The organism is Pseudoalteromonas sp. S2893, assembly GCF_005887105.1.
GTDB lineage: Bacteria > Pseudomonadota > Gammaproteobacteria > Enterobacterales > Alteromonadaceae > Pseudoalteromonas > Pseudoalteromonas atlantica.
The window spans coordinates 57,672-115,342 of the sequence record NZ_PNCY01000029.1 but is presented as its reverse complement, the minus strand read 5'-3'; the positions used below and the strand labels follow the sequence as shown (position 1 = coordinate 115,342).

At 40.8% G+C, this 57,671-nt stretch carries 50 protein-coding genes and 1 pseudogene (1 of these 51 only partly in view); 22 read left to right on the top strand and 29 right to left on the bottom strand.

Annotated elements, in window-relative coordinates; translation table 11 throughout:
- Positions 1 to 256: 256 nt before the first annotated feature.
- Together CWC04_RS13745 and CWC04_RS13740 are read left to right on the top strand one after the other, a co-directional pair.
- A complete protein-coding gene (locus CWC04_RS13745; protein WP_138685692.1) occupies positions 257 to 1,171 on the top strand; it encodes a 2OG-Fe(II) oxygenase family protein in 915 nt (304 codons plus the stop codon).
- Between the two features lie 137 nt (positions 1,172 to 1,308).
- Positions 1,309 to 2,058, top strand: coding sequence for a substrate-binding periplasmic protein (locus CWC04_RS13740; RefSeq protein WP_249326153.1), 750 nt, complete (start codon positions 1,309 to 1,311; stop codon positions 2,056 to 2,058).
- A 53-nt stretch (positions 2,059 to 2,111) separates the two neighbouring features.
- On the opposite strand, the gene CWC04_RS13735 is transcribed toward CWC04_RS13740, so the two are convergent.
- From CWC04_RS13735 to CWC04_RS13720, 4 genes are all read right to left on the bottom strand, one after another.
- Positions 2,112 to 4,220 carry a TonB-dependent siderophore receptor gene (locus CWC04_RS13735; RefSeq protein WP_138685690.1) on the bottom strand — a complete coding sequence of 703 codons (2,109 nt, stop codon included), beginning with the start codon at positions 4,218 to 4,220 and terminating at the stop codon, positions 2,112 to 2,114.
- 90 nt (positions 4,221 to 4,310) lie between these two features.
- A complete protein-coding gene (locus CWC04_RS13730; protein ID WP_138685689.1) occupies positions 4,311 to 5,573 on the bottom strand; it encodes a DUF3526 domain-containing protein in 1,263 nt (420 codons plus the stop codon).
- Positions 5,570 to 7,018: an ABC transporter permease gene (locus CWC04_RS13725; protein ID WP_138685688.1), complete on the bottom strand. Its 1,449-nt coding sequence runs from the start codon at positions 7,016 to 7,018 to the stop codon at positions 5,570 to 5,572. Before CWC04_RS13725 ends, CWC04_RS13730 begins: the two co-directional genes overlap by 4 nt.
- Positions 7,018 to 7,833, bottom strand: a complete 816-nt coding sequence (locus CWC04_RS13720) for an ABC transporter ATP-binding protein (RefSeq protein ID WP_171038582.1) — start codon at positions 7,831 to 7,833, stop codon at positions 7,018 to 7,020. Before CWC04_RS13720 ends, CWC04_RS13725 begins: the two co-directional genes overlap by 1 nt.
- A 304-nt stretch (positions 7,834 to 8,137) precedes the next feature.
- Between CWC04_RS13720 and CWC04_RS13715 the strand changes: the two genes are divergently transcribed.
- Together CWC04_RS13715 and CWC04_RS13710 are read left to right on the top strand one after the other, a co-directional pair.
- The gene (locus CWC04_RS13715) at positions 8,138 to 8,839 is read left to right on the top strand and encodes a metal-dependent hydrolase (protein ID WP_138685687.1); all 702 of its coding nucleotides are present in this window, start codon (positions 8,138 to 8,140) and stop codon (positions 8,837 to 8,839) included.
- Between the two features lie 398 nt (positions 8,840 to 9,237).
- Positions 9,238 to 9,840, top strand: coding sequence for a thiamine biosynthesis protein ThiC (locus tag CWC04_RS13710; RefSeq protein WP_138685686.1), 603 nt, complete (start codon positions 9,238 to 9,240; stop codon positions 9,838 to 9,840).
- Between the two features lie 251 nt (positions 9,841 to 10,091).
- On the opposite strand, the pseudogene CWC04_RS13705 reads toward CWC04_RS13710, so the two are convergent.
- The 5 genes and pseudogenes from CWC04_RS13705 to CWC04_RS13685 all read right to left on the bottom strand — a co-directional run.
- Positions 10,092 to 10,196, bottom strand: a pseudogene (locus tag CWC04_RS13705) (transposase); the annotation flags it as partial.
- A 340-nt stretch (positions 10,197 to 10,536) separates the two neighbouring features.
- Positions 10,537 to 11,433, bottom strand: coding sequence for a hypothetical protein (locus CWC04_RS13700; RefSeq protein WP_024598368.1), 897 nt, complete (start codon positions 11,431 to 11,433; stop codon positions 10,537 to 10,539).
- The gene (locus CWC04_RS13695; protein ID WP_024598367.1) at positions 11,400 to 12,224 is read right to left on the bottom strand and encodes a HipA family kinase; all 825 of its coding nucleotides are present in this window, start codon (positions 12,222 to 12,224) and stop codon (positions 11,400 to 11,402) included. Before CWC04_RS13695 ends, CWC04_RS13700 begins: the two co-directional genes overlap by 34 nt.
- A gap of 115 nt (positions 12,225 to 12,339) precedes the next feature.
- On the bottom strand, positions 12,340 to 12,819 hold the full coding sequence (locus CWC04_RS13690; protein ID WP_138685685.1) for a hypothetical protein: 480 nt from the start codon (positions 12,817 to 12,819) through the stop codon (positions 12,340 to 12,342).
- A gap of 27 nt (positions 12,820 to 12,846) precedes the next feature.
- Positions 12,847 to 13,455 (bottom strand): cold shock domain-containing protein, encoded by a 609-nt coding sequence (locus CWC04_RS13685; RefSeq protein ID WP_138685684.1) that lies wholly within the window; start codon positions 13,453 to 13,455, stop codon positions 12,847 to 12,849.
- 416 nt (positions 13,456 to 13,871) lie between these two features.
- Here CWC04_RS13685 and CWC04_RS13680 point away from each other — a divergent pair, with 416 nt between their 5' ends.
- Positions 13,872 to 14,492 carry a trimeric intracellular cation channel family protein gene (locus CWC04_RS13680; protein WP_007586765.1) on the top strand — a complete coding sequence of 207 codons (621 nt, stop codon included), beginning with the start codon at positions 13,872 to 13,874 and terminating at the stop codon, positions 14,490 to 14,492.
- 88 nt (positions 14,493 to 14,580) lie between these two features.
- On the opposite strand, the gene CWC04_RS13675 is transcribed toward CWC04_RS13680, so the two are convergent.
- Positions 14,581 to 15,090, bottom strand: coding sequence for a DUF421 domain-containing protein (locus tag CWC04_RS13675; protein WP_096041721.1), 510 nt, complete (start codon positions 15,088 to 15,090; stop codon positions 14,581 to 14,583).
- A gap of 185 nt (positions 15,091 to 15,275) precedes the next feature.
- Here CWC04_RS13675 and gloA point away from each other — a divergent pair, with 185 nt between their 5' ends.
- Positions 15,276 to 15,803, top strand: a complete 528-nt coding sequence (gloA, locus tag CWC04_RS13670; RefSeq protein WP_024033580.1) for a lactoylglutathione lyase — start codon at positions 15,276 to 15,278, stop codon at positions 15,801 to 15,803.
- A gap of 82 nt (positions 15,804 to 15,885) precedes the next feature.
- Here gloA and htpX read toward each other — a convergent pair whose 3' ends face one another.
- The 6 genes from htpX to bioB form a co-directional block, all read right to left on the bottom strand.
- Positions 15,886 to 16,749, bottom strand: coding sequence for a protease HtpX (htpX, locus tag CWC04_RS13665; RefSeq protein ID WP_138685683.1), 864 nt, complete (start codon positions 16,747 to 16,749; stop codon positions 15,886 to 15,888).
- A 229-nt stretch (positions 16,750 to 16,978) separates the two neighbouring features.
- On the bottom strand, positions 16,979 to 18,550 hold the full coding sequence (locus CWC04_RS13660; protein ID WP_138685682.1) for an FAD-dependent oxidoreductase: 1,572 nt from the start codon (positions 18,548 to 18,550) through the stop codon (positions 16,979 to 16,981).
- 145 nt (positions 18,551 to 18,695) lie between these two features.
- Positions 18,696 to 19,379, bottom strand: coding sequence for a dethiobiotin synthase (bioD, locus tag CWC04_RS13655; protein WP_096739629.1), 684 nt, complete (start codon positions 19,377 to 19,379; stop codon positions 18,696 to 18,698).
- Between the two features lie 29 nt (positions 19,380 to 19,408).
- Complete coding sequence (locus CWC04_RS13650) at positions 19,409 to 20,305, bottom strand: methyltransferase domain-containing protein (protein ID WP_138685681.1); 897 nt, start codon at positions 20,303 to 20,305, stop codon at positions 19,409 to 19,411.
- Positions 20,302 to 21,459 (bottom strand): aminotransferase class I/II-fold pyridoxal phosphate-dependent enzyme, encoded by a 1,158-nt coding sequence (locus CWC04_RS13645; protein ID WP_138685680.1) that lies wholly within the window; start codon positions 21,457 to 21,459, stop codon positions 20,302 to 20,304. The genes CWC04_RS13650 and CWC04_RS13645 overlap by 4 nt, the downstream gene beginning before the upstream one ends.
- Before the next feature lie 11 nt (positions 21,460 to 21,470).
- Positions 21,471 to 22,511 (bottom strand): biotin synthase BioB, encoded by a 1,041-nt coding sequence (bioB, locus tag CWC04_RS13640; RefSeq protein WP_004586639.1) that lies wholly within the window; start codon positions 22,509 to 22,511, stop codon positions 21,471 to 21,473.
- 92 nt (positions 22,512 to 22,603) lie between these two features.
- On the opposite strand from bioB, the gene bioA reads away from it, so the two are divergent.
- From bioA to CWC04_RS13610, 6 genes are all read left to right on the top strand, one after another.
- Positions 22,604 to 23,905, top strand: a complete 1,302-nt coding sequence (bioA, locus tag CWC04_RS13635) for an adenosylmethionine--8-amino-7-oxononanoate transaminase (protein ID WP_138685679.1) — start codon at positions 22,604 to 22,606, stop codon at positions 23,903 to 23,905.
- 163 nt (positions 23,906 to 24,068) lie between these two features.
- Entirely contained in the window at positions 24,069 to 24,881 is an 813-nt protein-coding gene (locus CWC04_RS13630) for a hypothetical protein (protein ID WP_004586641.1), read from the top strand.
- A complete protein-coding gene (locus CWC04_RS13625) occupies positions 24,882 to 25,922 on the top strand; it encodes an extracellular solute-binding protein (RefSeq protein WP_138685678.1) in 1,041 nt (346 codons plus the stop codon). It abuts the gene before it with no gap.
- Positions 25,923 to 27,422: an ABC transporter permease gene (locus CWC04_RS13620; protein WP_138685677.1), complete on the top strand. Its 1,500-nt coding sequence runs from the start codon at positions 25,923 to 25,925 to the stop codon at positions 27,420 to 27,422.
- A 14-nt stretch (positions 27,423 to 27,436) separates the two neighbouring features.
- On the top strand, positions 27,437 to 28,450 hold the full coding sequence (locus tag CWC04_RS13615; protein ID WP_004586644.1) for an ABC transporter ATP-binding protein: 1,014 nt from the start codon (positions 27,437 to 27,439) through the stop codon (positions 28,448 to 28,450).
- An 18-nt stretch (positions 28,451 to 28,468) separates the two neighbouring features.
- On the top strand, positions 28,469 to 29,107 hold the full coding sequence (locus CWC04_RS13610; RefSeq protein WP_138685676.1) for a Vat family streptogramin A O-acetyltransferase: 639 nt from the start codon (positions 28,469 to 28,471) through the stop codon (positions 29,105 to 29,107).
- A gap of 18 nt (positions 29,108 to 29,125) precedes the next feature.
- On the opposite strand, the gene CWC04_RS13605 is transcribed toward CWC04_RS13610, so the two are convergent.
- Entirely contained in the window at positions 29,126 to 29,560 is a 435-nt protein-coding gene (locus tag CWC04_RS13605; RefSeq protein WP_004586647.1) for an ATP-binding protein, read from the bottom strand.
- 447 nt (positions 29,561 to 30,007) lie between these two features.
- Here CWC04_RS13605 and asnS point away from each other — a divergent pair, with 447 nt between their 5' ends.
- Together asnS and CWC04_RS13595 are read left to right on the top strand one after the other, a co-directional pair.
- On the top strand, positions 30,008 to 31,405 hold the full coding sequence (asnS, locus tag CWC04_RS13600) for an asparagine--tRNA ligase (protein WP_024033570.1): 1,398 nt from the start codon (positions 30,008 to 30,010) through the stop codon (positions 31,403 to 31,405).
- Between the two features lie 151 nt (positions 31,406 to 31,556).
- Complete coding sequence (locus tag CWC04_RS13595) at positions 31,557 to 32,489, top strand: PstS family phosphate ABC transporter substrate-binding protein (protein WP_138685675.1); 933 nt, start codon at positions 31,557 to 31,559, stop codon at positions 32,487 to 32,489.
- A gap of 50 nt (positions 32,490 to 32,539) precedes the next feature.
- Here CWC04_RS13595 and CWC04_RS13590 read toward each other — a convergent pair whose 3' ends face one another.
- Both CWC04_RS13590 and CWC04_RS13585 read right to left on the bottom strand, forming a co-directional pair.
- Positions 32,540 to 33,466, bottom strand: a complete 927-nt coding sequence (locus CWC04_RS13590) for an electron transfer flavoprotein subunit alpha/FixB family protein (RefSeq protein WP_138685674.1) — start codon at positions 33,464 to 33,466, stop codon at positions 32,540 to 32,542.
- Positions 33,467 to 34,216, bottom strand: a complete 750-nt coding sequence (locus CWC04_RS13585) for an electron transfer flavoprotein subunit beta/FixA family protein (RefSeq protein WP_138685673.1) — start codon at positions 34,214 to 34,216, stop codon at positions 33,467 to 33,469. It lies immediately after the preceding gene.
- Between the two features lie 206 nt (positions 34,217 to 34,422).
- On the opposite strand from CWC04_RS13585, the gene CWC04_RS13580 reads away from it, so the two are divergent.
- The 6 genes from CWC04_RS13580 to CWC04_RS13555 all read left to right on the top strand — a co-directional run bounded on the left by CWC04_RS13580 (position 34,423) and on the right by CWC04_RS13555 (position 41,356).
- The gene (locus CWC04_RS13580) at positions 34,423 to 36,069 is read left to right on the top strand and encodes an electron transfer flavoprotein-ubiquinone oxidoreductase (protein WP_138685672.1); all 1,647 of its coding nucleotides are present in this window, start codon (positions 34,423 to 34,425) and stop codon (positions 36,067 to 36,069) included.
- Between the two features lie 133 nt (positions 36,070 to 36,202).
- On the top strand, positions 36,203 to 36,667 hold the full coding sequence (locus tag CWC04_RS13575; RefSeq protein WP_004586653.1) for an acyl-CoA thioesterase: 465 nt from the start codon (positions 36,203 to 36,205) through the stop codon (positions 36,665 to 36,667).
- A gap of 240 nt (positions 36,668 to 36,907) precedes the next feature.
- Positions 36,908 to 37,477: an outer membrane beta-barrel protein gene (locus CWC04_RS13570; RefSeq protein WP_024033565.1), complete on the top strand. Its 570-nt coding sequence runs from the start codon at positions 36,908 to 36,910 to the stop codon at positions 37,475 to 37,477.
- A 290-nt stretch (positions 37,478 to 37,767) separates the two neighbouring features.
- Positions 37,768 to 38,472 carry a tRNA (N6-threonylcarbamoyladenosine(37)-N6)-methyltransferase TrmO gene (gene tsaA / locus CWC04_RS13565; RefSeq protein WP_138685671.1) on the top strand — a complete coding sequence of 235 codons (705 nt, stop codon included), beginning with the start codon at positions 37,768 to 37,770 and terminating at the stop codon, positions 38,470 to 38,472.
- Positions 38,473 to 38,562: 90 nt separating this feature from the next.
- Positions 38,563 to 40,287 (top strand): proline--tRNA ligase, encoded by a 1,725-nt coding sequence (locus CWC04_RS13560; RefSeq protein ID WP_138685670.1) that lies wholly within the window; start codon positions 38,563 to 38,565, stop codon positions 40,285 to 40,287.
- A 229-nt stretch (positions 40,288 to 40,516) separates the two neighbouring features.
- The gene (locus CWC04_RS13555) at positions 40,517 to 41,356 is read left to right on the top strand and encodes a UDP-2,3-diacylglucosamine diphosphatase (protein ID WP_138685669.1); all 840 of its coding nucleotides are present in this window, start codon (positions 40,517 to 40,519) and stop codon (positions 41,354 to 41,356) included.
- Positions 41,357 to 41,373: 17 nt separating this feature from the next.
- Here the strand turns inward: CWC04_RS13555 and CWC04_RS13550 are convergent, their stop codons facing one another.
- The 4 genes from CWC04_RS13550 to CWC04_RS13535 form a co-directional block, all read right to left on the bottom strand.
- Positions 41,374 to 44,430, bottom strand: a complete 3,057-nt coding sequence (locus tag CWC04_RS13550) for an ATP-binding protein (protein WP_138685668.1) — start codon at positions 44,428 to 44,430, stop codon at positions 41,374 to 41,376.
- Positions 44,431 to 44,722: 292 nt separating this feature from the next.
- Positions 44,723 to 45,931 carry an ABC transporter permease gene (locus tag CWC04_RS13545; protein WP_126007145.1) on the bottom strand — a complete coding sequence of 403 codons (1,209 nt, stop codon included), beginning with the start codon at positions 45,929 to 45,931 and terminating at the stop codon, positions 44,723 to 44,725.
- A complete protein-coding gene (locus CWC04_RS13540; protein ID WP_138685667.1) occupies positions 45,924 to 46,712 on the bottom strand; it encodes an ABC transporter ATP-binding protein in 789 nt (262 codons plus the stop codon). The genes CWC04_RS13545 and CWC04_RS13540 overlap by 8 nt, the downstream gene beginning before the upstream one ends.
- Positions 46,709 to 47,521, bottom strand: coding sequence for a DUF3025 domain-containing protein (locus CWC04_RS13535; protein ID WP_024033558.1), 813 nt, complete (start codon positions 47,519 to 47,521; stop codon positions 46,709 to 46,711). The genes CWC04_RS13540 and CWC04_RS13535 overlap by 4 nt, the downstream gene beginning before the upstream one ends.
- 113 nt (positions 47,522 to 47,634) lie before the next feature.
- Here CWC04_RS13535 and CWC04_RS13530 point away from each other — a divergent pair, with 113 nt between their 5' ends.
- Positions 47,635 to 49,260: a M28 family metallopeptidase gene (locus CWC04_RS13530; RefSeq protein ID WP_138685666.1), complete on the top strand. Its 1,626-nt coding sequence runs from the start codon at positions 47,635 to 47,637 to the stop codon at positions 49,258 to 49,260.
- A gap of 140 nt (positions 49,261 to 49,400) precedes the next feature.
- Positions 49,401 to 50,570 carry a putative manganese transporter gene (locus CWC04_RS13525; protein WP_138685665.1) on the top strand — a complete coding sequence of 390 codons (1,170 nt, stop codon included), beginning with the start codon at positions 49,401 to 49,403 and terminating at the stop codon, positions 50,568 to 50,570.
- Between the two features lie 68 nt (positions 50,571 to 50,638).
- Here the strand turns inward: CWC04_RS13525 and CWC04_RS13520 are convergent, their stop codons facing one another.
- The 6 genes from CWC04_RS13520 to pgm form a co-directional block, all read right to left on the bottom strand.
- The gene (locus CWC04_RS13520; protein ID WP_054982556.1) at positions 50,639 to 51,004 is read right to left on the bottom strand and encodes a DUF805 domain-containing protein; all 366 of its coding nucleotides are present in this window, start codon (positions 51,002 to 51,004) and stop codon (positions 50,639 to 50,641) included.
- 140 nt (positions 51,005 to 51,144) lie between these two features.
- Positions 51,145 to 52,743: a dihydrolipoyllysine-residue acetyltransferase gene (locus tag CWC04_RS13515; protein ID WP_138685664.1), complete on the bottom strand. Its 1,599-nt coding sequence runs from the start codon at positions 52,741 to 52,743 to the stop codon at positions 51,145 to 51,147.
- 8 nt (positions 52,744 to 52,751) lie between these two features.
- Positions 52,752 to 53,729: an alpha-ketoacid dehydrogenase subunit beta gene (locus CWC04_RS13510; protein ID WP_138685663.1), complete on the bottom strand. Its 978-nt coding sequence runs from the start codon at positions 53,727 to 53,729 to the stop codon at positions 52,752 to 52,754.
- On the bottom strand, positions 53,729 to 54,943 hold the full coding sequence (locus tag CWC04_RS13505; RefSeq protein WP_138685662.1) for a thiamine pyrophosphate-dependent dehydrogenase E1 component subunit alpha: 1,215 nt from the start codon (positions 54,941 to 54,943) through the stop codon (positions 53,729 to 53,731). Before CWC04_RS13505 ends, CWC04_RS13510 begins: the two co-directional genes overlap by 1 nt.
- Before the next feature lie 265 nt (positions 54,944 to 55,208).
- A complete protein-coding gene (gene astE, locus CWC04_RS13500) occupies positions 55,209 to 56,261 on the bottom strand; it encodes a succinylglutamate desuccinylase (RefSeq protein ID WP_138685661.1) in 1,053 nt (350 codons plus the stop codon).
- Between the two features lie 79 nt (positions 56,262 to 56,340).
- Positions 56,341 to 57,671, bottom strand: partial view of a phosphoglucomutase (alpha-D-glucose-1,6-bisphosphate-dependent) gene (gene pgm, locus CWC04_RS13495; protein WP_138685660.1) — the 3' portion only. It continues 307 nt past the right edge of the window; only the last 1,331 of its 1,638 coding nucleotides appear in the window; its start codon lies beyond the right edge, outside the window — the gene reads right to left on this strand; it ends in the stop codon at positions 56,341 to 56,343.

Here is a 57,671-nt window from a genome sequence, read left to right as displayed (position 1 = left end):
GCTCCTTATATGTCAAGCCTAGTATTTCTTTTTACTAAGTAAACTGACATTTTTGTCTAAAAAAGCTTAAGCGATAAGCAATTCACTAATTAAGCCAAATAAAATAATAAAACTTATAAAGTAGCCTTACCTTACTTAATTATAAACATTATTTTGATACTGTTTCCTAAAACAGCTTATTTATCTAACTTTATAAATATAATAAATTGCACTCCTAGATTGATAAAACCTAATTCAACAACTGGAGTTACACATTATGTCTGCCACCCAATTACAACTTGCTCGTGCTCTAGCGTTACCTTCAAGAGAGGCCATGTTAAATCGTGAGCACTCTGTACAGCATTTTTGGTACAACAACGACCAACTACTTACACAAGCTTGGAAAGAGTGGGAAGAAACCGAAGTAGATACAACCACCTTTACCCTTGACGATTCATTACTAGATAAAAACTTACGTGAAGCCGTTAATGCTGCATGGCAAGATCCATCAAAAGAGCATTTAGTAAAATCACTACTGGAAGAAGTAGCGACTGATGTGTATCAATTTCAGTTTTTTGATCCTGAACGCCTAGCAGTTTTACGTGGTTACCTAGAAAAAGTATGGAATGCTAACATTCCTATGCGTCCACCGTACGGTATTGTATTAAACCGCCGCGGCGCCATGCTCGACAAACGCTCAGAGGGCTATTTAGCTGCTCCTAGTTTTCAGGAATTTTACAACCAAGTATTAAATACATACATGCGCCCTATTTCACGTTTATTATTTCCTGAGATCATAGGTTACGATACGCAAACATTTGGGTTTTCTATTTATTACGACCCAAGTACAGATGCGTCTATTCGTCCGCATACCGATGCATCATCAGTAACATTAAATATTAATTTAAACTTACCTGGGGAAGAATTTAGCGGATCAGAACTTGATTTTTACGACCAAGTAAACGCAAAAGTTGTACAACTTAGCTTTAAACCAGGCACCGCCATGATCCACAAAGGCAATGTACCACACGCGGCAAAACCTATAACCAGTGGCGACAGAACAAACCTAGTGTTATGGCTTTTTGGCGATAATGGCCGTATACCAGCACCGGGTTCAAAACGTACAGATATTGATGCAAAAGAGCGTTGGACTACGCCAAAAACAACGCCAGACGGCTACGCACCTTTTTAAACGGTGCCAAGTTTAACCTTTTGTGCCTAATACTTGCCCATTAAAGGTATTTAATCATACTTTAATGGGCTATTTACTTGTTACATAACCACTTAGTTACTATCTTTTTAGTATGCCAAGTTAATTTAAACAGCCTAATGAAGTTAAACTTTTTTATAATAACTACACTGCTTGTATCCTCTTTTGCCTGTGCATCGCCTACTAAACAAAAATTAGTTGTAGGTTTAGGCGAAACCCTACCGCCATTTGTAATGTCACATACCAACAGCGGGCTAACCCTCGATATTATTAAAGCCGCATTAACGCCATTAGGTTATCAAATAGAGCCACGCTATTACCCCTATACGCGCCGCGCTAAAGGGTATGCAAAAGGCAGAATAGATATTTTAGCCGACATAAACTTAAACACCGCTAACGGAAACCAACTCAAAGGGTATATTTCTGATGCGGCCTATGTATACGAAAACGTAGCGATAACCCTAAAAAGCAAACAGTTTAACTTTACTAAAATTGCAGATTTAACACATTACAGCTTAATTTCGTGGCCCAGCGCCGCCATACACTTAGGCGAAGAATATGCAAAAATGGCAAAAGCCAATACGCAATATTACGAAGTGCACGACCAATCTCTTCAAGTTAAAATGCTTTTTTCAAACAAGGTAGATGTAATTCAAATGGATAAACAAAGTTTTGATTACTATCGCTCAACCCTTAAAGATATTGATACAACACAATCTGTAGATCGCTTTGCGCTGTTTGGCAAAAGCCCAAATGGCTATTTATTTAAATCAAAAAGACTACGTGATGACTTTAATATTCAGCTACAAAAACTTAAAAATTCAGGTCAGTACAACAAAATTTTTGAAAAATACAAACACGTCAAATAAAAAAGGTCGCTTTAACTAAGCGACCTTTTTACGTTTACAGCGCAAAATACCAATTAAAACTTATAAGAGGCAGAAAATTTGACGTTACGCGGTGTACCAGGTTGTACCCATGCATCGGCAAACGAGTTTGTGTAATACGTTTCATCAAACAGGTTATTTACCTCAGCCGTAACACCAATCGCGTCTGTTACATCGTAATTTACAAATACACGCGCGGTTGTATAACTGGGTAGTTTAAAGTCGGTACCAAAATAGCCATTGCGTTCGTCTACAAATAATAGCCCGCCACCAAATTTAATTGCATTGCCATATAACTCGCCCGATTTAACAAGCTGCAAGCTAAGTTGATGCTCTGGTACATTTAAAAGTGACTCGCCGGCCTCTACTGTGTAGCCAAAGTTAGCATCAAAAAATGAGTTTTCTATTTGGGCATCTACATACGCATACGACGCCCAAATTTCTAAACTATCGCTAAGCTCACCTGTTAGGTCTATTTCTATTCCCTTACTTTGCGCTTCACCAATGGCGGCATAAGTAAACGCTGTTGGGTCGTCTACTACTAGCATGTTGTCTTGATCTACTTTAAATACAGCAACGGTACCAAATAACGCGCCATCGTTAAGGGTAAATTTTACACCTAGCTCAGTAGAGGTAGATTGGTTTGGCTCAAAACCATCGCCATTGGTATCTGTGCCCGACAGCGGACGAAAGTTTTCACCATAGGCTGCATAAACAGATACATAATCACTGGCTTCATACACCACACCAAACTGCGGGCTCACGCGCGACTGCGTTTGTTTAGTATTAGTGCCTGCTAAACGGTTATTTAAGCGCTGCTCGTAATCATCAAAACGGGCACCAATACGAATATCTAACTTATCGGTTACGCTTATTTGGTCTTGAATAAATACCCCTAGTGACTCTTGAATCTCTACACGGTCGGTATTAGATGTAGGCGTTGGTAATTCATACGCGCCGTATACAGGGTTAAATACATTAATGTATTGATCGCCCCGTACACGTAAAATAAATTGATTGTTTTCAAATTTATCAGCGTCAACACCCATAATTAAACGGTGCTCAAAACCGCCAAGCTCAAGGCTGCCGCTTAGCTCTGCACGCAATACATGGTATTGAGCATCAAAATCGCGGTAGCGCCTAAAGCGGTTTACTTCGCCATCAACTACGCCGCCAAAACCGGTTTCGGTTGCAAAGCCTTCCATAGAGGTATCACGGTAGTTTGCACCAAATAAAATGCTCCAGTTATCATCAAAGTCATGAATGTACTCTAACTGATGCCCTAGTACATCGGCTTCAATTGGGCCATCGCCCGGCTCACCTAAAAAACGGCTTTGTGGAATAAGCCCAAGTTCGCCATCTATGGCTAATACGCCTCTATCAAACGGCACTTCTTGATCGCTGTATTCAAGCTCGTAAACAAGTTGGCTGCTGTCGTTAATATTCCACACTATTGACGGGCTAAAACCGTGTTTAGTGGTTTCTATGGTGTCTCTAAAGCTCTCGGCGTCTTCGTAAAAACCAACCAGTCTAATTGCAACGTCATCGTTAAGCGCCGTGGTGTAATCTACATCGGCGCGGTAAGTATCAAAACTCCCTACCGAGAGCTTAATTTCACCTTGCGTATCAAACGTTGGGCGTTTAGTAACTAGGTTGACTGTACCACCTGGCTCACCACGGCCAAATAAAGCCGCACGCGGGCCTTTTAAAACCTCAACCGACTCAATACCCGACAAATCACGCGAGCCACCAAAACCGCGCCCAGCATTAAAACCATTTACTAAGTAGTTACTCGGTAGATTTTCATCGCCTACAAAGCCACGTAACGAAAAACTATTCCAAAGCCCACCAAAGTTATTTTGCCGTGCAACAGAGGCCGATAAATCAAGCGCTTGGTCAAGGCTTACTGCACCTGCATTTTCAAGCGCTTCTAAATCAATTTTAAGCTCTGATTGTGGAGTTTCTAGTTGGCTAAAGTTACCTTGGTAAGCTTGGCGCGTAGCTACTACAGACAGCCTTTCAATATTTGTGTTAGCACTGTGTGTTTGCTGGTTTTGCTCAGCAGCCAAAGCCTGGCTGCTAAATAAGCTTACTAGGCACGCACTTAAATAGGTGAGCTTAAGCCCTGTTGTGTTGGTTTTCATTGTGAGCCTTGTTAGTAATATAAGTATTTTATAATTATGGTGTTGTTACTAGGTGCGCTAAACAACGGCGTTTAGCGCACCTAGTAAGGATTACTTTGCTATAGCCTCAAAGCGTGGCATGTTATTGAGAACTGATTTAGGCGGGTTACCCTTATAAAATAACCAAGGGTAATAAAACTCACGTAATTGTTGATGATAATCACGAATTTGCTGCTCGTATGCATACGCTGCGACTGAGTCGGTTTGGGCGGCTCGTGTTAAACTGCGCTGCAATAACAGCGGTGGCGAAAACCACGACACAACGCCTGCTAAGTCATATTTTTTAGCGGCTGCGTCTCGGTATGCTTTTGAAAGCGGCGCTGCTTTTAAATCGCCCATTTGCTGAAATGCGTAATACCATTTCCACTCAAACTCACTGCTCATAGCAATGTAGGGCGCAAGTGCTGGGTACTCTTTAATAAAAGGCTGCATAGTGGCAGATTTAGGTAAATCCCAGGCATCATTTACCGCCTCACGCTGAGTAAGCATAATGTCGCCACCCTTAGGCGAATGCACCGACTTGTTTATAGCAAGGTCGCCTAAAATAGGAATAATAAAAGCAAATAATACCCATAAGCCAATTAGGCCAGAGGCAACGCCCGGGGCACTAGTCGCGTTTTTTCCCCACCACACACTCAGCGCAGTCCAAAATGCAAGGTATGCAATACAAAGCAGTGATACATACGTAATTTCAAACGCGCTTGCCCCAGCTATAAATGCACCTATAAAAAATGGCAGCATTAAACACACTATTACTGCTAAAAACCTTACCGTTATACGTGCGCCCCACAAAGCAAAGTACGATTTAGCCGTAGTAACCAGTAAGTCGTGCCTGCCGCTAGTGCGCTCATTTGCAAATAAGTCATGAAACAGCAAAATAATAACCAGTGGTGCTAAGGCGCTAATTACAAATACAAAATCAATTTTACCGGCTTGTGCCAGCTCGGCATTTTGCGCATCGCTTTCGTAAATTTGCCCCTCTATGGCCAATAAATTAATACGGTGTTTCCACGGGAATATATCGCGCTCCCCTAATGCAGCAAATGCAAGGTTAGATGGCTGAGAATACGTTAAATGAAAACTGTAATAAGCCAACATGCCCGGATCGTCTTGCTTTTGCTGCACTTTAGCGCGATCGCTTTGATCTGCAGCTTTTAAACGCTCTATTGTTTGCTGCTGCGCGCTTACTTCGCTAAGCCCGCTATATATGGCAAAGCCCGATAAAACAAAGCTACATAACAGCAATACCACAAGGTACTTTTGACGCAGTAAAAAGCCCCATTCTCGTGTAAGTTGTGTAATTAAATAACTCATATCAAACGTTTTCCTACCAATTTAATACCGCCTACAAGTACTACAATCCACAGTATTAACTGTAAAAAAGCAGGTACACTTCTTTGCGCGCGAACATCAGCGCTATCCACATCAAAGGTAAAGTTTTGCAGTATTTGCCAGTTCTCTGATCCTACGCGCGCTTTTTTAGTAGCCTCGGTATTGGCGTTTCGGTTCATATCAACTTGGTAATCAAGCTTTTCAATGTGTACTTTGTTAAGCCCTTGCACAAAATCAAAGCGCAGCTGTTCGGTTTCGCGTAAAAAGCGATGATGGGTTTCTATGCTTGTGCCCACTACAATCATCGACAGCGAGCGAATAGCCACCATAGGCGATACCCAACCAAAGTAACGCGATACCTGCGTTTGTTTAAGCTCACTTTGCATGCGCTGCTCGGCAAACTGGTTTAATACCTTAGTTTGTTTGGCCTCTGATTCACTGGCCACTAACCCTCTAAAGTTTACTGGCAGCTCATCAATGCTGCTTACGTTGTATTTTTTAAGCAGAGATTGTTTAAATTGCTTAAAGGCGGGGTCGTTGGTGTTATGGCCATCACCTAGTTTTCTAAGCTCAGCTTTTACTGCAAAGTCGGTTTCTATTTTTCCGGCCGATGGCACAGCCGTAGAGGCACTGGTACTTGCTACGCGCGGCATAACAATGCACAGTAAAATCCACACAAACGCAAGCGCTGTAAAGCTGCCACTATTTTTACTAAACACGCTCGATGCTAATAAAACAACTAACACCCACACGCTTAAATACAATGCATAGCCCACAATAAAACTAACAACTGCCAAAAGGCTCTCACCCGCGCCCAGCGTAAATAACGCCGACACCGCTAATGGCGCAATAATAAACCCAACAACACACAAAAGGGCCAGCCCTTTACCCGCAATCAGCGTGCTGCCTTTGGTGCCTTGCGCCAATAAATACGACAACGTTTGCGATTCGCGCTCACGGCTAATAGAGCTGTAACCAATTAAAATAAGCAGTAACGGCGCTAATGTTTGCACTATAAAAGCAGGCGTTAAGCTGCCAAGTTTTGTTAAAGCTGTGGCTTGGCGCTGCTCGGCAAACATTGCGCTATTTTGCCTATGCCCTTCTAAAAATATTGAGTTACCTGTGTAAGCATCTATACCTGGGTCGAGTGTGCTAAGTGGGGTTGGTGTTCTAAAAGCGTAATGCCCGTAATGCACCATTCTGTGTGGGTGCCGATCGGGTTGCTCAGCAAAGCTTTGCTCGGCATTACTTTGTAATTCATTACGAGTGTGGCTAAGTTCGTGCATTGTAATGGCAGTAACCACCACCGATGAAAGCGTAAGTAATAAACCTATGGCTAAAACGGTCATCGCCAGTTTTGAGCGAAGCCAATAGCGCCACTCATCTTTGGCAACTATCACCATCTTTGAAAAATTATTTTTGTTCATTACGCGCCTCTTTGTGCAAACGCAGCATGAACTTGCTCGGTATCAATTCGGCCGTTTTCTGGCGCGTCAAATTCGCCCACCAGCTCGCCCGCTCTTAATAAACCAATTCGGTTTGCAACTTGGCATGCGCCGTATACATCGTGCGTTACCATTAAAATAGTAGCGCCGGTTAATGCAAGCTCACGCACTAACTGGTTAAACTCATCAATAGCAACAGGGTCAAGGCCCGATGTAGGCTCATCGAGTAAAAATATGGGGGCTTGGCGTAAAATAGCCAGTGCAATCGCGGTTTTTTGCCTCATGCCTTTAGAGTACGTTTGCATAGGACGCTCCCATGCAGCTTGTTGTAGCGCTACACGGTTAAACGCAGCATTGATTTGTTCATCGGTTTTTTTAATATCAGCAAGCGATAAAAAATACGCCACGTTTTCGCGGGCAGTTAAATGCGGATATAACGTTGCCGACTCTGGCAAATACGCCGTTTTACCGCGTACAAAATCAAGTGCGTGTGTTACCTCTTTGCCCGCTACTTTTACAGAGCCTTGAGTGGGTTTATTAAACCCGAGCAAGGTTTTTAACGTGGTTGATTTACCCGCGCCGTTACCGCCAAGTAACGCGTAAATTTCGCCCGAGCCTACGCTAAAATTTAAGTTTTTTAAAATGGCGTTGTTTTTAATGCTAAAACTTAACGAGTCCACTTCAATAATGGCTTCGCTTTTAACTGCTTGAGTTGTATTTAGGGCTTCATTACGTGTTTGTTCCACACGTGAAGATTCTTTCGGTGATGTTTGATTAACAGCTGTAGGTGTACTCACATTCAAACTCTATTAAGGGAAATTAGAATGCGTTGAATGTTATACTATATCAAATACATATTGCAACACTATAACATATTAATAATTAACAAATGATGCAAAGGTTTTAATAGTGTTACCCACGTTGATTTATTCATCGGGTTTTGCCTATTACAAAAATCCATAACCATTTAGGCTAAAATCATTCCTAAGGCAGCGTTTAAAATTAAGTACTTAAGTTATTTACGTTTTACCTTTAAAGTAAATTGAACAATGAACTTTTCAATTGCTAGAATGCCCACCTATTTTTTTATCAAGAGATACAATGGCAAATTTCAATACTCATCTTAATACTGCAGTCATCATCACAGGTTTAGGCTCGGCCACTTTATTAACTGCAGGCCATATTGATTTAAACGGCGCACTTTGGTTATGGTTTTTAGGCTCAATTGGCGGCTTATTACCCGACATAGACTCAGATAACTCAACCTCGCTCAATACTATTTTTAACTTATTTGCACTGAGCGCTGTATTACTGGTGCTGCATTACATAACCACCGAGCTAATAATCGAAATTAGTTTTATAGAGCTAATCGTAGTGCCGTTATTGGTGTACGGGTCTATGAAATATGTTATTAGGCCCATTTTTGAATGGATCACCGTGCACAGAGGCAGCTGCCACTCATTATTATTTTTAGTGCTATGCGCGCTGTTAACAACGCAAGTAACGTGGCAACTAAACGAGCAAACAACCACACAAGCAGCCACCTTTGCCTGGTTAACAGGAGGGTTTATTTTAATCGGCGGGTTAATTCATTTATTACTCGATGAAATTTACAGTGTAGATTTAAGCAATGTCACCATTAAACGCTCCTTTGGCACTGCGTTAAAAATAGCCGACTTCGACAATAAATTAATTACGTTGGCATCAATAATTGCCATTGCAGGTTTAATCTATGTAGCCCCGCCTACAAAACAAACTATTACCGCATTAAGTGATTGGTCTCATTTTAGGCTTTTATCTTAATAAATAATATTTAGCTTGGTCACACAAAATACCCATAAACATTGTTTATGGGTATAAATGCTTATTTAAGTGATTGTTTTAATTTCCTTTCGAACAAACAGCCAGCTTAGTTAGTCGAAATTACCCCAATATTTAATTTAAAGGTTAATTCACAAAAAGGATAAGAGGCGCCTCGCTTTTATAGGCTTAATAGCTTAACTCAATGCGGCTTTGCCAATTTAAGTTCATTAAAAGCGCAAGTTTTAGCCTATTTGATATTAATTATTATTTTTATTGGTTTTAGTGAAATAATTACTCCGCTTTACCTGTCTTATAGCAGCAATACTTTCATCTGTTTGATGTATGCAAAGCGACTGCAACTTTTAAAGCGTCAAATATAAAATTATAAGAGGACCATAATGGAATTTACACATAAGCGCACCACCCTAATTACAGCATCGTTATTGTTGGCGTTGGCGATAACCCAAGCTATTTTTACTGCCCTTTACAGTGCTGAAATTAGCTTTTCAAGGCAGTATGCATGGGGACTAGAAGCTGTGCTGTTTACTGTGCTTGTAGCCTTTGCAAGTACCACTATGGTGCAAGCTAAAAACGCTCAACTAGGTTGGTCGGCTATCACATTTAGCGCAATATTAAACATAGTACAGGTAAGCATTGGCCTAACGTTGTTTTCAACATTTGGCAAAGTGGCGGGCGCAGTAGAAGGCGCACAACCTTTAATTGGTGGCGTGGTGTCTTTATCATTCATGATTTACTACGCAGCTAAATTACTACTAGGCTTAGCAGCTGTTGTTTTTGGCCTGCCTTACTTAGCTAAAGGTGGCAAAGTCATTGGCGGCCTTACAGCCCTAGCAGGCGCGGTTGCAATGCTTGCAAATGCAGTATTAATTATTGCTGGGCGTGATGGATTCCTGCCATCAGGTGTTGCTGGTGCATCAGGTATGATTGCAACATTACTCTTAGCAATCTGCTTATTTAGCCTTAACCGTAAAGCAGACTAAGGCTTAATACCTTATAAGTAAGGTAGCTACTTAAATAAGTTATAAACATCGGCGTGTATTAGAGTGCTAATTCGCCGATGTTTTACGCATGAAGTATACGCCTTGCGCATTCCAATTTTCCTCCTTCTTAGTAATCTAAATACTAACTCACAAAGAGGTTATGAGGCGCTGCGCTTTTAGAGGGTAAAAATATCTTATATCAAAAGCTTTTAACCAATTTATGTTTTGATGTATGAAGTCAAGATTTAACCCCAATTACTTTCTCCACATAAAAATGCACGACGAACACAGCGTGAAATGCAGTGATAGTATTTTGTATCAACCAAACTTACTTGACGCTTTCTTGTAATTGCCATAAGACGCACTAACTAAAACGTAGTCCTAAATTTTGAAAAGAGCAAAATTTAGGATGGGTGTCACTGTTAATCCGATAAAGACACGAGATTCAATCTAGTTTGGGCGAATATTTTTTAGGTCCGTTACTACGAAGCTCATTAGGAGCATGGCGCATGATAACCATGACGCCATAGCTCGAATATATGTAAGTACCTTTGCTTTTAAGCAAGCTTGTGACGCATCATTACTCTGATATGAGATAAATTATAATAAAAGCATCAACTTTGATGTTTGTATGCCAACTCGTCTTGACTTCAAGGGAGCGCCCATATATGTCAGTGTAAATCGTTTTATAAAAATCTACTGTAAGCTGCTATCCGCTAGTATTTTCTCAGTGACTCTTTTATAGTCCTGACCCAAAGCAATACGAATATCTATATCATCACCTAGCTGCTCTAGCTCCTCAGATACGCAATAGAGCTTCGATTCAGACGACCGGCTTAGGTTAGCTTTTGCGGGAGTCCAAACATTAACTTCCAAGTAACTAAAATCAAACATACCTAATTTGTTCAGAGAGTTGAGTTCAGTTGCTTGCCGTATGATTCTATTCTGTTGCAAAGGAAATGAAGAGCTATCGGGATCTAACGCTCCAAAGTTAAAGGCTATATTGTTACCGACATATCCAATACTTGCCGCTTTCGCACCCTCTCGAAACTTGAATTCACGATTAAAGTTATTTGAAAGACTTGCTCTGAATTTCAATGTTTCCGTTCTAATTGTATTTGCCCAAACCTTAGCCTGAGATTCTGTTCTACTTCTAGTTATTCCATCCTCACCGCTTATAAAAAGAGCTGAAAATACAGAGTAATTTTTTCTAACTTGATAAATTATTGATTCAAGGTCTTTGTCAAAAGTCTCTACAGTATCGCCGATGAAAACCCCCTTAACATTAGGAATAAAAGTTTCGAACTTGTTCGTTGCACGAACATGAGTATCAAAGCTCATAAGCACAAGGTTAGCCAATGAGTGCAAATCATTTCCTTTGTTACCAAATACTTTATTCAGTGCATCAAAGGGCAAGGTGTTAACAACTTTTATCGTTCCATCAATAGCCCTGAAAACCAACCCAATAGTAATTCGTTCTCCAGAGAAAGTAATTGGCTCAAGATAGACAGGTACCCAAAGAGCTGAAAACGTATTTGAAAAATCTGGCAAACTAAACTTCAAACTAGCTGAGGAATTCCCAATTTTTGACATAATAACTCTACCGAATAATCTATTCTTTCTTGAAGGAACTTGGCGATGTCTTCCACGTTAACATTGCTGTCAATCATTTTATAGAAGCCGCTAGCATCCAAACTATCATAATCTACATTATGGGCTTTAGTCATTAATGTAGCCGCCTTTTTCTTCATTTCGTACTTTTCACTGAGTTCTTTTTGGTGGGCAATACTCTCATACAAAGCGTTATGCGTTTCCACCTTTGCATCATGCAACGCCCAACGAGGCATATAATCCCCTGTCAAGGCAGACCCGTGATCGATTAACCAAAAATCATTATCCGAGGGTGAAAATAGGTAGTTGCACATTGTTCTATCGGGATTTGCAATCCACTCATCGAAGGCAATAACTAAATCAAGATTTTCCCATGCATCAAATAGAGCATTTGCTTTATTATCATCTATTACAAGTAATCTCTCGAAGCTCATAACATCCGGATCAGGGCTACCGCTTGCAAAAGCTAACATTTCGCCGCGATTAGCAAACATCGATTCCTTTTTTACTTTTTCTGGTAAGTTGTCCGTATTGACATAAACTAGATAGCAATCAGGGATATTTAACCCAAGTGCTTTACCCACCTGCGCGCAAGCAAGCTCAGCTATTGTTTGGCGATAATTGTTTGTTAACTTGATATATGCATTAACAGAACGAGGTTCTGCTCTCAATGAAACTTTCCACGTTTCGGCTTGAGAACCAGAATGCTCTCGCCCAAAATACGTTGAAACAATCGTATATGGTACGCTTTTCAACTTAATTTTTTTTGTCATCTCGTGATGAATTCCTTATTTTTTATAGCGACTTGCTAAACAGTCTAAATAAGCTGGCTAAAATTTCAGCAAAATGTTGGACGTGATCTTCACCCGATTTAATGGCTTGTTAGCTTTACATACCACCAGAGCGAATAGTTCTTAAGGATGTAATCTTTTCTGCCATCAGGCAATCTTCAAAACAATAAAATTCACCAGTTTTATGAATAAAGCCTTTTTCCCACTCTAATAGTAAAGTTTCCAACCTTTCGCTATGGGAAGTTAATTGAATTAAAATAAATTTAACGTCCATTGGTATTTGTAACCAAGCATCATCACGGGTTGCGTACTCAGTTTCACTACTGTTGTGATAGTTAACATCATTACCCGCACCATCATCTTTGCACCAAACACTATAAATACATAATTTTTCAAGAGCTTTGCCTATTAACTCAATTTCTCTCTGATTTAATAAAGTGTTTCTTTGAAAGTCTTTGACTGTATTAGCAATATCATTTGCTTTAAATACAGCAAAAACTGAAGCAATAGCTGCAATTGCAGAAATTATTGGGGCTATTAATTTTAAAATTTCTATCACAATACAATTTTCGTTCATATAAATACCTAAAATCGATTTATAAAATTACCATTCATTTTTAAACCGTGAATCGTTCTCGCAAGGTTTTCCATCGCCATCCCCATCCATTTTTGTATTGGGGCAGTTATTTATAAAAAATACCGCCTCTGCACGTGAAGTCATTTGGCTACAGTGCTGCCTGCCATCGCAGGTAAAATTATGGGTGTTTTTTTGTATCACGACTTTTGGGTATTGCTCATCAAAGGTGGCTAAATCGGCGTTGGTAATAACAGGTGTGTTGTTATTAAATTGCTCACTACTTTGATAATGGTTGTATTTATTTACTGCAACAAAACCAAGTACGGCGATAATGCTAATTGAGGCGACTTTGCCTAAAAAACTATCGGTAAAATTAGATTTAGCAACACGATGATGGTTTGATTTTTTAGGCGTGACTTTAAGTGCAGCTACGCCTTCAATCCGGCAATTAACGGCTTTTGATTTACCATCGGGCTGTTTAGCCACTTCAAAATAGATGGTGTCGCCCACTTTTGGCTTGCGGCTCATATGTTTGAGCGCTGAAATGTGTATAAAGGTGTCGTGAGCTAGGATGTCTGATTTAATAAAACCAAAGCCCTTTTCGTCATTCCACGCTTTTAACAATCCTTTGTTCATGTATTTACCTGTGCTGATTAAGCTGCGATTACGCAAATTCCATTTAAGTTAAGAATTGTTAGTATACGTTCCTAAATTGCTACCACGCAACCAAATATTCATATTAGGTTAATTTAAACGCGCCAATTAGCTGGCAAAATACTTAACCGTATAGGGAAAATACCGAGCTTTGAGGTTTAAAATGCAACAATAAAATAGCCTGTTTTATTTTATAAATTACGGCCATTTGTCCTTTATTCTACTACTGCTAACTTTTGCGAAGCGATTAGCTTAACAGCTTGTTTACACTCGGTTTTGTTATTAGTTATTTCTATCTGAATTAAGCGTTTTTAGTGTGATTTTTCATTCGTTATTTACTTAATTTATCTATACAATCCACACCTTATTTTTACGCACAGATTTCAAGTGATTATCTCATGCTATTAACCGTTGTTTATATTATTGGTATTACCGCAGAAGCCATGACCGGCGCACTTAGCGCTGGGCGAATGAAAATGGATTGGTTTGGCGTTGTATTGGTTGCTAGTGCAACAGCAATTGGTGGTGGCAGCGTGCGAGATATTTTACTAGGCAATTACCCACTTACCTGGGTACAGCACCCTGAATATCTTTTAATTACTTGTATAGCGGGCATTGTTACTACGTGGCTTGCTAAGTGGGTGGTTAAATTTAAAGGCATTTTTATGCGCTTAGACGCGTTGGGGCTTGCAGCATTTAGCATTATTGGCTGCCAAGTGGGGCTAAATATGGGCCTGCACTATGGTATTTGCGTTGTGGCTGCGGTTGTAACGGGCGTTTTTGGTGGCTTACTGCGCGATTTAATATGTCGCCAAGCGCCGTTGGTATTACATAACGAGCTATACGCGAGTGTATCGTTACTTGTTGCTTGCTTATACTTAGCGCTGCACCATTACAATATTGATGACAACATCAGCATTATTGTAAGCCTTGTTGCAGGCTACTTAATACGTATGGCGTCAATTCGCTTTAAATGGCGATTACCTACCTTTAGTTTGTTAGAGCAGCACGCTAAATAAATTAGGCTTTAATAAAAGATAAGGCAGGTATTAAACCTGCCTTAATTAATATAAATATAAGTATAAGTATAAGTACTAGCGCCTTACTTTATTGCTCGCTAACATCACTTAACGCGGTTTTTAACCCGCTGTTATTTTGCTTTAGTACGCTAAAACTGCCATCGGTTTCTAGCACTACGGCGGCTACATCTTCTATGGCTAATATACCCGCACCACGAATGGCAGCGCGAATTTCTGATTTTGTTACCCGCTGCGATTTAAGCGCCGCCGTACAATATTCACCATTACTCAGCAATAGCGTAGGCTCTGCTTTTATAAGCGAAGCAAATTTAGATGAGCGCACACTTAGCCACGTAATAAAATATTGCAGCCCTATTAATACAACAAACGCGAGCATGCCCTCTAGCAACGCAACGCTTTTTGTAATAATCACCGAGGCTAAAATAGATCCCAGCGCAATAGTGACAATAAAATCAAACACGTTCCATTTAGAAAGCGTACGCTTACCCGATATACGCAGCCAAAACACCAGCGCTACATAACCCAGCACGCCAATGATAAGTACGCGTATTAAGCCCTGCATATCATCAAAAAACATCGTTACTCCCTGTAGTTAAAATTACGTATAGCCTTTAGTTAAACCGTACATGCTTATAAATTAAAACTGTATGAATAAGATAGGCAATAGTAATTTAAAGCAGTTTAAATTTAGACGATGGTTGATTATGATAACTTAAGCATTATATCTAAGTTTTCGCTTCTTAATTTATACAAAGGATTACCATGTCTAGCTATAACGAATCGCCAGAGCAAATTGAACAAGCCACTAAAGGCTATGTGATGCAACAAACTATGTTGCGTATTAAAGATCCCAAACCGTCGCTCGAATTTTATCAAAACGTATTAGGTATGAAGCTGTTAGGTAAGTATGACTTTCCTGAAATGAAGTTTACGCTGTACTTTTTAGGCTACGAGCCCGAGCAGCCGCAAGGTGATGATAAAACCAAAGCTAAATGGGTATTTGGTCGCCCTGCGCTAATTGAGCTAACCCATAACTGGGGCACAGAAGATGACGACAGCTTTGAGGGCTACCACAGCGGTAACCAAGAGCCTAAAGGCTTTGGCCATATTGGTATTAGCGTGCCAGATGTTTACGCAGCCAGTGAGCGCTTTGCAAAATACGATGTAGAATTTGTTAAAAAGCCAGATGATGGCTCAATGAAGGGCCTAGCATTTATAAAAGACCCTGACGGCTACTGGATAGAAATACTCTCACCAGAGGGAATTACCGATATTATTTTTGGTAAATAACCTTAACGCTTAATAAACCGGTTACCACATACTAAAAAGCCAGCTAATTAGCTGGCTTTTGTGTTTTTAAATAAGGGTGAGCTTATTTACGCAGAGCGTCTATTCGCGCATCTAGCGGTGGGTGAGATGAAAACAGTTCAGCCATCCCTTTACCACTTGCTATACCAAAGGCCATCATTGAGCCTTGTAATTGCGACGGATGGTTTTGCTTTAATCGCTCAAGAGCTGAGCGCATTTTGTCTGCACCTACCAATTTAGCTGCGCCGCTGTCGGCTGCAAATTCACGCTTACGGCTGTAACTTGCTACCACTATGCTTGCAAGCACACCAAATACAACTTGGAATAACATGTCGAATAAAAAGTAAGACCAGCTACTACCGCCCTCTTCTTCATCGCTATTTAAAAAGTTATCAACTATGCCTGCCAGTACTTTTGCGGCAAATATTACAAAGGTATTTACCACGCCTTGTATTAGCGTAAGTGTAACCATGTCGCCATTAGCAACGTGCGATACCTCGTGGGCAAGTACGGCTTCGGCTTGGTCTTGATTCATGTTATGTAATAAACCTGTGCTAACCGCCACCAGCGAGTTGTTTTTACTTGGGCCGGTTGCAAAGGCGTTCATTTCTGGGCTGTCGTAAATTGCTACTTCAGGCATTTTAATACCTGCTTTTTGAGCTTGTGCTGATACAGTTTGTACAAGCCAGTGCTCGGTTTCGGTGCGTGGTTGAGTAATTACCTGTGCGCCCGTTGATTTTTTAGCAATCCACTTAGACATAAATAACGAAATAAACGAGCCACCAAAGCCAAATACAGAGGCTATAAGTAATATTCCGCCAAGGCTACGATGGCTTAAACCCAGCGCGCTCATTATTATTGAAAGCACTACACCTAATACCAACATAACCGCTAGGTTAGTTAATAAAAACAAAAATATACGTTTCATATTGTCCTCACAAAAATAGGTTTGATCACCGAACATAAAATTAAATTAGGTTAAAGCAATCATTACGTTATGACACACTATGTCATGGCGTTGAGGCTATTCTGTGACAAACTATGTCATAACGCAAGGGTTATTTGCAGGTTTATTAATAAATTTTTTGAGGAGTTTAAAAAGGAAGTAAAGTGTGGCGTAACGCAGTTATTAAACCTCGTTACGCCAATAAAAACAATTAGTTGCTGGTTATGCCGCTACTTGTAATGCAATTATTAATTGTTGCCATATCTGTAGGAAAACCGCGCTCTTTTGCGAGTAATTGTGCCACCTTGGTTATATCTGCATGGTTGTGTTGTTGAAGATACGTCCACTGGTGATGAGTACGATGCTCATTTATGCGCGCATCGTCGCTTATTAAGCCAAGTTTAGTAAATTCAGCCACTATTTCATCGGCAGCGATTAAGGTAGATGACGCTTTGACGTTTTCGGCACGTGCGTAGCTAATATGCGAATATAAGCTAACATCTGCGACGCGCAAGGTGTCGTCTTCTCCTGGGATTTGCTGGCCACCAAACAAGGCATTGTTTTGCGTGTTGGCGTTTTTAAATGCCGGAACAAACTCGGCTACATAATCAATGGCTTTTTGGCTACGTGCTTTTAGTACCTGCTGATCCCACCCATTTTTTATGTAATTTAAGTATTTAGCTGGCAATTGCGGCTGTGCACTTTGCTCGTTAGTATCGGCTAGGCCATCGTTAAACAAGGTAATTGAGTTGGTCATACCATGAATTTGATAGTAGCCATTAGGATACGGCGTTAGCTGTGCCATGCCCTCTGGCGTGCCACGGTTACCATAAATAATAATTTCTGGAATTTGCCCGCCAGCACCTTGCCAATGCGTAATGTAAGAGGCTTTAAATTCGACCATACGTTTGGCCTCTACGCCTACCATGTCATCTACAATACCGGTTTGAAAGCCACAGGCATTAATTAGGTAGTCTACCTCTACTGTTTGCGTAGTGTCGCTTTGATTATTTTGGTATTCAATTTTCCAGGTTGGCGATTGGTTATTGGCACTGGTTTGCTCGGTTTGGCTAACTTGCTTTACCTCTGTGCTGGTAAGTACATTAGCGTGTTCGTACTGGGCAAGCGCAAGTTGGGCGCTGGCCGATAACCTAAAAATATTCCACCCGTATTCTTGAGCAACAATTAGCGGGTATTTTACTTTGTTTAAGTTTAGGTGCTTAGCAACGGGGATCATCCACTCATCTAGCGTTTTAGGCTCACTAACCTGCTCTTTTTTACTCAGCGCTATCATTTGCTCATGACTATACAGCTGGTAGTAATTGTCGGGTTCACCTAGTACTTTGTTGTTAGGGTCTTGCTCAACTAACTCTTTATACGCGTTGGTGATTTTATTTAATCGTGGTAGTAAATCATCGGGTGAGTCGTCATCGCGCGTAGGCACTGCAAACACGGTTGGGCGTACGTCTATGGTGTAGGGATATAGGCGTAAAATATCGATACATTGTTTGAGTAAATCTATGCAGTCTTCGTCTGGTATTTCACGGTATAAATTACCACCAGCATGTAAATGGCACATAGGTGGGCCATCTATAAGTGACTTTTTTTTCTCAAAAATAGTGGTCTGAATCCCTAGCGCTGCCAATCGAATAGCTATTGTTGCCCCTGCTGTGCCGCCACCTAAAATGCCCACACGAGTTTTAGGCTGAGCACTTGGCTTTACCTCGGGTTCACCCGTTACCTGTGTGTTTTGAGCGAAGCGTTTAATGTATGGGTGCGTCATGTAACGGTTTATTTCCTTAGTAACAATAGCTTTAACTTGTAATATGTGTACTAAAGGGGGTAATTTCAAGGCGTAAATACAATTAATAAGCTCATGTATTTAATATAAAAACTGCTTTGCATTTAAAAACGCAAAGCAGCAACAATTAGCTTTGTATATTGAGGGTATTAAGTAAGGTTTTATATATTTGCAGTTTAGGGGTTTGCTCGCTGTATGGGCTTATAGCCAAAATAGGAAATGGCAAACGTGCTTTTAACGAATCAAGGTTAGCTTGGTATTCGTCCATATTTGGGTCTACTTGGTTGGCAATCCAGCCTACACAATTAATGCCTAAACTTTGCATATGGGCAGCGGTAAGTAAAGCATGGTTTAAACACCCTAGTTTCATGCCTACTACTAAAATTACGGGTAGTTGCTCGGCCTTAACCCAGTCGTATAAATAATCGGTGTTATTAATTGGCAGTGCCCAGCCACCAGCGCCTTCGGTTAGGTGGTAATCGGCACCTTGTTGTTTGAGTGTTGAGTACGCTGTACTTAGTTTATCGAGCGTAATATTAACCCCTACTTGCTCTGCGGCTATGTGCGGCGCAATGGGCGGCGCAAAGGCAAAGGGGTTTATTACATCGTATTTGGCACTGACCGTGGCGCTTTCCATTAGCATTAGTGCATCAGCATTAACTAGCTGATCAAACGCCATTTCGCAGCCTGCGGCAAGTGGCTTAAAGCCAATTGCGTTTTTTTTATGTTGGGCAAGTAGCTTTAATAGCAAACTAGTCACGTGGGTTTTTCCGGCGTCGGTGTCGGTACCGGTAATAAAAAATTCTTTCATTTTACTGCCTTGATTAATTTTAATATTAGCTACTCATGGCTTTTTTGTAATGATAACAATACCACATGGTAAGATACACACGCTTGATTGTTTAAAAGCGGATACGCATTGCATACCCGTTGTAGCGCCGACTTAGTTAATAACCCTTGGCGTGAATTAGCATGATTTTGCGTTGTAGCACCAATGGCTTTAATAGATTTAATGGCTTTTAACGGGCTTGAATAACAATCGGTATAAATTACTTTTTGTGAGCTATTAATACTAAACCCTGCCTTTTGGACCGACTGGTTTATATAAGCGTGTGTATTAAAGGTATTTATATGGCTACGGTTATCAAGCGCTGCAAACGCTGTTTTAATTTCGTTAAGCGAGCCCGCCACTAAGGTACTTATATAAGCCTGCCCGCCAGGCTTTAAGCTTTTAAAAAGCGAATGCATTAATTTTTCAAAATTAGCCGACCACTGCACTGCAAAATTACTAAATATGGCGTCAATACTGCTTGCTTGTAGCGGCAGGTTATCCATATCGGCGCAAACTTTTGGGTTATTTAATGCAGCGCTTTTAAGCATGTTTAAGCTTAAATCTATCGCAATTACTTGGCCGTATTGTTTGCTTAGCTGTGAGGTATTAACCAGTGGGCCAGCCCCTAAATCTACACAGCACTTACTTTGGTTGTATGGCAGGGAGTTTATTAATTTATATAAATCGCTTGCTGCCTGTTTTTGTACATTAGCATGGCTGTTGTACTGCTCAGCTGCTTTAGAAAACTTATCACTAGCCCCCTTTTTAAGCGCTGTATGAGGGCGTACTTGCTCAGCACTTTGTATTTTCGCACGCTTTTTTGAAGCCCCATTTATAGGTAAAAGCGCGGGCTTTTTATTTAAAGCTTGCTTGCTTTGGGTATGAGCTAAAGCCTGCGCAATCATGCTATGGCGCCTTTTAAGTGCTCAACAAGTGCTGTTATATCTGAATGGGTATGCGCCGATGTTAAGGTTACACGTAACCGCGCGGTATTGTGCGCAACCGTAGGTGGGCGAATAGCAGTTAGCCAAATACCCTGCTGTTTAAGCCTTTGTGCTGCGTGTAACGTTTGCTCGGCGCAGCCAAGTACAATGGGCTGAATAGCAGTGTTTGACTCCATTACCGCAATGGCGTGTTGTTTACAAAGCTGCTTAAAAAAAGCAATGTTACTACTAAGCTGCTCGCGTTTAACATCTGCACTTTTAATGGCTTGCAAGCGCGTAAGCGTAAGTGCTGCCATAAGCGGCGACATAGCGGTTGAATACGTGTAGTCGCGGTTAAACTGCAGCATGTAATTAATAAATTCATTATTTGCTAATACACAGGCCCCGCTGCTTGCTACTGCTTTTCCAAAGGTAATAACCAGTATATCGGGAAGTGCTAAGCCTTCATCTAATAATGCCTCACAGCTACCTAAACCGGTTTTACCTAGTGCGCCAAAACCATGTGCATCGTCAATCATAAGCCAGGCATTGTGCTCTTTAGCTAAAGCAAGCAGCTCTTTTATGGGGGCGGTGTCGCCATCCATCGAAAACACCCCTTCGCTAATAATTAGCTTATTGTGTGCTTTTGATTTTTCGAGCCGCGAACGTAAATGCTTTAAATCGTTATGGTTAAAGCGGATCAATGCGGCGTTTGAGTGCATTGCGCCGTCAATCAAACTGGCGTGGTTGAGTTTATCTTGAAAAATTGCACTGTTTTGCGCCGCACTTTTATCGTTAAACAGCGCTTTAATTACACTGCTATTTGCACTAAACCCCGAGTTAAACAACATGCCAGCTTCGTAGCCAAGCGCGCTACATAAGTATTGCTCTAGCTGTTGTTGCTGCGCCTGATACCCAGTAACTAAAGGTGAGCTGTGGCTACCGAGTACGTTGTTTTGCTCAAGGTTAATACTGCAATCACCAAAGCCTAGGTAATCATTACTGGCAAAATTAAGGTACGTTGCGTTATTTACCGTAATGGTACGTGCTGTGGCGCGCTGCACCACATGGCGTTTACGCAATAACGCATGTTGCTGTTGTTGCTGCAAATGCGTATTTAAAAATTCAAATGGCATAAAAGGTAAGCTTAGGCTTCGTAAAATAAGGCTGACGTTGCTTTATCGGCCACTTGAGATGACAGCGATGCGGCAACGGCTTCGTCTGAGTAGTCTTGGTGTTTTTCTGGGTTCATGCCTAATTTTTTTATTAGCTTCATGTCGGCATCGGCCTCTGGGTTTTCGGTGGTGAGTAGCTTATCACCATAAAATATTGAGTTAGCGCCTGCAAAAAAGCACATTGATTGCATTTGTTCGTTCATGGCGCTGCGACCTGCCGATAAACGCACATAGCTGTGTGGCATCATAATACGGGCGGTGGCTATGGTACGTATAAATTCAAAATGATCTAAATCGTCTACGTTTTCAAGCGGTGTGCCTTTTACTTTTACCAACATATTAATAGGTACGCTTTCAGGTTGTTGCGGTAAATTTGCCAGCTGCATTAATAAACCGTAACGGTCGCTTGCTTGCTCGCCCATACCGACAATACCGCCTGAGCATACTTTCATGCCGGCATCACGTACGTGATCTATGGTGTTTAATCTGTCTTCAAAGGTGCGCGTTGATATAATTTGCTCGTAATATTCAGGCGAAGTGTCGAGGTTATGATTGTAGTAATCAAGCCCTGCGCTACTTAGCTCATGTGCTTTTTCGTTGGTAAGTTTACCAAGTGTCATACAGGTTTCTAGGCCAAGTTCTTTTACTTCTTTAACCATTTTAGAAATATACGGCATGTCTCTGTCTTTTGGATCTGACCATGCTGCGCCCATACAAAAACGGGTTGCGCCTTTTTGTTTAGCTAGGCGTGCTTGCTCTACCACTTTTTCTACTTCTAGTAGGCGCTCGCGCTCTAAATCGGTTTTATAATGCCCCGATTGCGGACAGTATTTACAATCCTCTGGGCAAGCCCCTGTTTTAATGGATAATAAAGTAGATATTTGTACTTCGTTAGGATTAAAATTAGCGCGATGAACCGATGCCGCTTTAAATAATAAATCGTTAAATGGCATTTCAAATAATGCCTTTACTTGGGCGTGGGTCCAATCGTGGCGAACAGGTGCAAGTTCCATAGTAGTCTCTTATTTTTCTCAGTGGTGATGTTGGATTAGTCTACGTCTTGAAGTACCATTGTCAACGAAACTCACCACGTTAAAGTTTACATATGAATAAAAAACAAACGATTGACCTTGATTTTGATCGTGACCATATTTGGCACCCTTACACATCAATGACACAGCCTATTCCGGTTTACCCTGTTACTCATGCAAATCATAATTTAATTTATCTAGAAACCGGCGAGCAACTCATTGATGGCATGGCCTCATGGTGGAGCGCAATTCATGGCTATAATCATCCGGTATTAAATAACGCCATGATTGAACAAATTAATAACATGAGCCATGTAATGTTTGGCGGCATTACCCATAATAGCGCAGTAGAGCTGTGTAAAAGGCTTATTACAATTACCCCTAAAAGTTTAACTAAGGTGTTTTTAGCCGATAGCGGCTCGGTAAGTGTAGAAGTAGCGATTAAAATGGCGCTGCAATATTGGTTAAGCCAAGGGTTTACACACAAGCAAAAATTAATGACGCCGTATAAGGGTTATCATGGTGATACATTTGCCGCTATGAGCGTGTGCGATCCGGTTAATTCTATGCACAGTTTGTATAAAGGTTTTTTACCAGAGCATGTGTTTGTACCCGCTCCTGTGAGTAAATTTAATGGCGAGTTTAACCAAGCAGAAGCCAAAACGCTTGAACAATACTTTAAAACGCACCACCACGAGGTTGCCGCCTTTATTATTGAGCCCATAGTACAAAACGCCGGCGGCATGAACTTTTATCACCCCGCGTATTTAGCCTGCGTTCGTAAATTATGCACACAATATAATGTATTACTGATTTGTGATGAAATAGCCACAGGGTTTGGCCGCACAGGTAAATTATTTGCTGTAGAGCACGCTAATATAGAGCCCGATATTTTATGTATTGGCAAAGCCCTTACCGGTGGCTCAATGACCCTTTCGGCCACACTAACCAGTGATAAAATAGCCATAGGCATTAGTGAAGGCGAAGCCGGCGTTTTGATGCACGGACCTACATTTATGGGCAACCCGCTTGCCTGTGCGGTTGCGTGCGCCAGTATAGATTTACTTTTGGCGCAGGATTGGCAACAACGCATTAGCGATATAAACACTCAACTACAACAGCTTAAAAAGTGCAATGAATTAGATGCGGTAGCCAATGTGCGTACCTTAGGCGCAATAGGTGTTGTAGAGCTAACTGATGCCGCTGACAATGTAGATGTTGCTAAAATTCAAGCCTTTTTTGTAGAGCAAGGCGTATGGATTAGACCCTTTGGTAAACTTATTTACCTAATGCCCCCGTATATAAGTGACTCAGCCAGTATAAACACCTTATGTGATGCCATTTACACTGCAATTGCAGGTAAGCATTACTGCTAAGCGTTAAATTATACCTAAGAGGCATAGTCATTATTTGCCTGTTAGGTATTAATTTTGGTCAGGTTTTGAGCTTTGCATTGACGTATTTGTTATATTGATTTTAGTAAATATTACGGATATGATAATGTCTATCATTTACAATTACCTTTTCGGACTCTTTACTATGAAACACCTTTCTAAATCTGTAAAAACATTAGGTGCAAGCTTATTGTTAGCTTCTGCTTTTGTAACGCAACCGGCGCTAGCTAACGGCCCAATTGGTGAGCACGTAAACCATTTACAAGAAAACATTAAAGACTATTCAGAAGAAGTTGAATGGATGGTTGGTAAAGTAGACACCATGGTAACTGACTACAGCAAAAGCGGTGCTAAGGCTGTAAACAGCGACGATTTAATTGAATATTGGGAGTCGGTTAAGTTTCACAGCGCTATTGAAACTAACTTTGTGCCTGTATATGCCTCAATTTGGCAAGGCATTTATGGTGTAAAAATGGCCATTGATAACAACAAGCCTGCCCAAGAAGTGCGCAATCAGCAAAAAGCCATGAACATAGCCTTGTGGCAAGGTCTTGGTGCTGTTAAGCTTGCGGCAAAATTCCAGCAAAAAGGCTTACTTGATACAGTTAAAGCCACTGCTACAGAAGGCATGACCCAAAGTGCCACCATTGACGAAATCAAGCACAAGCTTGACCGTGTTGTTGCTAAATTTGCAGAGCGCTTAAACGAAGAAGCCACTGAAATTGTTCACGATACGTATTTACACCTTTTTGAAGGCGTAGAAGGTACGCTTATCGAACAAGATGCAAAATTAGTAGAAGTGCTGGAAAAAGATTTTAACGTAACACTACCGCAAACAATTAAAAGCGCTAAAAGCGTTGATGAAGTACGTGACGTGGTAAGTGATATGCACACTAAATTAGACCGCGCTAAAACGCTAATAGAAAAAGCGGAGAAGTCGCGTAAGGATGTTTTTTAAGTGAAGCGTAGGACCTTTATACAAGGCCTAGCTGCGTTAGGGGTTGTTGGCGCTTTGCCACTGCCCCTTTCTCGCGCACTAGCTGCCGATATAGCAAACCCAGTTTCTGTTGATAATTTACCAAAGCTTAAAGCTGATTTAACCTTATACCTAGGCCGTGGTGAAGGTGGTTTGTATGAAAATGTATTACAAGCGATTCAGAAAAAAAATCCTGACTTTAACTTAGCTATTCGCCGCGGCCCGACTGCTGCACTTGCCAATACTATAGTGGCAGAGGCAAAGGCAGGTGTACGCCGTGCCGATTTATTTTGGGCGGTTGACTCAGGCGCTATTGGCCTAGTTACCGATGCAGGCCTTGCAAAGCCCCTACCGAGTGATTTATCTGCACAGTTACAACCGCAATTTAGATACGATCAATGGGCGCCGGTTACCGGTCGGATCAGAACCTTACCGTATAACACATCGCGTTTAACTAAAGATCAAATTCCAACAAGCATAATGGACATTGCAGATAGCGATTTATCAATTGGATGGGCGCCTGCTTATGCATCGTTTCAATCGTTTGTTACCGCTATGCGTATTTTAGAAGGCGATGATAAAACCGCTAAATGGCTTAAAAAAGTTAAAAAGCGCGCTAAAACATACGCCGGTGAACTCGGTGTTGTAATGGCAGTAGAACGTGGTGAAGTAGATATTGGTTTTGCTAATCACTACTACACGCTGCGTCTTAAATCGGGTAAACCCGATGCTAAATTAGACTTAGCCTTTACCGAGCAAGATGCAGGTTGTTTAGTCAATGCCTCGGGTATTTTAACGCTAAACGATGACCCACTTGCTACTAACTTTATGCGTTACTTATTAAGCGAAGAAGTACAAGGTTATTTAGCCCGAGAAGCGTATGAAATACCGCTTGTTAATGGCATTACTCAACCGGCAGGCTTACCGTCGCTGAGTGACATATCTCCACCAAAGGTTGATTTAACTCAACTTGCGGATTTACGCCCCACCATCAACTTGATGCGCAACAACGGCGTTTTATAAATGCGAATACCTGCTTCTTACCCAATGGCGCTGCTTGCAGCGCTCATTACGATTACCCCTGTTTATATTTTAATTACCCTTGCTAGCGACACCAGTACCCTTTTTGACAGTCATAATTTAAAAATACTGGGCAATACGTTATCGCTAATGGGCTTAACCGTATTAGGCTCAATTTTGATTGGGGTACCACTGGCTTTTATAAGTGCTTATGTGCATTTGCCTTTTAAAAAAATATGGCTGGTGATTTTTGCCGCGCCCTTGGCTATTCCAAGTTATATTGGCGCGTTTACTTTGTACGCTGCGTTTGGCCCAGGGGGTGAAATAAATAACCTACTTGGCTTTGAAACCCCACCCATGTACGGGTTAAGTGGTGCAGCCATTGTAATGACCTTATACACCTTCCCTTTTGTAATGATGACCACACGCTCGTCCCTGCTTAGTTTAGATGCCAGCATGGTAAACGCAGCGCGCACTTTGGGTATGTCGATGACACAAAGTGTGTTTAAAGTAATTTTACCCCGTGTAGTTAACGGTATTGCAGCGGGCTCATTATTAGTGGCGCTTTATACACTTTCAGACTTTGGTACACCCGCAATGATGCGCCTAGATACCTTTACCCGGGTAATTTATGTAGAATACAATGCGTTTGCATTAGGGCGTGCGGCAATGTTGTCGCTGCAATTAATGGTTATTGTTGGCTTTTTACTTTTAATAGAATCACAAATAAAAACCGCCTCTGAACGACACGGTCGCCCACTGGTTTTATTTCCAACTAAATGGCAAATAACCGCAATGATTGCTGCGTTTGGCCCTATTTTATTGTTAGCTATTGGTTTACCGCTGGCGATATTTTTTGTTTGGTTAGCACGCGATGGTTACAGCAACTTTGACTTTAGCATAGCGTGGAACTCAGCGTACGCCTCAGCCATTGCAGCTATGGTGGCGGTTATCGTGGCTATCCCTGTTGCTCATGCCGCATTAAGCGGAAAAGCCGGCAGAATAATGGAGCGTGTTACCTATTTTGGTTTTGGTATTCCTGGCATTGTGATGGGTACCGCGCTGGTATATGGCGGCTTGCAACTCCCGTTTTTATATCAAACATTAGCGCTTCTGATTATTGCTTACATGCTACGATTTTTACCGCTTGCAGTTGGCTCTATTCGCACCAGTACAGAGCATTTAGATCAAAGCTTAATAAAGTCGGCGCGCGTATTAGGCGCAAGCCCGCGTGAAGCCTTTACTCGCATTACCCTGCCGCTAACAATGCGTGGTATTATTGCCGGTGCTGCATTGGTATTTTTAGAATCAATGCGCGAGCTTGAAGCAACGCTATTGCTAGGCCCAACCGGGTTTGAAACCCTTTCAACCTATTTATGGCGTGTGTACGAAGCCGGTTATTTTGGCCGTGCTGCCATTCCCGGTTTATTGTTAGTGGTGATTTCTGCCTGTGGCTTAGCTATTATGATGTCTGGCGAAAAACGTAACCAACTCGAACATTGAGGATTTAAAAACAAATGCTATCTGTAAGCCAGTTGTCTATAGATTACGGCAGTAACCGTGTAGTAAGCGATTTAAATATATCGTTAGGTGAAAATGAAATTCTCATGCTAGTAGGCCCTACGGGCTGCGGTAAAAGTACAATATTGCAAGCACTTGCAGGGCTTATCCCCATTAGTGAGGGTGAAATAAACGTAGGCAAATGGCGCGCAACGCCAAAACGTAATGTCCCCCCTGAAAAACGCAGTGTTGGTATGGTGTTTCAAGACTTTGCATTGTTTCCTCATTTAACGGTTGAGCAAAACATTTGTTTTAGATTAAAAGACACCGCCATTGCTGACCATTGGATTAAACTACTTGGTCTAAATGATTTTAGAGCAAAAAAGCCAGCCACCCTCTCCGGTGGTCAAAAACAGCGCGTAGCACTTGCGCGTACACTTGCTCACCAGCCAGATTTTGTGTTACTTGATGAACCACTTTCTAACCTTGATGCCGCATTAAAAGATATGCTGCGCTGGGATATAAGAAACGCCCTAAAAGAAGCGGGAGTGCCTGCCGTGTGGGTTACTCACGACCAAGAAGAAGCGCTTTCGGTAGGTGACCGTGTAGGTGTATTACAAAACGGTAAAATACAGCAACTCGATAGCCCTGAACAATGCTTTAGCATGCCAAACAACCGCTTTGTAGCGCGCTTTTTAGGTGAGGCAAGCTTTATTGCTGGGCAGTTTGAAAATGGCCAAGCAACCACTAGCATTGGCGTAGCACCAGGGCAAGGTATAGACTGCGACAGTGGCGATGTAGATGTGTTGCTTCGCCCTGACGATGTACAGCTTATTCAAAACTTAAATCAACCTAACGGTGAAGTTGTTTGGGTACGCTTTGAAGGTGGCAGCCGTTTATGTGCGGTTAAATTAAGCTGTAATACGCTCGTTACTAGCCGTGTAAGCCACGAGGTTGTGGTTAACCCGGGTGACAGCGTTCATGTATCTATTGTTACTACTCACCCGCTGGCTGTGTATAAAAAACAATAATTAAACTATGAGGTAGCTATGTCTAAACAGGGCCCTAATCCAAATAACCCTGCCCCTGTTGAGGGCTTTCCTCAGGTTGGCTTTTTAAAAAACTTTATTACCTCGCCTAATATAGTGGTGGGTGATTATACCTATTACGACGATCCTGACGGCCCTGAAAACTTCGAAAAAAATGTCCTTTACCATTTCGATTTTATTAAAGATCGTCTCATTATTGGAAAGTTTTGCGCCATAGCTAAAAACGTGACCTTTATAATGAACGGCGCTAATCATCAAACCTCGGGGTTTTCTACCTATCCATTTTTTATATTTGGCAACGGCTGGGAAAAATCGGCCCCACAGGCTGGCGAGTTACCCTTTAAAGGCAATACGGTTATCGGTCACGATGTATGGATTGGTTATGACGCAACCATAATGCCAGGGGTAAATATTGGCAGTGGCTCTATCATTGCAAGTAAATCGGTGGTTACCTGCGATGTAGCCCCTTATAGCGTGGTAGGTGGTAATCCGGCAGAAGTAATTAAGCCCAGGTTTGATAGCAACACAATAAGTACGTTATTAGATATAGCTTGGTGGGATTGGAGCAATGAAAAAATCACTGCTCATCTAGATGCTATTACTCAATGTGATTTAAGCGCTTTAATAAAGCTTAAATAACCCATAAGTAACACTCACCTACCACTCAAACATGTACGCCATTTTACTAATGGTTTTTAAAGGCACGTTATGCGTGTTGCGCTTAGCGTATAAATGCTGCATAGACTTGTCTTTTACTTCACCAACAATAACTTCTTTAACTTGATAACCAAGTGCATGTGCTGCTTGAGAGTACGCAATAAACTCCCATTTTTTTATATTGGTGTTATCAACAATTACAAGCGGAATATTTTGCGCTAAAGCATTTATAAAGCGCGCTAAATTTAAATTATGATATTGCGGTAGTTTAAATTTATCAAAGTGATACTCGCCCTGTTCATTGACAAAGTAGTCATCGGTTGAACAAATTAAATACTGGCTTGTATCTACTCCACCAAGCTCATCGGCTAGGGTTTGTGCATAGTAAGACTTACCACTTCCTGGTAGCCCTCTTAAAATAAAAACTTGTTTCATAGCATCCATTTTTGGGTAATGGTAAATATTAAATAGTTAAAATTATGATGTGCTGATTTACCGGCTTAATTGTTACTTATTATTTCATCATTGTAAGCCATTAGAATAACGCTGAAGCAGTTAGCGCGCCCACTAGCTTACACATTTTGCTCGGTAATTAAATAGCCGCAAGGTTGGCTAATTTCAATCCGTAGAGACAACACGCAGTAATAATGCCACAAAATCACTAAATTTCAGAGCACCAAATAACAATAGTGGTAATTTAAAGCAAAAAACGCTTTAAAAGTAACCCACTTGCATAAAAACTTTTAAAGAGTTGCTCACAATAGTTTTTTTATTTTATTTAACTAGGTAAGATACACGGTTCAAGTTCAACGCACTAAATTTAACCGCTGCGTTGAGTAGTTAATATTATACAGTTAGGCAACTTATATCATTGGAGTGAAGATGAGCCATTTAGCGATTTCAGAGCTATTAAAAGGCAATGTTGCGGTAGACAGCCAAGTAACAGTAAAAGGCTGGATCCGTACACGCCGCGATTCAAAAGCAGGAATATCATTTTTAGCCGTTCATGACGGTTCGTGTTTTGATCCTATTCAAGCGGTAGTTCCTAATTCACTAAATAATTATGATGAAGTTACTAGCTTAACAGCCGGTTGTTCTGTGTCGGTTACTGGTGTGTTAGTGCAATCTGCAGGTAAAGGTCAGTCATTTGAAATTCAAGCTAATTCTGTAACAGTTTTAGGTTGGGTAGAAAACCCAGATTCATACCCTATGGCCGCTAAGCGCCACAGCATTGAGTATTTACGTGAGCACGCTCACCTTCGTCCACGTACAAACATGATAGGTGCGGTAACACGTGTGCGTAACTGTTTAGCGCAAGCTATTCACCGCTTTTACCACGAGCAAGGCTTTTACTGGATCAGCACCCCAATCATCACAGCCAGTGACTGTGAAGGCGCAGGTGAAATGTTCCGCGTATCAACACTTGATATGCAAAACTTGCCACGCACTGATAAAGGCGACGTTGATTACAGCGAAGACTTTTTTGGTAAAGAAGCCTTTTTAACGGTATCTGGCCAGTTAAATGGTGAAACATACGCATCGGCTATGTCAAAAATTTACACCTTTGGCCCAACATTCCGTGCAGAAAACTCAAACACGTCTCGTCACTTGGCTGAGTTTTGGATGGTTGAACCTGAAGTAGCATTTGCTGATTTAGAAGATATTGCAAAACTTGCTGAAAACATGCTTAAGTACGTATTTAAAGCGGTACTTGAAGAGCGCCGTGACGATATGGAATTTTTTGCACAACGTATCGAAAAAACAGCAATTAGCCGTTTAGAAGAGTTTGTAGAAAAAGACTTTGCCCAAGTTGATTACACTGACGCCGTAGAAATACTTAAATCATGTGGTAAAAAGTTTGAGTACGCCGTTGAATGGGGTGTAGATTTACAATCTGAGCACGAGCGCTACTTAGCTGAAGAGCACTTTAAAGCACCGGTTGTTATTAAAAACTACCCGCGCGATATTAAAGCGTTTTACATGCGCCAAAACGAAGACGGTAAAACCGTTGCCGCTATGGACGTTGTAGCACCAGGCATTGGTGAAATTATTGGTGGTTCACAACGTGAAGAGCGCCTTGATGTGCTTGATGCGCGTTTAGATGAAATGGGCTTAAACAAAGAAGATTACAGCTGGTACCGCGATTTACGTAAATACGGTAGCGTGCCACACTCTGGCTTTGGTCTAGGTTTTGAACGCCTAGTTGCTTATGTTACTGGTATGGGCAACGTACGTGATGTAATTGCCTTCCCTCGTACTAAAGGCAGCGCAACGTACTAATCAAATTAATTGATTTTAAAAGCCAGCTTTTTTGCTGGCTTTTTAATGCCTGTTGTTTTTAATTATGGCTTTGTTAAATACTGTTTATAAATTAGAGATTTATAAATTTTGAACTATAGTTTTATAACGTATTCGTTATTTGGCTAATAGCATGATAAAAAACCTTATTTTAGCAGCCACCGTACTGCTTTCTTCCTCTAACATTGCAACATCAGTTTCTGATATTGCCCCCGATCACAAGCCTTTACTTATTGGCGGCTCTTCTTCGGTCTCGCACCTATTGCATTTATTAAAGCCCAACTATGAAGAGCAAACTAATACGGCCATGCAAGTCCGCTCTATGGGCAGTACTAAAGGCATTAAAGCCATAGCACAAAACATTATTGATATTGGTGCTTCATCGCGCTATTTAACCAATGAAGAGCAAGAGCAATACCCTCATGTACGTCAAATTGTTATTGCGCAAGATGCGCTGGTATTTTTTACTAACAAAAAAAATAACATTGATTCGCTAAGCGTAGAGCAGCTCAGCGACATTTATGCGGGCAAATATAAAACGTGGCAAGAAGTTAACCCAAATTATAAACCAGAGACACAAAGAGATAATAAAATTCTTTTGTTTAGTAAGGCCTATAACCATGGCACATTTGATATTTTATTAGAGTTTTTAAACCTATCTTTTATGCGGGTTCCAAATGGTAATACAATTAAACTAAAGCAGGCAGGTAACCACGGGTTATTTCCTAAAATGGAAGTGCAAATGTATGACGAATTTAACCAAGCCCTTGGCATAGTACAACGCATGCCCAATGCCATTGCTTTTGACTCTTACGGTGCAATCTCGCAGCTGCTTGGCTCTAAAAAAATAAATAAAATAAATTTACTTGGTATCAATGGCGTTAACGTTTCAGATGAAACTATTAAAAATGGTGAATATACGTTTGTTCGCCCCCTAATTTTATTGGTAAATAGCCAATCTAGCCGCTCTGTAGAACAAGCAGAGCTGCTGCTCAATTTATTAAAAGATAAGCGTGTTTTAGATACTTTGTCAGCGCATCACTATTCTATGCTTGAGGTGGAATAAAAAAAGCCGCAGGAACCTAAGTTCACCGCGGCTTTACAACCAGAATATGTTTATAGCGCGTTTTCAAGCTGCGGTAATACCTCAAATAAATCAGCAACCAGGCCGTAATCTGCCACCTGAAATATAGGTGCGTCAGGGTCTTTATTAATCGCCACAATAACTTTTGAGTCTTTCATACCTGCTAAATGTTGAATAGCACCACTTATGCCCACGGCAATATACAGATTAGGCGCCACTATTTTACCCGTTTGCCCTACTTGCATATCGTTAGGTACAAAACCTGCATCAACGGCAGCACGAGACGCACCAATTGCAGCGCCTAACTTGTCAGCAATACCGTTTAATAAAGCAAAGTTTTCACCATTTTGCATGCCACGACCACCCGATATAACTACCTCTGCTGCAGTTAGCTCAGGACGCTCTGACTCGGTTTGTTCAACACTTACAAAGTCACTTAATTGAGTATCACTTAGTGTATCTAATGCATTTATGCTGGCAGGTGATTGTTGGCTTTGTAAGTCAAAACTACTCGCTCGTACGGTGATCACTTTTTTACTATCAAGCGATTTAACTGTGGCAATTGCGTTACCGGCGTAAATGGGGCGTCTAAATGTATCACTATCTATTACTTCTATTATTTCTGACACTTGCGCTACATCTAAAAGCGCTGCAACGCGAGGCATAAAGTTTTTACCTGTGGTGGTTGCACTGGCAACAATATGTGTATAATTATCGGCAATAGTTAAAACAAGCTCAGCTATATTTTCAGCTAACTGATGCTGATAAAGTGCATTATCGGCGGTGAGTACAGTTGTTACACCTTCAATACTGGCAACCTGTTCGCTCATTGCGCCTACATTTAAACCCGCAATAAGTACATCTATATCAAAGCCTAATTTACTTGCCGCATTGATTGTTTTTGAGGTTTCTGGTTTTAGTGCACCGTTATCGTGCTCTGCAATTACAAGTGTTTTCATTTAAATCACCTTTGCCTCTGTTTTAAGTTTCTCTACCAGCTGGGCTACATCTTCAACAATAATACCGCCACTGCGCTTAGCCGGCTCTTCTACTTTTATTAACTGAACGCGGGGTGTTAAATCAACACCTAACGAATCTGCTGCTATTACATCAAGTGGTTTACGCTTTGCTTTCATTATATTTGGCAGCGATGCATAGCGAGGCTCGTTTAAGCGTAAATCGGTAGTTACAATAGCGGGCAGTTTTAGTGCAACAGTTTGCAAGCCACCATCTACCTCACGGGTTACATTCACTGTGTTACCGTTTACATCCACCTTAGAGGCAAACGTACCTTGGCCGCGCTTAGTTAAAGCCGCCAGCATTTGGCCTGTTTGGTTGTTGTCTGAGTCAATAGATTGTTTGCCTAAAATAACCAGTTCTGGGGCTTCTTGCTCAACTAATTTTGCTAATAATTTAGCAATGTGCAGCGATTCTAGTTTTTCATCGGTTTCGATGTGAATGGCTTTATCTGCACCTAATGCAAGTGCGGTGCGTAGCTGCTCTTGCGCTGCTTTTGCACCAATTGTTACCGCTATAACCTCTGTTGCTGTGCCCACTTCTTTTAATCGAATGGCTTCTTCTATCGCAATTTCACAAAATGGGTTCATTGCCATTTTTACATTTGCTAAGTCAACGTCGCTGTTGTCAGCCTTTACGCGTGCTTTAACGTTGTAATCGATCACTCTTTTTATTGGAACGAGAACTTTCATAGGAACTCCATCTATATTTAAACCTACAAGCTAACGTGTACGTCAACCTATTTATTTTATGAATTCAGACTACTTTCTGTTGACGTAAACGTCAACCTAAAATAACCTTAAAGTATTCACAGCCTGTAACATTTAATGTGCAAGTATTAAAAAGGCTGCATTGCTTATCTAATTTAGCTAAGCCCGTCATTGATTAAGAGGTTATTATGGTCGAACGTGAAACCATGGAATTTGATGTAGTTATTGTAGGTGCGGGCCCAGCAGGCCTTGCCAGTGCTATTAAGCTCGCACAGCTAGCGCAAGAAAAACAACAAGAACAAACTATCTGTGTGGTAGAAAAAGGCTCCGAGGTAGGCGCGCATATTCTTTCAGGTGCGGTATTTGAAACCAAAGCCTTAAATGAGCTTTTGCCTAACTGGCAAGAGCTTGGCGCTCCCGTCACTACACAAGTAACACAGGATGAAATTTATTGGTTTAATAACAGCGAAAAAGCCACTACTCTCCCTCGCTTTGCGACCCCTAAAACATTCCATAATGAAGGTAATTACATTGTTTCTATGGGCAATGTGTGCCGATGGCTTGCCGAGCAAGCTGAAAATTTAGGCGTTGAAATATTCCCAGGCTTTAGCGCTCACTCTTTAATTATTGAGCAAGACACCGTTAAAGGCATCATTACAGGCGATATGGGCGTTGATAAAGACGGCAATGAAAAAGATGGTTATATGCCAGGTATGGAACTTCGCGCTAAATACACTGTATTTGCTGAGGGGTGTCGCGGCCATTTAGGTAAACAGCTTATCAACGAGTTTGCGCTTGATAAAGATGTGTCACCACAGCACTATGGCTTAGGCTTTAAAGAGATTTGGCAAATAGATGCCAGTAAGCACCAGCAAGGTAAAGTAGTGCATGGTACGGGCTGGCCGCTAAGTGGCGATACCAATGGCGGCTCTTTTATGTATCACTGCGATAACAATCAAGTGGTTGTAGGGTTAATTGTTGATTTAAATTATTCTAACCCGCATTTAAGCCCGTTTGATGAGTTTCAACGAATGAAACACCACCCTGTTTTTAAGCAAACCCTTGAAGGGGGTGAACGCATTGCCTATGGCGCCCGTGCAATTGCAAAAGGCGGCCTTCACTCGCTGCCTAAAATGCATTTTGCCGGTGGCTTATTAATAGGTTGCGATGCCGGTACACTCAATTTTGCCAAAATTAAAGGTAACCATACCGCAATGAAATCGGGAATGGTGGCGGCAGACGTTATTTTTAAAGCACTCCAAAATGGCCAAGCTAATACTGATTTAGCCGATTATAAAAACGCATTTGAAAAATCTTGGGCTTATAAAGAGCTTTACCAATCGCGTAATTTTGGCCCCGCGATGCATACATTAGGTAAGTTTGCTGGGGGTGCGTATAATACCCTTGATCAAAACATCTTCAACGGTGCACTGCCCTTTACCTTTAAAGACAACACGCCCGATTACGATACGCTAAAAGATTCAGCTAACAGCCCTCACATTGACTACCCTAAGCCTGATGGCCTACTTAGCTTTGATAAACTCTCTAGCGTGTTTTTATCTAATACTAATCATGAAGAGTCGCAGCCTTGCCATTTAAAGCTTAAAGATCCCGCCATTCCTATTGCGGTTAATTTAGTAAAGTTTGACGAGCCCGCACAGCGCTATTGCCCTGCAGGGGTATACGAAGTTCAACAAATTGAAGGTGAAGATCAGTTTGTGATCAATGCTCAAAACTGTGTGCATTGTAAAACTTGCGACATAAAAGACCCAAGCCAAAACATTACTTGGGTAACACCCGAAGGCGCTGGCGGGCCAAACTACCCTAATATGTAACTATTTTATGCACAAAGGTGCATTAAAAACCTATCTTTTACATATAAATTATAAACCTATCCTAAATTGCAGGGGCTTCGGCCCCTTTTTTACGGTATGCTCATAGATAAGTTTCATAAAGTGAGTATTTAATATGCCGTCGTCAAATGTTGTATTTCGTTTTTTAGCAGAGCCTACCGATGTAAATTTTGGTGGGAAGGTTCATGGTGGTGTGGTCATGAAATGGATTGACCAAGCGGGTTATGCCTGCGCTGCAGGTTGGAGCGGCCATTATTGTGTTACTGTTTCTGTTGCTGGGGTTAAATTTAGACGCCCTATTTTGGTTGGCCAAATTGTCGAAGTTGAAGCAAAAATTGCGCATACAGGCTCAACAAGTATGCAAATATTTATTCAGGTACGGTGTGGCGATCCTAAAACTCAAAACATGGTAGAAACAAACCACTGTGTTATTAGCTTTGTAGCAATGGACGAAACAGGTTACCCGGTAGAGGTTCCTGCTTTTAAAGCACAAACAGAAGAAGATATTAAATTGGAAAACTACGCTATTAAAATGAAACAAATTGCAATTGAGACAGAAAATTTGCTTCATAAAGTATAAAAGTACAATGTAAAATTCACATAGACCATGTAAAAGGTACAACCTTTACTTAGAAAACAAAAAACTAAAAAAGTTCACCCTGCTTATAAAAAATACAAAATAGCCGTAAAAATGCCGTATAAGTCGTTTTTACGGCTATTTTGTAACCACACCCTATTGTTGGCATGCTCACTGCAAATAACTAATTGTCGTTTGATAAGTTAAATCAAACATTTATTATTTTTTTAAAGGAGCTATACAATGATTAAAACACTTTCTCTTTCTGCAATTGCTTTAGCAACACTGGGTTTTAACTCTGCAGCACACGCTGACATTACGGATTTTGATTCTCCTCGCATTTATACAGGTGTTGGTTATGGCCAATACTCATTTGAATTTGAAGACAGCGAAAACGACACTGAATTTGATGACGATGCACAAATGCTAAAAGGTTACATTGGTACACAATTTAACGAACACTTTAGCGTTGAGTTAGCTTATCAAAACTTTGATGAAGTGAGCGACATCGACAGCAAAGCAGAAGTTGATGGTGTGTCATTAGCAGCTATTTTAGCGGCTCCGCTTTCTGAAAGCTTTTCAGTATATGCTAAAGGTGGTTGGTTTGAATGGGATGCAGATGTAGAGCAAGAGCTTCCTGTTGGTAGCATTTCAGCATCACAAGACGGCGGCGACGTGTTTTACGGCGCGGGTATTCAATACGCGTTTTCTAGCAATGTTCAAATGCGCTTAGAGTACGAACGCTACGAACTAGATGATGAAATTGACCCAGAAATGGATGTTGCATCAGTATCAATTCAATACATGTTTTAATAGCATTAAAAACACTTAAGGTGAGCCATGTGCTCACCTTTTTGTTGCTTATACATAATATCCATCGGTAATAATAGCTAATCATTTTGCGGCACTAAACGTGTCGTTCCAGCCTCAAAATAGCTCCACTTAATTAAGCAAATTGGTATAAACACTAATCACTATATTTTAAACCGCTTAGTCTAATACTCCATTAAACCAGCCAGTATAAAATATAACGTATTAACTGTACTGCTATAAATACCAAATAGAGGTAGAATAGCGCCCTATTTTTTAGTTAACTGAGCATTATGAGCGATTATAGCATTTCGGCTGTTGGCCACATTCAATCCCCTTATAAACAAAAGTTTGCAATACCAAGGCAGCCACGTTTAGTGCCTCAAGCTAAAGCCAAACTTATTTTTACTGCTGAGTTTAATCGTGAAGAATTTGTGCGAGGCATTGAAGAATTTAGCCATATTTGGCTGTTGTTTAGGTTTCATGAAACCGCCGATAAAGGCTATTCAGCTATGGTTCGCCCACCACGTTTAGGCGGTAATGAGCGCAAAGGCGTTTTTGCAACACGCGCCACATTTAGACCAAACGCCATTGGGATGAGCGCTGTAAAACTTGAAGGCGTTGAGTATAAAAACGGCCAACTTAGTTTACTGCTTGCTGGTATAGATTTACTCGATGGCACGCCTATCATCGACATAAAGCCTTACTTACCGTATTCAGATGCAATGCACGACGCCAGTGCCGGTTTTGCCGATACCCGACCAGAAACACAAATGAGCGTCGCGTTTTCACCCGAGGCAATTGACTTTATTGCCAAGCAAACACACTACCCTGAGCTTGAAGATTTTATTGCTAATGTACTAAAACAAGACCCACGCCCTGCCTATAAAAAACAAAAACAAGGCGAGCAAAGTTATGGTATGACACTGTATAATTATAATATACGCTGGCAGGTTAACGGCGAGCATAACTTAGTAACAAGTATAGAAAATAACTAAAAAGTGCAGTTAGCGCTTTAGTGTAAAAGCAAGCGCTGGTAAACTTAGTGCCCTATTAAAAAGAACATATTACTTAATTTCGGAAAAATCATGCGTACCAGTCAATATATACTCGCAACACTTAAAGAAACGCCATCAGATGCTGAAATTGTTTCGCATCAATTAATGCTTAGAGCCGGTATGATCCGTCGCGTCGCTTCGGGTTTATATACATGGTTACCCTCTGGTTTACGCGTGCTTCGTAAAGTAGAAAGTATTGTTCGTGAAGAAATGGATAAAGCAGGCGCAATAGAAATGTTGATGCCGGTTATTCAACCTGCTGATTTATGGCAAGAGTCTGGCCGTTGGGAGCAATTTGGTCCTGAACTTGTGCGCTTTAACGACCGCCATAACCGTGAGTTTGCGCTAGGCCCTACGCATGAAGAAGTAATTACAGATTTTGTTCGTAAAGAAATTAGCAGCTATAAACAACTGCCTGTTACTTTGTACCAAGTACAAACTAAAGTGCGCGATGAAAGACGCCCACGCTTTGGTGTAATGCGTGCACGTGAATTTACGATGAAAGACGCGTATTCATTTCATCTAAGTGAAGCGTGTTTAGATGCCACATATAAAGTAATGCACAAAGCGTACTGTAATATTTTTGAACGCTTAAACCTAGAATACCGCCCAGTACTTGCTGATACAGGCTCTATTGGTGGTAGCTTATCACATGAGTTTCATGTACTTGCTGAATCAGGTGAAGACGCGATTGCCTTTAGTGATGCAAGCGATTATGCAGCTAACATCGAAAAAGCAGAAGCGTTAGCTCCAACTCAAAGCCGCCCTGAGCCATCTAAAGAGCTTAAAGCGTTTCCTACACCGGATGCTAAAACAATTAGCGAGCTTAAAAAACACTACGGCGTTAAACCACACCGCGGTGTTAAAACTTTAATTGTGTACGGTACGCCAGATGAAAACGAACAACGTGGTTTAGTTGCGCTTGTACTACGTGGCGATCACGAGTTAAACGAATTAAAGGCTGAAAAGCACCCACTTGTAGACTCTCCACTTGAAATGGCCACTGAGGCTGACATTGTTGCGGCTATTGGTGCAAAGCCAGGTTCACTTGGCCCTGTGGGTTTATCAATGCCAATTATTGTAGACAGAACTGCTAATGTAATGGCAGATTTTGTTGCCGGTGCTAATAAAGATGACGAGCACTTTAGCGGAATTAACTGGGATCGCGATGTTAAAGAATATCAAGTTGCTGATATTCGTAACATTGTTGAAGGCGATCCGAGCCCGTGTGGACAAGGTACTTTACAAATTAAACGCGGTATTGAAGTTGGTCATATTTTCCAACTTGGTACTAAGTACTCAGAAGCCATGAAAGCAGGCGTACTGAGCGAGTCGGGTAAAAACCAAGTAATGACTATGGGTTGTTACGGTATTGGTGTTTCGCGCATTGTGGCAGCGGCTATTGAGCAAAATAATGATGATTACGGTATTATTTGGCCACAATCTATTGCCCCATTTGATTTAGCTATTGTGCCAATGAACATGCATAAGTCGCATCGTATTCCTGATATTGCTAATAATCTATACCAAGGTTTAAAAGATGCAGGCTTAGATGTTTTATTTGATGATCGTAAAGAGCGCCCTGGCGTTATGTTTAACGACATGGAATTAATGGGTGTACCTTATACTTTAGTGATTGGTGAGCGTAACCTTGATGAAAACAAGGTTGAGCTCAAAAATCGCCGTACCGGTGAAAAGTTAATGGTTGATTTAGACACCGCAATTGAGACTATTAAAGCGGCTGTTAAAGGTTAATAACACCCACGCTTAAAACAAATTATAAGGCCGCATTTAAACATGCGGCCTTTTTTATGCGCGTTTAATGGTAATGTATATAAAAGCTGGTCACCTAATCTTCTATCCAGCACAATAAACTTTAATTAGCTGGTTGGATATAAATTGTCATGGAGGCTTCGCTAAAGTGTCTCATAAGTGTCATTAGATTTATCTACAGTGTTTAATTATTACACTATGGATGACGGGCATGACAAACAATCAACAGCGTAAAAAACAACATTATCCAGCCGTTTGGATATCGGATGTACACTTAGGGTATAAAGACTGTAGAGCCGACTATTTATTAGATTTTTTAAACTCAATTGAATGCGATACGCTTTATTTAGTAGGTGATATTGTTGATTTGTGGGCGATGAAGCGCAGTTTTTATTGGCACCCATCTCATTACCAAGTGCTTAGTTGCATTCAACAAAAAGCCCTTGATGGCACCCGTGTAATATACATACCTGGTAACCACGACGAGACCTTTCGCCACTACATAAATCAAACTTTATTTGGTGTAGAAGTCCACCAGCAGTTTATTCATACCACAAAAGCCAATAAACGCTTTTTACTGCTCCACGGTGATGACTTTGACTCGGCAACCCGCTACAACAAGCTCATTAGTATTGCAGGCGATGCAGGTTACGACTTACTGCTGTTTTTAAATCGTTGGACTAACCGAGTTCGTAAAGTGTTTGGCGGTAACTACTATTCGCTTGCTGCATGGATAAAAGCACGCGTACATAAAGCCCGTGAAGCCATAGCGGCTTTTGAAGATGCCGCTATTCATGAGGCAAAAAAACAAAAGGTCGATGGCATCATTTGCGGACACATCCATCACCCTAAAATTAAAGTAGTAGATGGCATAGTGTATTGTAATGATGGTGATTGGATTGAAAGCTGTACCGCATTAGTTGAGCAGCCAAACGGTAAAATAGAGCTGTTGCATTGGTCTGATACGCAAAAAGTACTTGATACAGCCGATGTAACCAGCTTAGTTAAACCTATTCAAACTGATACCAAACCAAGTAAGTCAGCAGCGTAACTGCTGACTTAGCTCATTTAGTTTAACCAGGTTAGCAGCCTATTTTTAAGCGTTTTAGGCTTTATTGGCTTGGTAATATAATCATTCATGCCGGCGGTAATGCAACGCTCTCTATCGCCTTCCATTGCACTTGCGGTCATGGCAATAATTGGAATGCTAATATACTCAACCCCAGCTTTAGCATTTCTTATCTCGCTGGTGGTATCGTAGCCATCTAGGTTAGGCATTTGGCAATCCATTAAAATTAAGTCAAACGGTTGCTCTTGATTAAATTTAAGGGCAGAGAGTGCTTCTATACCATCACTTGCACAGGTAATTTTTATCCCTGTGCGTTTTAAAATAGCCTTCGCTACCTCAATGTTAATCATGTTGTCGTCAACCAATAATACATGATATTTAGACAACTCAGGCTCTGGCTCTATGTCGTTTGCTTGTTTAGGCGCGGTTAAAACAAACTCATTATTAGCACCAAAAATACTGCCTAGCTTATATGTAAATTGATCTTGCGTAAGTGGTTTGTGCAAAATGTGGCTATGCTCAGGAAACACCTTTTTAGATTGCTTATTAACCACCATGTCTCGCAATATAAGCACATATTTTTTATCTGCCTTTTCGCAGTAGCTTATTAGCGCATTAACTTGCGGGTGTTCGTCATCAATAATCAGTAAATCGGCATCAAATTCGCTGTGTTCACTAAAGTAGTCGAGCCTTGTAATATGGCTCGGCTGAATTTTACAGGTTTGAGTTAATAATCCGCATACATTTTTAAATACATTATCGCGGGCAATAAGCGCCGCTACACTGACCTCTTTAGAAAGCTCAATGCCGGTATTAAGTTTTTGCTGTTGCGCCACATGTAACTCTACCGTTGCAACAAAGGTGCTGCCTACGCCTTTTTCACTGCTAACGGTAATATTACCGCCCATTAATTGCGCCAGTTTTTTACATATAGATAACCCTAAACCGGTGCCACCAAAATGGCGCGTTGTGCTTGAATCTTCTTGGGTAAACACATCAAACAGTTTATCGATGTTTTCAGTGGCAATACCAATACCGGTGTCTTTAATTATAAAGCTCATTAAAATTTTACTGTCGGTAATGTATTTAGAGTTTAAGGTTAAACTTACTTCGCCTTTATGCGTAAACTTAAACGCATTATTTATTAAATTAATTAAAATTTGCTTAAGGCGATGGCTATCACCGATAACCATTCTGTCGACCACGTTTTGGGTATTTAAAAAGACCTCTAGCCCTTTACGTTGGCCCTGCAGCGCAATTGAATTAATCATATCGCTACAGACAGAGATAACATCAAACGAGTGATTATCAATATCTAGTTTACCCGCTTCAATTTTAGAAAAATCTAAAATATCGTTAATTAAACTCATTAACGAGTGTGCACTGCTATTGGCTAACTTTAAATAATGTTGCTGTTGCTCAGTGAGGCTGTCTTCTTTAAGCATTTCAAGCATGCCTAAAACACCGTTCATGGGTGTGCGTATTTCGTGGGAAATATTGGCTACAAAGTCACTTTTTGCTTGGCTTGCGGCAAGGGCTTGGTCAATCGCTCGCTCAAGTTCAACAGTACGCTGAGATACCTTTAACTCTAACGTGCTGTTTAAACCCTGTAACTGTGATTGAGTATGCTTTAACGAGCTGATATTACGTAAAATAGCAGCAACTTGATAACGATTACTAAATACATCAAATACGCTGGTCAGCGTGATTGAATAGTATTCTTTATTGCCATCATCACCAGTATAAACCGCTTCAAATGGCATTTTAGAGCCGTGCTCTATGGTTTCACTAATGCAGTTTTTATCTTCATCTGCAAGGGTAAATAAGTTACTAAAGCGGGTGTTGTCATTACCTAGCCTACTCGCAAAAACTTTTTTAGCCGTTTGATTACAGTGAATAATAGTTTCATCACTGTCTATGGTAATAATAGCGTCGAGTGAATTTTCAATCACTTTATTATTTTGCTCTGTTAAAGAATGTATAAGCAGCTTGCGATTAATATAACGCTGATATAACAGCGTAATAATTATAAATATGGTAAAAAATGTGGCGGTAATGGCAATAAAACTTTCGCGCCTTTTTGCAACGCGTTCCAATAAGGTTTCAGAATCAATAGAAACGGCCATCTCTAACGGCAGCATGGCAATATCGCCTTCAAAACTTACCCGTTTATTTAAAAAGTACTGTTCTGGTGCATCACCTATTAACAAGGTTTCGTGAGAATTCATGTTTTGTGTGGGGCTAAATTCATCACTCCAGGTTTTGGCTTGGTTAAATTCAAAGCCAAACCGTAAATCAGGGTTTGGGTGGTATAAAAATTCGCTTTCATTATTAAGCAAATAAATATTAATCCCAGGTGGAAGTTCAAACGTTAAACTTTCAAATAACTTATCTGCGGAGTAGTTTGTCACTAAAATTGCAAACACTTGCTTTAAATGATCGAAAACCGGCTTAGCTACGCGGTATGTACTCACAAAGGGTTTTTGTATTTCACCGTTTTCGCGGTTGAAGTTAATAGGCGATATATACACACTTTTTTCATCAAGCATGCTGGCTTTAAGTACGTAGTCTCGCCCGCCTTTTTTTTGCAGTTGTGCGCCCTGTAGCCTAATTATGTCACCTAAAAAGCGGTCTACACGTACTATCTCTTGGCCATTTTCAGCAAGCATAATGTAACGTGCTTGCAAAATAGAATCGTCGGTTTGCATAAACCCGCTAAAAATATCAGCAAGGCGGTCTTGCCATACAGCAATTGGGGTTTGTAATAGTGGGTCGATTAATTGGTTATCGGTCGCTCTAGATATACCTTGAATAGGTGGAGTGGCGTTTAAAAAGCGAATAGCGGTAATACTGTCGTTTAAATGGTTTTTTAAAGACGCGGCTTTTGTTTCAAGCTCACGATTGAGTTCATTACGTGCATCGTTATATATCTCTGCGCGCACTTTTTTTTCAAACACATACACCGAAGGCAATGCAATAACTAAAAAAACAATAATGGCAACCAGTAATAATTTATTACCTTTTGCTGCTGTTATAAATACATTCCTTTTTAGCATTGAACCCTCACTCCTCACTATTTTCTAGGTTAGATTATAGAGGATTATTTGATAAAAAATAGAAGTAAAAATAATTAGTTACTTAAAAAAGTGTAATTAAAGTTTGAACAAATACTCTAAACCAATCACTTAGTATTACTATTAAAAAGCAGTGTTAATTTAAGATGAATACCACTCTAAAAAACATACAAATTAATATAGACGGCAAATAAAAAATTATAAGCGATAACAGTTAATGGGTAGTAAAGGTAAACGAGCAAGACAATACCTTGCCCGTTTATAAAACCTTAAACTATCTAAATAATACGTCTTCGCGGTTAAACCACTTAACACAAAAGGCAAGTAACGCGCCGGCAATAAGTGCCGTAGCCAAAAATATTAAGCCAACCAAGGTGTAATCTACCGTGCCTTTAACAATTTCTTTAATTGCGAGCGCTACATTAGTAACAGGAATAAAAGCAGTTTTAGCTGTTAGCTCTACATTAGGCATAATGGATACAATGATGGGAAAAAACACCCCCATACTCAAAGGTGCCATGTAATTTTGGGCCTCTTTAAATGTACGAGCATAAATAGATATTGCTAATGCCAATGCTGAGAATATCGCGGCAATAGGTAGTAACAATACAAAAATCATTAACAAATCGCTTACCGCTAATGAGCTAAATGCTGTTTTAATTACTTCTAGGTCTGCAAATGCAAGGGCTACCGCTATCCACCCGCCCATACTGAGTACAGTTATAGTTGTTGATGCAATTGAGGTTGTCAGTAAGGTTATAAATTTGCCTAGTACAAGCTCTGTACGCGTAATAGGTGTAAGCAATAAGGTTTCTAATGTACCGCGCTCTTTTTCACCTGCACCTAAATCTATTGCTGGGTACGTAGCGCCCATAAGAACTATAGGAATCAGTAGGTAGGGCAAAAAGCCACCTAGCTTTTCACCTAAGTTTTCACGTTTATCGGCGGTATCAACCTTTACTACTTCAATAGGGGTTAAAAGTGCTAAATGGGCTTCTTTTTCAATACCAAAACTGATTAATTTTTCTGTTTGTAATGCATCGCTATACTCTTTGGCGAGCTCTTTTACACGCTGAAATAAAAAGTTGATAGATTTAGCATCATTAAATACCACTTCCCACTTACTTTGCTGGGCATCATTTAAGGCTTGTTTAGCGTTAGTGGGTAAATATATACCCATGTCTATATCACCTGCGATTACCCCTTCTTTTAGCTCTTCAATGTTATTAAAGGTTTTAGCACCTTTATAAAGTTCAAAGCTTTTATGATAAAACACTTTTTCGGTAAACTCTGGCGCGTAGTCGCCATTAATAATGGCGTAGGTATGTACCTTTTGTTCAGCGTCGAGTGCCGCTTGAGAGCTAATAAACGCCATAACGGCAAATAATAAGGGAAACACCGCAACGGGTAAAGCGACTACAAACAACAAGGTTTTTTTATCGCGTAGGAGTTCTGTTAATTCCTTTTTAAAAACTTCAAACATCGTGTTTCTCCGTTAATATGTTCATAAACGCTTGGTTTAGCTCTTCACTATTACCTGCCTGTTTGAATTCAGCAAGTGTGCCATCAAAGCAGCTTACGCCTTCATTAATTACCGCAACACGGTCACATAAAAGGGCCACTTCATCTAAATGGTGCGTTGAAAAAATAACAGGCGTGCCTTGCGCCTTTAAGCCTTTTATAAAGTTGATCACTGTTTGTGTGGTCATTATATCAAGACCAGTTGTTGGCTCATCGAGTACCACCACTTCTGGGTGATGTACCACAGCGCGTGCAATATTAGCTTTTTGCTTCATGCCGGTAGATAGGTTTTCTGCACGTTTATCAATAAATTTATGCATGTCGAGCAAAGTAAAAAGCTCTTCACAACGAGCCGCTATTTGCTCTTTGTTCATTCCATGAAGCTTTGCAAAGTATTCAATATTTTCTTTAACGGTCAGACGAGCATACAAACCAGTTGAACCGGATAAAAAACCAATAGACTTGCGCCCTACTAACGGCTTTTTAATTATGTCGTTGCCGGCAATAGTTATTGTGCCTTCATCGGGCTTAAGTGCAGTTGAGAGCATACGCAATGTAGTAGTTTTACCCGCGCCATTAGGGCCAAGTAACCCTAACACTTCGCCTTTTGCACATTGAAAGCTGACATCTCTTACTGAATGAAAAAAATCTTTATCTTCACGCGGGTCTATATCATCAACTTTATTTTTTTTGTGATCCTTGGTTAACTTAAACTTTTTTTTAAGCCCTGCGACTTCTATCATTTTCGTATCCTTCGTTTAGCTCTAAAGTAGTCGGTATTATCATAGAACGATTCATTCTCATTTGCGTCATGCCATCCTGGTACACCTAATAATGGCAATGGAGAAAGCTGTTTGTTATCGGCTAAGCAATGCTCTATTTTTATCTTCTCATAAAGTACTTGGTCTAGGTACTGATATTGAGTAACTAAATCTTTACAAAATATTTCATCCGGTACACATACAAATAACGCTTTACCCGTTAAACCAATATAGGGCTTTGTGAGCATTTCATAATTAGCGTGGCCAAACATAAAAGGTTGTATTGTTTTGCCCCACTCTTCTCGGTGAGTTATAAATGCAGTTTTCCATTGGTGGTCTGTTAAAAGCGTTTGCCACTTAGTATCACTAATGGCAAGCACCACGCCGCACTCGTCAAATAATGTGAGTGCATTACGATGTTTAGTACGTTGCTTTAAGCCGTGCTGCGCTATTTCTTGTACGTGGCGCTGATTAATAAGCGCCTTGGTTTTTGGAAACAAACACCAAATAAAGCCACCAAATAAGTCGTGCCAATTTTTACTGCGTGTTGGCACTACGCCAGTTTCAAAAATGACTTGCTCGTAATAGCGCTCGCCAAAATCAACGTTTGCATCGTCTTCAAACGTTATGGGGAGGTTATTAGCATTAATGGCATTCAAATATACACTGAACCAATCGGGGGTTGGCCAATCAGTTTGTTTATCAATATTAAACAGTGTTCGTAAGTGCTCAAACGCACCGCTTTTCAAACTACTAACTTGCCATTGCTCGGGCGGAGTAAAGCGCTTCATTTATACCTTTAACAATTTATGCTGTTAATTTGCGGGCAGTTTACCGCAAAAACTGGTTCTAATTAATAGAAGTTAATATACTAATCACATCTTAGAACAAGAATAGAGCTACTATGAAACGATATTTCTCTCTCACACTGATTGCTGGCGCTGTATTAGCTGGCTGTGCAACAACAAGTATTACACCTACCGATGTAACAAAGGGTTACAACAGTATTAAAGCAGATGAACTTGCAGCGCACATTAAAGTGCTTGCCTCTGATGAATTTGGCGGTAGAGCGCCTTCATCTGAAGGTGAAAAGTTAACGCTTGATTATCTGACCACTCAATTCAAAGCATTAGGGTTTGAACCCGGTAATGGTGATAGCTTTTTACAAGAAGTGCCGCTTGTTTCATTAGAAGCTGATTCAAATATGGTATTAAGTATTGGTGGTAAAGATTATCAATACAAAAAAGACATGGTTATGGGCAGTAGCCGCATTAGCGCACAAGAAGGGATTGAAAATTCAGAGCTTGTCTTCGTAGGTTACGGTGTAAATGCCCCTGAATATAACTGGAACGATTACGAAGGCCTAGACGTAAAAGGCAAAACTGTTGTTATGCTTGTTAACGATCCGGGTTTTGCTACAAAAGATCCTGCGTTATTTACCGGCGATGCAATGACCTACTATGGCCGCTGGACTTATAAATATGAAGAAGCGAGTCGTCAAGGTGCAGCCGGTGCTATCATCATTCACGAAACGGCCCCTGCGTCATACCCGTGGTCAGTGGTTGAAAACTCATGGAGCGGTGAGCAGTTTGGTTTTCAAAAAGAGAACAACAATATGGACCGCGTTGCGGTTGAAGGCTGGGTGACCACTGATGTAGCAAAAGAGTTATTTGCTAAAGCGGGTCTTGATTTTGAGACTGCAAAAGCCAATGCAGCTAAAGGTGCGTATAACGTTGACATGGGGGATTTAACTGCATCAGTTAATGTTAAAAATACAATTAAAAAATCGGTGTCGTATAACTTTATTGCGACGTTGCCGGGTAGCGAAAAAGCGGATGAACATGTTATTTATTCAGCGCATTGGGATCACCTAGGTACAGATACAACCCGTAAGGGCGACCAAATTTATAATGGGGCACACGATAACGCCACAGGCACTGCGGGGCTTATTGAGGTTGCAGAGGCATTTACTAAGCTGCCAAAGCACCCTACTCGCTCAATGACATTTTTAGCTGTTACGGCTGAAGAGCAAGGCTTACTTGGATCTAAATACTACGCTGCTAACCCGGTTATTGCTGCTGATAAAACAGTCGCCAATATAAACATGGATAGCCTAAACTTATTAGGTAAAGTAAAAGACATGAACGTAGTAGGTTTAGGTAAGTCGCAAATGGACGACCTACTAGCCAAAGCAGCAAAAGAGCAAGGTAGAACAATAGCGGGCGACCCTAAACCATCATCAGGTGGTTATTACCGCTCTGATCACTTTGCATTTGCAAACATGGGTATTCCGGCTATGTATGCAGGCGGCGGTACTGTTGCCGCTGATGAGGATACAGCAAATTATCGTAAACGTATGAGCTTAGTGCTACGTGGTTGTTACCATCAACCCTGTGACAGATACCGCGATGAGTGGGATTTATCGGGTGCGGTGCAAGACTTACAATTGTTTTATAAAGTAGGCTTTGATATTTCTGAGCAAGCACAATGGCCAGCATGGTACGAAAACTCAGAGTTTCAACGCAAATAATGTATTTCGCCTAAACGTAGGTTATTTACCATCGAAAAACTCAAACTGAGCTATCGATTTAAATAGATGCAAATGATATTGATTATCATTTGCAAAATGTATAAAGTGTGTCCTAGTTAAAATAAAACTGGGGCACACTTATGATTTTACTCTCTCAAATAGGATTTATTACGCCAGCTTCCAAACGGTTTGTTAGCCAAAATAAACGCTTACTCCTACCACTTTTTTTATTGGTATGTTTAGCTGTTCCTAGTCTTCGCGAAATAACCATTACTGCTCTCAGTGATGCGTTTTTTCAGGTTAGTGTATTTGTAGCGGCTACGTTACTTATTTACTACTACGCAATAGAACATATCCCTCAATTAGAAATGAGCTACTTAAGCGCTAAATCTAAGTCGCTTGAAGTGCTGTTTGCATCCGTTCTTGGCGCTTTACCCGGCTGTGGTGGTGCAATTATTGTGGTTACTCAATACACTAAAGGCCAAGCAAGCTTTGGGGCTATTGTTGCTGTACTTACCGCCACAATGGGCGATGCTGCTTTTTTACTGCTTGCTACGCGCCCCACTGAAGGTTTAACAATAATGGCTATAGGTTTAGTGGTAGGCACACTGTGTGGATTAATAGTTAATGCAATTCACAAACCTGATTTTTTACGTCCCAGCGCACAAGAGCAAAAGCACCAAGTAAAAGTTTTGCCCACTAAAATAATAAAAATTAGCAAACCTGTGTGGATGTTTGCCATTATTCCAAGTTTAATCATTGCGTTTTTAATTGCCTTTAATGTGGACTTTAACCAATTTGGTCAATATACCAGCACCGGTATTAGCTTATTTGGTGCAGCAATGGCACTGTTTACGGTTGTTATATGGGCCTACTCTTGTAAAGGTGAAACCTATAAAGAAATTACCTCAGAAGAGGATGAATGTAATCCGCCTTCAAAGCTTATAAAAGTATTACAAGATACCCATTTTGTAACTGCATGGGTGGTGGCTTCGTTCATGCTGTTTGAAATATTAGTCAGTTTGGTAGGCCTTGATTTAAAAACCTGGTTTATGCACTACGCCTATTTAGCACCGTTAATTGCAGTCGTCATTGGTTTTTTACCTGGCTGTGGGCCACAAATAATTGTAACCACGCTTTATATACAGGGCATTATTCCTTTTAGTGCATTAGCTGCTAATGCGATTTCAAATGATGGCGATGCGTTGTTTCCTGCTATTGCAATGGCGCCAAAAGCGGCTGTAATTGCTACCTTGTATACCTCTATACCTGCTTTAGTTGTTGGTTACGGGCTTTACTTTTTAAGTTAACAGTTTAAAAAATCATAAGTATAAAAAAGCTCAGCAATTGCTGAGCTTTTTTAATGTTAGCGTATTATTTATACAGAAACAGGTTCAGCCGCTAACTCTTTTGGATTTGGGCCATAATCGTTCTCACCTTCATGTGAGTCTTGCGCAAGGAATACAATTATAACAATCCAGCCAATGATTGGCACTAACCAAAGTAGCTGCCACCAGCCAGAACGGCCAGTATCGTGTAAACGGCGTGCGCCAGCGCTCAATTGCGGAATTAACAGTGCCAAGCTATAGATAGTACCAATTACAGCTACACCCATAAGCTCATCAACAACACCTAGTACTATGCTGATTAATAAATTTATTAAGTAAAACATCCAAAATGCTTTACGGCGATTACGTCCTGAAAAATCTGCGTAGCTACGCAGCGCGTTCATATAATGTTCCATTACAATTCCTTAGTGTTAGTTTTTATATTCCCTAGCGGGTTAATTTTATTACCTTTTAGTAACATTTGTATCTTAATTAAAAACACCGCGCTTTAAAACAAAAAACCAGCAAATTGCTGGTTTTTTTGTCAGTTTAATTTTTAACTCATACCCATCATCATCGCCGATGGACTTTCTAGGTACGATTTCCACAAATTATTAAAGCGCGCAATTGTACCGCCATCAATAACACGGTGATCCCCAGACCAACTCACTTGCATAATAGCTTTGCTAACAACTTGGCCGCTTTCATCAAAGCGCGGTAAGTGTTGTAACTTCCCTAATGCTACAATAGCAACTTCTGGCTTATTAATAATCGGGGTCGCAATAGTGCCGCCAATTGCCCCAATATTTGAAATGCTAATGGTGCCCCCTTTTAAGTCATCTGGCGCTACGCGCCCCTCGCGTGCTGCATCAGTTAGGCTTGTTAAACTGTTTGCAATTTCAACAATACTCTTAGATTGGCACGATTTAATATTAGGCACTAACAAACCCACTTTTGAATCCACTGCTACCCCAATATTATGATCGTCAAAGTAGGTAAGCTCAGTGCAATCATCATTTACTTTAGAATTAAGCACTGGGTACTCTTTCATCGCAAGCGATAACGCTTTGATAAAAAATGGCATCATAGTGAGCTTTACACCTTGCGCTTTATACTGCTCTTTTAAACTCGCTCGCAGGGCAATTAATTGCGTTAAGTCTATCTCGTCACTAAAGGTAAAGTGAGGGATTGTAGAGACCGAGGCCATCATTTGCTTTGCCATAGCCGCTTTAATGCCTTTAATTGGCTCTGCTCGCATACCACCGTTTTGTGTTTGTGGCGATTGTGGCTCTTTATTTTGAGTAACACTGTTTTTAGTAGTAGCACTGCTAAGTGGTGATGTATCTATTGTGTTAGGTACCTCACCTTTAATAAATTCTTCTATGTCTTGTTTATAAATGCGGCCATTTTTACCGCTGCCCGGTACGCACGTTAAATCAACATCAAGCTCCCGCGCTTTGCGCCTTACAGCTGGAGAGGCAACCGCTTTTTTATTAACAACTTTATTTGCTGTTGTTTGCTGCGTTGCTACAGATTTATCTGCCGCTTTACTTTGTGCTTTTACAACGGCTTCGTTTACATCTACATTTGGTTTAGCTGTACTGCCGGCTATGCTCATTTGAAATAACGGGCTATGTACCTGAGCAATTTCACCTTTTTGATAGTAAAGCTTTTGCACTGTACCTGTGTATTTAGCCGGAATTTGTACAAGAGCTTTGTCGGTCATTACATCACACACAGCCTGATCTTCTTGTATTTCATCGCCCTCGGCCACTAGCCAATCAACAATTTCACACTCAACAATCCCCTCACCAATATCTGGAAGAATAAAATCTTCTAAATGCTCTGACGATGCGTTGTCGCTTTGTGTATTTTGCACTTGTTCTGTGTGTGTTTCATCGCTTTGGCTTTGCTCATCGGCTACATTCATAGCAAACAAGGGTGCATGAACCTGCGCTATCTCCCCTTTTTGATAATACAATTTAGTGATTATGCCATCGTGCACAGCCGGTATTTGCACTAGGGCTTTATCGGTCATCACGTCACAAATGGGTTGATCTTCTTTTACTGTGTCACCCTCTTGTATTAGCCATTCAACCACTTCGCACTCAACAATGCCTTCACCAATATCGGGTAATATAAAATCTTTAGCCATGGTATCCCCTAAAAATCCATTGATTGTTTAATTGCGGCCATTACTTTTAGCGCATCAGGCACATATTCTTTTTCAAGTGCTAATGGGTAAGGTGTATCTAATCCACATACACGCATAATAGGTGACTCAAGGTGTAAAAAGCACTCTTGCTGAATAGTCGCCGCAATTTCGGCACCAAAGCCATTGGTAATAGGCGCTTCGTGGCTTATCACTAAACGTCCTGTTTTAGTGACCGACTTAGCAATTGTCTCAACATCCCAAGGTAATATGCTTCTAAGGTCAATCACCTCACAACTAATGCCTTGTTCATTGGCTTGTTTTGCTGCGTTTTCAACAATTTCCATTTGCGCGCCCCACGCAAGTACAGTGATATCTGTACCTTCTTGTACTACTTCGGCTTTACCCAGCTCAATGGTGTAATCATCCTCTGGTACTTCGCCGGTAGAAGCGCGGTATAAACGTTTAGGCTCGAAGAAAATAACGGGGTTATCGTCTTTAATACTTGCTCGTAGTAACCCTTTTGCTTGGTACGGGTTACGCGGTACCACTATTTTTAGCCCTGGCGTATGGGCAAAGTATGCCTCTGGCGATTGTGAGTGATATAAGCCCCCCGCAATACCGCCACCATACGGTGTGCGAATCGTTAAATTGCCCACGTTAAATTCATTACCACTGCGGTATCTAAACTTGGCAGACTCATTAACTATTTGGTCAAATGCCGGAAAAATATAATCAGCAAATTGTATTTCAGCAAGTGCAGGTGCGCCAAACGCGGCTAAGCCATTGGCAAAACCTAAAATACCTTGCTCTGTAAGCGGTGTGTTAAATACGCGGTGTTTACCGTACTTTTCTTGCAAACCTGAGGTCGCTCTAAAAACACCACCAAAATAGCCAACATCTTCACCAAAAATACACGCCTGAGGGTGCTCATTCATGGTGATATCGAGCGCAGAATTAATTGCGTGTAGCATGTTCATTTTAGCCATTACTTAATTCTCCCTGCTGTGATTGGGTACGCATCTGGGTGCTGCTTTATATGTGCTTTTAAATCGTTATATTGGCGCTCAAGTGAAGGAATTGGCGTATCGTAAACATCTGATATGAGCTCTTCAAGCGCTGGCTTTTGCACTTTTTCAGCACGTTTAAGGGCGGCTAAAATATCTTCACGAATAGTGTCTTTCGCTTTATCATCGTCCTCTTCGTTTAACCACTCTTGTTTGATCAACCATTTTTTAAATTTATCAATTGGGCAAACTTTATGCGTGGCCTCTTCATCTTTTGAGCGGTAACCACTTGGGTCATCTGAGGTTGAGTGAGCACCTAATCTGTACGCTATTGATTCAATTAATACCGGCTCGCCCTGCGTTGCTGTAATTTCGCGGGCCTTTTGTGTTGCTGCAAACACGGCTAATGCATCTGAGCCATCAACTCGTATGGTTTTAATGCCATACCCTACGCCTCGCGATGCTATACCATCGCCTTTAAATTGCTCATCTGCAGGTGTTGATATTGCATACCCGTTATTACGTGCAAAAAATATAACAGGGGCTTTGTGTACCGCAGCCATATTTAAACCCGCATGAAAGTCACCTTCAGATGCTGCGCCCTCACCAAAGTAACAAATAGTCACATTATCTATGGTGCTTGCAAGTTCGCCGGTTTTTGCGTCAATGTGTTTTACTTTTTGCCCGTAGGCATACCCTGTAGCTTGAGGAATTTGCGTACCGAGGGGCGATGATATGGTCATATAATTTAATTCTTTTGAACCATAATGAATCGGCATTTGGCGGCCTTTTCCTAAATCTAACTCATTAGAAAACATTTGATTCATAAATTGGTCAAGCGTAAATCCGCGGTAATGCAAAGCGGCTTGCTCGCGGTATTGCGCCATAATCATGTCATCTTGATCAAGTGCGGCAGCAGAGGCAGTAACAGCGGCTTCTTCACCTAAACATTGCATATAAAAGCTTACGCGGCCTTGGCGCTGCGCCCCTTGCATCCGCTCATCGAGTAGGCGAATAAAACGCATTGTTTCGTATAGTTTAATCGCTGTGTGTTTAGAAATAGTCGGTGCGGTAGCACTAGGATGAATGTCGCCGTCCTCAGTTAAAATACTAAGGGTTGGAATAGTTAGCGCATGACCGTCTATAAACTCGAGGTCGTGGTTAATATTCAGCGATACGTTATTTGGATTACTCATAACCTACCTTCTCTTGTTGTCTGTGATACAGCGCCCCTTTTAAGTTTTTATTATGGGTGAGGCTTGCGAATAAACTTTGCAGCATCTGCGCTGTATTTAATTAAAGCTGCCACCACCTTACGTTAACGTAAGATGTTATTCAACAAGTGTAAGACGAAACAAAAGTAAAATACGATTAAAAATATGGAAAGTTAACTGTACGCATTTATTAAACTAATAAAAACATACAGTTAAATATTTAAGATGAGTGGTCTGATGAGTTTTATTAGACGAAATTACTATCTACTTGCATAGGAATAACGGTAAGCAGTGCCCTTTGCCCAAGTGCAACGTGCGCATTTGGAAAAATAATAGCTTCGCCTTCCACATCGGCATAATAAGGGGTATCGCCGTCTGTTGCTAGCAACTCACCTTTAGCAAACCCTGTGAAATTTTCTGCATCATCAGAAAACGGAAAGCTAAAGTCCTGCTGCGTTCTATTAATTGTGCGATGCACGGCAAACAGCTCAAAGTCACTTGCATTAAATTGAGGGTATTGCACTTCTTTTTGGCTAATTAATGCAGTTAGCGTTTGCTTGGTTTTTGCAAAGCGAGCCATGTCGTTTTCACCAAACGGTTTAACTTGACCCAGTTCAACGGTAAATGAATCAGCGCCATGAACAAACGAAGAATAGTAACTGAATGTGGTTGCCGGTGATTTCATCATCAATACGGTATTTACACCGCAGCTAAGTAAAAATTGTAACTGCGATTTTTTCCATGGTTTACCATGAAGATAAGGATAAACAGCAAATTTTTCATTTTTTGAGCCACGTATAGCAGTATGTAAATCATAATGATAACGTGCACTGCCTTGCTCACCCCGTGTAAAAAAGTCAGTTACATACTCTTCTAGTTTTGCTGCGCGTGTGCGCTCGTCATTCATTGGCACACCTTTAACAGTGTGGTGGCCGTTAAACAAACGGTTTAGGTTTTCTTCTACAAAACGCAGGCCAATATTTATTGATTTTGGATTACCAAATATAAAGAGCACACGCTGATTTAATGCAAGCTCACCTTTTATTATGGTTTTTATTAGCTCGTCACATATTTCTATAGGTGCGGTTTCGTTACCGTGTACAGCGCTTGAAAGCACAACATCTTTTGTTGTTGTGCCCTGTGGTTGAAATTCAATAACGCCTGTATCGTGAACGGTTACGCGCGTTCCATTTTCTAAAGCAAATTCACTTGCCTCTAAATGCCATTCATTATCGCGACTGAGTGTTAAAAAATCGCCGCTATTTATTAGTTCATTTAAATAATCTGGTTTGGCTAACATGATAAGCCCTTTTATAGTGTGAGAGATACAAACAAAAACGGCTGAATAAATCAGCCGTTTTTAAATAGTGTAAGCCGTGTTAGCTGATCACAGAATCAACTAATTGCTTCGCTTCTTTTTCTAATAGTGCTAAATGCTCTTCACCTTTGAAAGACTCAAGATAAATTTTATAAATATCTTCAGTACCAGAAGGACGTGCTGCAAACCAGCCGTTTTTTGTCACTACTTTTAAGCCGCCAATGGCCGCATCATTGCCAGGGGCATGAGTCAGTTTTTGTAAAATAGGTTCACCAGCTAATGTATCGGCTTTAACATCGCTTGCACTAAGTGCTTTTAAACGTGACTTTTGCGCACTGCTAGCAGGGGCATCTAAACGCTTATATAGTGGAGAGCCAAATTCTTGCTCTAGCTCTTTATAAAGCGCTGATGGTGTTTTACCTGTTACTGCGAGTATTTCAGCTGCAAGTAACCCCATAATAAAGCCGTCTTTGTCGGTACACCATACACTGCCATCAAATCGTAAAAACGCAGCACCAGCACTTTCTTCGCCACCAAAGGCAAGCTTACCTTTGTTTAAGCCATCGACAAACCACTTAAAGCCAACCGGCACTTCTTTAACTTTACGCTCATTACGAGCTACTACGCGGTCAATCATTGAGCTAGAAACCAGCGTTTTGCCAATTTCTACACTGCTGTCCCAATCGCGGTGTTTTAATAAATAATCAATCGCTACAGCTAAAAAGTGATTAGGATTCATTAATCCATCTGGGGTAACAATACCGTGGCGGTCGTAATCTGGGTCGTTGCCAATAGCAATATCAAAGTCATCTTTTAATTTAATTAAATTAGCCATTGAGTAAGGTGATGAGCAATCCATACGGATTTTGCCATCTTTATCAAGTGGCATAAATGCAAAACGCGGATCAACACTGTCGTTTACTACGGTTAAATCTAAATTATATTTTTGCGCTATTAATGGCCAAAAGTTAATACCAGAGCCACCTAGCGGGTCAATACCTACTTTAATACCCGCATCGCTAACGGCTTTTAAATTAACGATATTTTCTAAGTCGTTAATGTATGGCGTCATTAGGTCTTCGTATTTAATAAACCCTGAACGCGATGCTTTAGCAAATGGAAACAGCTCAACTTCTACTAAATCTTCTAATAGTAATTGATTTGCTCTGTCTTCAATCCATTTAGTTACGTCGGTATCTGCTGGGCCGCCGTTAGGTGGATTGTATTTAAAGCCACCGTCTTCTGGCGGGTTATGTGAAGGCGTTACCACAATACCATCGGCTAATTCGTTAGGATTTAATTTGTTATGGCAAACAATAGCATGGCTAATGACAGGGGTTGGCGTGTAATCGTGATTTTGCTGGGTGATTACTTGCACCTCATTAGCCACTA

Excerpts from the sequence above, each read along its gene's own strand:
- CWC04_RS13745 (WP_138685692.1), top strand. The coding sequence starts at position 257 with ATGTCTGCCACCCAATTACAACTTGCTCGTGCTCTAGCGTTACCTTCA.
- CWC04_RS13740 (WP_249326153.1), top strand. The coding sequence starts at position 1,309 with ATGAAGTTAAACTTTTTTATAATAACTACACTGCTTGTATCCTCTTTT.
- CWC04_RS13735 (WP_138685690.1), bottom strand. The coding sequence starts at position 4,220 with ATGAAAACCAACACAACAGGGCTTAAGCTCACCTATTTAAGTGCGTGC.
- CWC04_RS13730 (WP_138685689.1), bottom strand. The coding sequence starts at position 5,573 with ATGAGTTATTTAATTACACAACTTACACGAGAATGGGGCTTTTTACTG.
- CWC04_RS13725 (WP_138685688.1), bottom strand. The coding sequence starts at position 7,018 with ATGAACAAAAATAATTTTTCAAAGATGGTGATAGTTGCCAAAGATGAG.
- CWC04_RS13715 (WP_138685687.1), top strand. The coding sequence starts at position 8,138 with ATGGCAAATTTCAATACTCATCTTAATACTGCAGTCATCATCACAGGT.
- CWC04_RS13710 (WP_138685686.1), top strand. The coding sequence starts at position 9,238 with ATGGAATTTACACATAAGCGCACCACCCTAATTACAGCATCGTTATTG.
- CWC04_RS13700 (WP_024598368.1), bottom strand. The coding sequence starts at position 11,433 with ATGTCAAAAATTGGGAATTCCTCAGCTAGTTTGAAGTTTAGTTTGCCA.
- CWC04_RS13695 (WP_024598367.1), bottom strand. The coding sequence starts at position 12,224 with ATGACAAAAAAAATTAAGTTGAAAAGCGTACCATATACGATTGTTTCA.
- CWC04_RS13690 (WP_138685685.1), bottom strand. The coding sequence starts at position 12,819 with ATGAACGAAAATTGTATTGTGATAGAAATTTTAAAATTAATAGCCCCA.
- CWC04_RS13685 (WP_138685684.1), bottom strand. The coding sequence starts at position 13,455 with ATGAACAAAGGATTGTTAAAAGCGTGGAATGACGAAAAGGGCTTTGGT.
- CWC04_RS13680 (WP_007586765.1), top strand. The coding sequence starts at position 13,872 with ATGCTATTAACCGTTGTTTATATTATTGGTATTACCGCAGAAGCCATG.
- CWC04_RS13675 (WP_096041721.1), bottom strand. The coding sequence starts at position 15,090 with ATGTTTTTTGATGATATGCAGGGCTTAATACGCGTACTTATCATTGGC.
- gloA (WP_024033580.1), top strand. The coding sequence starts at position 15,276 with ATGTCTAGCTATAACGAATCGCCAGAGCAAATTGAACAAGCCACTAAA.
- htpX (WP_138685683.1), bottom strand. The coding sequence starts at position 16,749 with ATGAAACGTATATTTTTGTTTTTATTAACTAACCTAGCGGTTATGTTG.
- CWC04_RS13660 (WP_138685682.1), bottom strand. The coding sequence starts at position 18,550 with ATGACGCACCCATACATTAAACGCTTCGCTCAAAACACACAGGTAACG.
- bioD (WP_096739629.1), bottom strand. The coding sequence starts at position 19,379 with ATGAAAGAATTTTTTATTACCGGTACCGACACCGACGCCGGAAAAACC.
- CWC04_RS13650 (WP_138685681.1), bottom strand. The coding sequence starts at position 20,305 with ATGATTGCGCAGGCTTTAGCTCATACCCAAAGCAAGCAAGCTTTAAAT.
- CWC04_RS13645 (WP_138685680.1), bottom strand. The coding sequence starts at position 21,459 with ATGCCATTTGAATTTTTAAATACGCATTTGCAGCAACAACAGCAACAT.
- bioB (WP_004586639.1), bottom strand. The coding sequence starts at position 22,511 with ATGGAACTTGCACCTGTTCGCCACGATTGGACCCACGCCCAAGTAAAG.
- bioA (WP_138685679.1), top strand. The coding sequence starts at position 22,604 with ATGAATAAAAAACAAACGATTGACCTTGATTTTGATCGTGACCATATT.
- CWC04_RS13630 (WP_004586641.1), top strand. The coding sequence starts at position 24,069 with ATGAAACACCTTTCTAAATCTGTAAAAACATTAGGTGCAAGCTTATTG.
- CWC04_RS13620 (WP_138685677.1), top strand. The coding sequence starts at position 25,923 with ATGCGAATACCTGCTTCTTACCCAATGGCGCTGCTTGCAGCGCTCATT.
- CWC04_RS13615 (WP_004586644.1), top strand. The coding sequence starts at position 27,437 with ATGCTATCTGTAAGCCAGTTGTCTATAGATTACGGCAGTAACCGTGTA.
- CWC04_RS13610 (WP_138685676.1), top strand. The coding sequence starts at position 28,469 with ATGTCTAAACAGGGCCCTAATCCAAATAACCCTGCCCCTGTTGAGGGC.
- CWC04_RS13605 (WP_004586647.1), bottom strand. The coding sequence starts at position 29,560 with ATGAAACAAGTTTTTATTTTAAGAGGGCTACCAGGAAGTGGTAAGTCT.
- asnS (WP_024033570.1), top strand. The coding sequence starts at position 30,008 with ATGAGCCATTTAGCGATTTCAGAGCTATTAAAAGGCAATGTTGCGGTA.
- CWC04_RS13595 (WP_138685675.1), top strand. The coding sequence starts at position 31,557 with ATGATAAAAAACCTTATTTTAGCAGCCACCGTACTGCTTTCTTCCTCT.
- CWC04_RS13590 (WP_138685674.1), bottom strand. The coding sequence starts at position 33,466 with ATGAAAACACTTGTAATTGCAGAGCACGATAACGGTGCACTAAAACCA.
- CWC04_RS13585 (WP_138685673.1), bottom strand. The coding sequence starts at position 34,216 with ATGAAAGTTCTCGTTCCAATAAAAAGAGTGATCGATTACAACGTTAAA.
- CWC04_RS13580 (WP_138685672.1), top strand. The coding sequence starts at position 34,423 with ATGGTCGAACGTGAAACCATGGAATTTGATGTAGTTATTGTAGGTGCG.
- CWC04_RS13575 (WP_004586653.1), top strand. The coding sequence starts at position 36,203 with ATGCCGTCGTCAAATGTTGTATTTCGTTTTTTAGCAGAGCCTACCGAT.
- CWC04_RS13570 (WP_024033565.1), top strand. The coding sequence starts at position 36,908 with ATGATTAAAACACTTTCTCTTTCTGCAATTGCTTTAGCAACACTGGGT.
- tsaA (WP_138685671.1), top strand. The coding sequence starts at position 37,768 with ATGAGCGATTATAGCATTTCGGCTGTTGGCCACATTCAATCCCCTTAT.
- CWC04_RS13560 (WP_138685670.1), top strand. The coding sequence starts at position 38,563 with ATGCGTACCAGTCAATATATACTCGCAACACTTAAAGAAACGCCATCA.
- CWC04_RS13555 (WP_138685669.1), top strand. The coding sequence starts at position 40,517 with ATGACAAACAATCAACAGCGTAAAAAACAACATTATCCAGCCGTTTGG.
- CWC04_RS13550 (WP_138685668.1), bottom strand. The coding sequence starts at position 44,430 with ATGCTAAAAAGGAATGTATTTATAACAGCAGCAAAAGGTAATAAATTA.
- CWC04_RS13545 (WP_126007145.1), bottom strand. The coding sequence starts at position 45,931 with ATGTTTGAAGTTTTTAAAAAGGAATTAACAGAACTCCTACGCGATAAA.
- CWC04_RS13540 (WP_138685667.1), bottom strand. The coding sequence starts at position 46,712 with ATGATAGAAGTCGCAGGGCTTAAAAAAAAGTTTAAGTTAACCAAGGAT.
- CWC04_RS13535 (WP_024033558.1), bottom strand. The coding sequence starts at position 47,521 with ATGAAGCGCTTTACTCCGCCCGAGCAATGGCAAGTTAGTAGTTTGAAA.
- CWC04_RS13530 (WP_138685666.1), top strand. The coding sequence starts at position 47,635 with ATGAAACGATATTTCTCTCTCACACTGATTGCTGGCGCTGTATTAGCT.
- CWC04_RS13525 (WP_138685665.1), top strand. The coding sequence starts at position 49,401 with ATGATTTTACTCTCTCAAATAGGATTTATTACGCCAGCTTCCAAACGG.
- CWC04_RS13520 (WP_054982556.1), bottom strand. The coding sequence starts at position 51,004 with ATGGAACATTATATGAACGCGCTGCGTAGCTACGCAGATTTTTCAGGA.
- CWC04_RS13515 (WP_138685664.1), bottom strand. The coding sequence starts at position 52,743 with ATGGCTAAAGATTTTATATTACCCGATATTGGTGAAGGCATTGTTGAG.
- CWC04_RS13510 (WP_138685663.1), bottom strand. The coding sequence starts at position 53,729 with ATGGCTAAAATGAACATGCTACACGCAATTAATTCTGCGCTCGATATC.
- CWC04_RS13505 (WP_138685662.1), bottom strand. The coding sequence starts at position 54,943 with ATGAGTAATCCAAATAACGTATCGCTGAATATTAACCACGACCTCGAG.
- astE (WP_138685661.1), bottom strand. The coding sequence starts at position 56,261 with ATGTTAGCCAAACCAGATTATTTAAATGAACTAATAAATAGCGGCGAT.